General features: G+C 69.4%; 57 protein-coding genes (1 of these 57 cut by a window edge). 38 read left to right on the top strand and 19 right to left on the bottom strand.

Going from position 1 to position 56,338, the window contains the following annotated elements; translation table 11 throughout:
• Positions 1-320 precede the first annotated feature (320 nt).
• The 13 genes from ACWELJ_RS11355 to ACWELJ_RS11415 all read left to right on the top strand — a co-directional run bounded on the left by ACWELJ_RS11355 (position 321) and on the right by ACWELJ_RS11415 (position 13,187).
• A complete protein-coding gene (locus tag ACWELJ_RS11355; protein ID WP_452366060.1) occupies positions 321-1,250 on the top strand; it encodes a Rossmann-like and DUF2520 domain-containing protein in 930 nt (309 codons plus the stop codon).
• Positions 1,250-2,176, top strand: a complete 927-nt coding sequence (gene panC / locus ACWELJ_RS11360) for a pantoate--beta-alanine ligase (RefSeq protein ID WP_452366061.1) — start codon at positions 1,250-1,252, stop codon at positions 2,174-2,176. The genes ACWELJ_RS11355 and panC overlap by 1 nt, the downstream gene beginning before the upstream one ends.
• Positions 2,177-2,189: 13 nt before the next feature.
• A complete protein-coding gene (gene panD, locus ACWELJ_RS11365) occupies positions 2,190-2,609 on the top strand; it encodes an aspartate 1-decarboxylase (RefSeq protein WP_452366062.1) in 420 nt (139 codons plus the stop codon).
• 13 nt (positions 2,610-2,622) lie between these two features.
• The gene (locus tag ACWELJ_RS11370; RefSeq protein ID WP_452366063.1) at positions 2,623-3,417 is read left to right on the top strand and encodes a type III pantothenate kinase; all 795 of its coding nucleotides are present in this window, start codon (positions 2,623-2,625) and stop codon (positions 3,415-3,417) included.
• A gap of 192 nt (positions 3,418-3,609) precedes the next feature.
• Positions 3,610-4,221, top strand: a complete 612-nt coding sequence (locus ACWELJ_RS11375) for a cysteine dioxygenase (RefSeq protein ID WP_452366064.1) — start codon at positions 3,610-3,612, stop codon at positions 4,219-4,221.
• Positions 4,218-4,649 (top strand): rhodanese-like domain-containing protein, encoded by a 432-nt coding sequence (locus ACWELJ_RS11380; protein ID WP_357275706.1) that lies wholly within the window; start codon positions 4,218-4,220, stop codon positions 4,647-4,649. Before ACWELJ_RS11375 ends, ACWELJ_RS11380 begins: the two co-directional genes overlap by 4 nt.
• Before the next feature lie 171 nt (positions 4,650-4,820).
• Positions 4,821-6,287 (top strand): lysine--tRNA ligase, encoded by a 1,467-nt coding sequence (gene lysS / locus ACWELJ_RS11385; protein WP_452366108.1) that lies wholly within the window; start codon positions 4,821-4,823, stop codon positions 6,285-6,287.
• Positions 6,288-6,403: 116 nt separating this feature from the next.
• Positions 6,404-6,766, top strand: a complete 363-nt coding sequence (locus ACWELJ_RS11390; protein ID WP_452366065.1) for a histone-like nucleoid-structuring protein Lsr2 — start codon at positions 6,404-6,406, stop codon at positions 6,764-6,766.
• Positions 6,767-6,953: 187 nt separating this feature from the next.
• The gene (locus tag ACWELJ_RS11395; protein WP_452366066.1) at positions 6,954-7,577 is read left to right on the top strand and encodes an FHA domain-containing protein; all 624 of its coding nucleotides are present in this window, start codon (positions 6,954-6,956) and stop codon (positions 7,575-7,577) included.
• A 141-nt stretch (positions 7,578-7,718) separates the two neighbouring features.
• Positions 7,719-8,312 (top strand): anthrone oxygenase family protein, encoded by a 594-nt coding sequence (locus ACWELJ_RS11400; protein ID WP_452366067.1) that lies wholly within the window; start codon positions 7,719-7,721, stop codon positions 8,310-8,312.
• Positions 8,313-8,512: 200 nt separating this feature from the next.
• Positions 8,513-9,457: an esterase/lipase family protein gene (locus ACWELJ_RS11405; protein ID WP_452366068.1), complete on the top strand. Its 945-nt coding sequence runs from the start codon at positions 8,513-8,515 to the stop codon at positions 9,455-9,457.
• A gap of 273 nt (positions 9,458-9,730) precedes the next feature.
• Positions 9,731-12,289 carry an ATP-dependent Clp protease ATP-binding subunit gene (locus tag ACWELJ_RS11410; protein ID WP_452366069.1) on the top strand — a complete coding sequence of 853 codons (2,559 nt, stop codon included), beginning with the start codon at positions 9,731-9,733 and terminating at the stop codon, positions 12,287-12,289.
• Positions 12,290-12,401: 112 nt separating this feature from the next.
• A complete protein-coding gene (locus ACWELJ_RS11415; protein WP_452366070.1) occupies positions 12,402-13,187 on the top strand; it encodes a phytanoyl-CoA dioxygenase family protein in 786 nt (261 codons plus the stop codon).
• 3 nt (positions 13,188-13,190) lie between these two features.
• Here ACWELJ_RS11415 and ACWELJ_RS11420 read toward each other — a convergent pair whose 3' ends face one another.
• From ACWELJ_RS11420 to ACWELJ_RS11430, 3 genes are all read right to left on the bottom strand, one after another.
• A complete protein-coding gene (locus tag ACWELJ_RS11420; RefSeq protein WP_452366071.1) occupies positions 13,191-13,985 on the bottom strand; it encodes an LLM class flavin-dependent oxidoreductase in 795 nt (264 codons plus the stop codon).
• 105 nt (positions 13,986-14,090) lie between these two features.
• Positions 14,091-14,753 carry a response regulator transcription factor gene (locus ACWELJ_RS11425; RefSeq protein WP_452366072.1) on the bottom strand — a complete coding sequence of 221 codons (663 nt, stop codon included), beginning with the start codon at positions 14,751-14,753 and terminating at the stop codon, positions 14,091-14,093.
• A gap of 22 nt (positions 14,754-14,775) precedes the next feature.
• Positions 14,776-16,002, bottom strand: coding sequence for a sensor histidine kinase (locus ACWELJ_RS11430; RefSeq protein ID WP_452366073.1), 1,227 nt, complete (start codon positions 16,000-16,002; stop codon positions 14,776-14,778).
• A gap of 148 nt (positions 16,003-16,150) precedes the next feature.
• On the opposite strand from ACWELJ_RS11430, the gene ACWELJ_RS11435 reads away from it, so the two are divergent.
• Both ACWELJ_RS11435 and ACWELJ_RS11440 read left to right on the top strand, forming a co-directional pair.
• Positions 16,151-17,047, top strand: a complete 897-nt coding sequence (locus ACWELJ_RS11435) for an ABC transporter ATP-binding protein (protein ID WP_452366074.1) — start codon at positions 16,151-16,153, stop codon at positions 17,045-17,047.
• Entirely contained in the window at positions 17,044-17,931 is an 888-nt protein-coding gene (locus ACWELJ_RS11440; protein WP_452366075.1) for an ABC transporter permease, read from the top strand. The genes ACWELJ_RS11435 and ACWELJ_RS11440 overlap by 4 nt, the downstream gene beginning before the upstream one ends.
• Positions 17,932-17,992: 61 nt before the next feature.
• Here the strand turns inward: ACWELJ_RS11440 and ACWELJ_RS11445 are convergent, their stop codons facing one another.
• On the bottom strand, positions 17,993-18,598 hold the full coding sequence (locus ACWELJ_RS11445; RefSeq protein ID WP_452366076.1) for a TetR/AcrR family transcriptional regulator: 606 nt from the start codon (positions 18,596-18,598) through the stop codon (positions 17,993-17,995).
• Positions 18,599-18,703: 105 nt separating this feature from the next.
• Between ACWELJ_RS11445 and ACWELJ_RS11450 the strand changes: the two genes are divergently transcribed.
• The 3 genes from ACWELJ_RS11450 to ACWELJ_RS11460 all read left to right on the top strand — a co-directional run bounded on the left by ACWELJ_RS11450 (position 18,704) and on the right by ACWELJ_RS11460 (position 20,199).
• Entirely contained in the window at positions 18,704-19,351 is a 648-nt protein-coding gene (locus ACWELJ_RS11450) for an FMN-dependent NADH-azoreductase (RefSeq protein ID WP_452366077.1), read from the top strand.
• Position 19,352: 1 nt separating this feature from the next.
• Positions 19,353-19,673 carry a DMT family transporter gene (locus ACWELJ_RS11455; RefSeq protein WP_452366078.1) on the top strand — a complete coding sequence of 107 codons (321 nt, stop codon included), beginning with the start codon at positions 19,353-19,355 and terminating at the stop codon, positions 19,671-19,673.
• Between the two features lie 82 nt (positions 19,674-19,755).
• On the top strand, positions 19,756-20,199 hold the full coding sequence (locus ACWELJ_RS11460; protein ID WP_452366079.1) for an OsmC family peroxiredoxin: 444 nt from the start codon (positions 19,756-19,758) through the stop codon (positions 20,197-20,199).
• Positions 20,200-20,267: 68 nt separating this feature from the next.
• On the opposite strand, the gene mhuD is transcribed toward ACWELJ_RS11460, so the two are convergent.
• Positions 20,268-20,579, bottom strand: coding sequence for a mycobilin-forming heme oxygenase MhuD (mhuD, locus tag ACWELJ_RS11465; protein WP_357087432.1), 312 nt, complete (start codon positions 20,577-20,579; stop codon positions 20,268-20,270).
• Positions 20,580-20,648: 69 nt separating this feature from the next.
• Between mhuD and ACWELJ_RS11470 the strand changes: the two genes are divergently transcribed.
• The 3 genes from ACWELJ_RS11470 to ACWELJ_RS11480 all read left to right on the top strand — a co-directional run bounded on the left by ACWELJ_RS11470 (position 20,649) and on the right by ACWELJ_RS11480 (position 23,524).
• Positions 20,649-21,413, top strand: coding sequence for an alpha/beta fold hydrolase (locus tag ACWELJ_RS11470; protein ID WP_452366080.1), 765 nt, complete (start codon positions 20,649-20,651; stop codon positions 21,411-21,413).
• Positions 21,414-21,490: 77 nt separating this feature from the next.
• Positions 21,491-22,663 (top strand): acyl-CoA dehydrogenase family protein, encoded by a 1,173-nt coding sequence (locus ACWELJ_RS11475; protein WP_452366081.1) that lies wholly within the window; start codon positions 21,491-21,493, stop codon positions 22,661-22,663.
• A 48-nt stretch (positions 22,664-22,711) separates the two neighbouring features.
• On the top strand, positions 22,712-23,524 hold the full coding sequence (locus ACWELJ_RS11480; protein WP_452366082.1) for an enoyl-CoA hydratase/isomerase family protein: 813 nt from the start codon (positions 22,712-22,714) through the stop codon (positions 23,522-23,524).
• 8 nt (positions 23,525-23,532) lie between these two features.
• Here ACWELJ_RS11480 and ACWELJ_RS11485 read toward each other — a convergent pair whose 3' ends face one another.
• From ACWELJ_RS11485 to carD, 6 genes are all read right to left on the bottom strand, one after another.
• Complete coding sequence (locus ACWELJ_RS11485) at positions 23,533-23,811, bottom strand: DUF4190 domain-containing protein (protein WP_452366083.1); 279 nt, start codon at positions 23,809-23,811, stop codon at positions 23,533-23,535.
• A 177-nt stretch (positions 23,812-23,988) separates the two neighbouring features.
• Positions 23,989-24,972 carry a 23S rRNA (guanosine(2251)-2'-O)-methyltransferase RlmB gene (gene rlmB / locus ACWELJ_RS11490; protein ID WP_452366084.1) on the bottom strand — a complete coding sequence of 328 codons (984 nt, stop codon included), beginning with the start codon at positions 24,970-24,972 and terminating at the stop codon, positions 23,989-23,991.
• Positions 24,973-25,321: 349 nt separating this feature from the next.
• Positions 25,322-26,722 carry a cysteine--tRNA ligase gene (gene cysS / locus ACWELJ_RS11495; protein ID WP_452366085.1) on the bottom strand — a complete coding sequence of 467 codons (1,401 nt, stop codon included), beginning with the start codon at positions 26,720-26,722 and terminating at the stop codon, positions 25,322-25,324.
• Positions 26,723-26,767: 45 nt separating this feature from the next.
• Positions 26,768-27,235: a 2-C-methyl-D-erythritol 2,4-cyclodiphosphate synthase gene (ispF, locus tag ACWELJ_RS11500; RefSeq protein WP_452366109.1), complete on the bottom strand. Its 468-nt coding sequence runs from the start codon at positions 27,233-27,235 to the stop codon at positions 26,768-26,770.
• Positions 27,236-27,249: 14 nt separating this feature from the next.
• Positions 27,250-27,996 carry a 2-C-methyl-D-erythritol 4-phosphate cytidylyltransferase gene (gene ispD, locus ACWELJ_RS11505; RefSeq protein ID WP_452366086.1) on the bottom strand — a complete coding sequence of 249 codons (747 nt, stop codon included), beginning with the start codon at positions 27,994-27,996 and terminating at the stop codon, positions 27,250-27,252.
• Positions 27,997-27,998: 2 nt separating this feature from the next.
• Positions 27,999-28,487, bottom strand: coding sequence for an RNA polymerase-binding transcription factor CarD (gene carD / locus ACWELJ_RS11510; protein ID WP_019931623.1), 489 nt, complete (start codon positions 28,485-28,487; stop codon positions 27,999-28,001).
• A gap of 478 nt (positions 28,488-28,965) precedes the next feature.
• Here carD and ACWELJ_RS11515 point away from each other — a divergent pair, with 478 nt between their 5' ends.
• Together ACWELJ_RS11515 and radA are read left to right on the top strand one after the other, a co-directional pair.
• Positions 28,966-29,616: a hypothetical protein gene (locus ACWELJ_RS11515; RefSeq protein ID WP_452366087.1), complete on the top strand. Its 651-nt coding sequence runs from the start codon at positions 28,966-28,968 to the stop codon at positions 29,614-29,616.
• 150 nt (positions 29,617-29,766) lie between these two features.
• A complete protein-coding gene (gene radA / locus ACWELJ_RS11520; protein WP_452366088.1) occupies positions 29,767-31,167 on the top strand; it encodes a DNA repair protein RadA in 1,401 nt (466 codons plus the stop codon).
• Between the two features lie 133 nt (positions 31,168-31,300).
• Here radA and ACWELJ_RS11525 read toward each other — a convergent pair whose 3' ends face one another.
• Positions 31,301-31,972, bottom strand: a complete 672-nt coding sequence (locus ACWELJ_RS11525; protein WP_452366089.1) for a DUF4232 domain-containing protein — start codon at positions 31,970-31,972, stop codon at positions 31,301-31,303.
• Positions 31,973-32,076: 104 nt separating this feature from the next.
• A complete protein-coding gene (locus ACWELJ_RS11530; protein WP_452366090.1) occupies positions 32,077-32,700 on the bottom strand; it encodes a carbonic anhydrase in 624 nt (207 codons plus the stop codon).
• A gap of 347 nt (positions 32,701-33,047) precedes the next feature.
• On the opposite strand from ACWELJ_RS11530, the gene ACWELJ_RS11535 reads away from it, so the two are divergent.
• Positions 33,048-33,920, top strand: a complete 873-nt coding sequence (locus ACWELJ_RS11535; protein WP_452366091.1) for an A/G-specific adenine glycosylase — start codon at positions 33,048-33,050, stop codon at positions 33,918-33,920.
• Positions 33,921-34,043: 123 nt separating this feature from the next.
• On the opposite strand, the gene ACWELJ_RS11540 is transcribed toward ACWELJ_RS11535, so the two are convergent.
• The 5 genes from ACWELJ_RS11540 to kstR all read right to left on the bottom strand — a co-directional run bounded on the left by ACWELJ_RS11540 (position 34,044) and on the right by kstR (position 40,744).
• Entirely contained in the window at positions 34,044-34,919 is an 876-nt protein-coding gene (locus ACWELJ_RS11540) for a metal ABC transporter permease (RefSeq protein ID WP_452366092.1), read from the bottom strand.
• Positions 34,919-35,989, bottom strand: coding sequence for a metal ABC transporter ATP-binding protein (locus tag ACWELJ_RS11545; protein WP_452366093.1), 1,071 nt, complete (start codon positions 35,987-35,989; stop codon positions 34,919-34,921). The genes ACWELJ_RS11540 and ACWELJ_RS11545 overlap by 1 nt, the downstream gene beginning before the upstream one ends.
• Before the next feature lie 139 nt (positions 35,990-36,128).
• The gene (locus ACWELJ_RS11550; protein ID WP_452366094.1) at positions 36,129-37,076 is read right to left on the bottom strand and encodes a metal ABC transporter solute-binding protein, Zn/Mn family; all 948 of its coding nucleotides are present in this window, start codon (positions 37,074-37,076) and stop codon (positions 36,129-36,131) included.
• 170 nt (positions 37,077-37,246) lie between these two features.
• Complete coding sequence (gene otsB / locus ACWELJ_RS11555; protein ID WP_452366095.1) at positions 37,247-39,823, bottom strand: trehalose-phosphatase; 2,577 nt, start codon at positions 39,821-39,823, stop codon at positions 37,247-37,249.
• Between the two features lie 270 nt (positions 39,824-40,093).
• Complete coding sequence (gene kstR / locus ACWELJ_RS11560; RefSeq protein ID WP_357087396.1) at positions 40,094-40,744, bottom strand: cholesterol catabolism transcriptional regulator KstR; 651 nt, start codon at positions 40,742-40,744, stop codon at positions 40,094-40,096.
• Positions 40,745-40,910: 166 nt separating this feature from the next.
• Here kstR and ACWELJ_RS11565 point away from each other — a divergent pair, with 166 nt between their 5' ends.
• From ACWELJ_RS11565 to ACWELJ_RS11595, 7 genes are all read left to right on the top strand, one after another.
• Complete coding sequence (locus ACWELJ_RS11565; RefSeq protein WP_452366096.1) at positions 40,911-43,061, top strand: acyl-CoA dehydrogenase; 2,151 nt, start codon at positions 40,911-40,913, stop codon at positions 43,059-43,061.
• Positions 43,062-43,086: 25 nt separating this feature from the next.
• Complete coding sequence (locus ACWELJ_RS11570; RefSeq protein ID WP_452366097.1) at positions 43,087-44,154, top strand: acyl-CoA dehydrogenase family protein; 1,068 nt, start codon at positions 43,087-43,089, stop codon at positions 44,152-44,154.
• Positions 44,139-45,308 carry an acyl-CoA dehydrogenase family protein gene (locus ACWELJ_RS11575; protein ID WP_357275790.1) on the top strand — a complete coding sequence of 390 codons (1,170 nt, stop codon included), beginning with the start codon at positions 44,139-44,141 and terminating at the stop codon, positions 45,306-45,308. Before ACWELJ_RS11570 ends, ACWELJ_RS11575 begins: the two co-directional genes overlap by 16 nt.
• Positions 45,309-45,326: 18 nt before the next feature.
• Positions 45,327-46,292, top strand: coding sequence for a bifunctional MaoC family dehydratase N-terminal/OB-fold nucleic acid binding domain-containing protein (locus ACWELJ_RS11580; RefSeq protein ID WP_452366098.1), 966 nt, complete (start codon positions 45,327-45,329; stop codon positions 46,290-46,292).
• The gene (locus ACWELJ_RS11585) at positions 46,289-46,702 is read left to right on the top strand and encodes a MaoC family dehydratase (protein WP_452366099.1); all 414 of its coding nucleotides are present in this window, start codon (positions 46,289-46,291) and stop codon (positions 46,700-46,702) included. The genes ACWELJ_RS11580 and ACWELJ_RS11585 overlap by 4 nt, the downstream gene beginning before the upstream one ends.
• Positions 46,699-47,874 carry a lipid-transfer protein gene (locus ACWELJ_RS11590; protein WP_357087378.1) on the top strand — a complete coding sequence of 392 codons (1,176 nt, stop codon included), beginning with the start codon at positions 46,699-46,701 and terminating at the stop codon, positions 47,872-47,874. Before ACWELJ_RS11585 ends, ACWELJ_RS11590 begins: the two co-directional genes overlap by 4 nt.
• A gap of 128 nt (positions 47,875-48,002) precedes the next feature.
• Positions 48,003-48,311: a hypothetical protein gene (locus ACWELJ_RS11595; protein WP_452366100.1), complete on the top strand. Its 309-nt coding sequence runs from the start codon at positions 48,003-48,005 to the stop codon at positions 48,309-48,311.
• On the opposite strand, the gene ACWELJ_RS11600 is transcribed toward ACWELJ_RS11595, so the two are convergent.
• Positions 48,295-48,912 (bottom strand): TetR/AcrR family transcriptional regulator, encoded by a 618-nt coding sequence (locus ACWELJ_RS11600; protein WP_452366101.1) that lies wholly within the window; start codon positions 48,910-48,912, stop codon positions 48,295-48,297. The genes ACWELJ_RS11595 and ACWELJ_RS11600 overlap by 17 nt on opposite strands.
• A 79-nt stretch (positions 48,913-48,991) precedes the next feature.
• On the opposite strand from ACWELJ_RS11600, the gene zapE reads away from it, so the two are divergent.
• The 7 genes from zapE to ACWELJ_RS11635 form a co-directional block, all read left to right on the top strand.
• Entirely contained in the window at positions 48,992-49,960 is a 969-nt protein-coding gene (gene zapE / locus ACWELJ_RS11605) for a cell division protein ZapE (RefSeq protein ID WP_452366102.1), read from the top strand.
• A gap of 269 nt (positions 49,961-50,229) precedes the next feature.
• Positions 50,230-51,348 carry a glycosyltransferase family 4 protein gene (locus ACWELJ_RS11610; protein ID WP_452366103.1) on the top strand — a complete coding sequence of 373 codons (1,119 nt, stop codon included), beginning with the start codon at positions 50,230-50,232 and terminating at the stop codon, positions 51,346-51,348.
• Between the two features lie 2 nt (positions 51,349-51,350).
• Positions 51,351-52,820 (top strand): UDP-glucose dehydrogenase family protein, encoded by a 1,470-nt coding sequence (locus ACWELJ_RS11615; RefSeq protein WP_452366110.1) that lies wholly within the window; start codon positions 51,351-51,353, stop codon positions 52,818-52,820.
• Positions 52,821-53,372: 552 nt separating this feature from the next.
• Positions 53,373-54,293: a DUF4129 domain-containing protein gene (locus tag ACWELJ_RS11620; RefSeq protein WP_452366104.1), complete on the top strand. Its 921-nt coding sequence runs from the start codon at positions 53,373-53,375 to the stop codon at positions 54,291-54,293.
• 49 nt (positions 54,294-54,342) lie between these two features.
• Positions 54,343-54,843: a hypothetical protein gene (locus ACWELJ_RS11625; RefSeq protein ID WP_452366105.1), complete on the top strand. Its 501-nt coding sequence runs from the start codon at positions 54,343-54,345 to the stop codon at positions 54,841-54,843.
• A 20-nt stretch (positions 54,844-54,863) separates the two neighbouring features.
• Positions 54,864-55,826: an AAA family ATPase gene (locus ACWELJ_RS11630; protein WP_452366106.1), complete on the top strand. Its 963-nt coding sequence runs from the start codon at positions 54,864-54,866 to the stop codon at positions 55,824-55,826.
• 7 nt (positions 55,827-55,833) lie between these two features.
• The coding region annotated (locus ACWELJ_RS11635; RefSeq protein ID WP_452366107.1) for a DUF58 domain-containing protein crosses the window boundary (this coding region is incomplete at its 3' end): on the top strand, positions 55,834-56,338 show 505 of its 1,346 nt. The annotated region continues 841 nt past the right edge of the window.

A 56,338-nucleotide genomic window follows, 5' to 3' on the forward strand; every position in this document is an offset into this window, starting at 1 on the left:
CCCCGGTCCCGCGCCTGGAGCCCGAGCCCGCTGCCGCCGCCGTCCCGGTAGGCCGCGCCACCTCCCGCCGCCGACGCCGCGACGACAGCGCCGACCCCGAAGGCACCCAGCGCCTCTCGGTCGCCGAGATCATGGCCAACCTGAAGTCGGAGAGCAGTAACTGACGCGTTCCCCATCTGGGGTGTGGGGCGCAGCCCCCGAGAGTCGCGAGAGTTGCCTATCCCACAGTGGGTAGCTCTGGCGAATCGGCGGCGATATTCTCGCTCTCGTAACGTCCGGTACCCGCATGGCGGGACTGGAACGACTTTCGAGAGGACGAAGTGACCTCGGACAAGGATGTCTGCGGGACCGATCCTGCGCCTGCACGGTTGACGGTGGGAATCGTCTCGGCGGGACGCGTCGGCTCAGCACTGGGTGTGGCACTGGAGCGTGCCGGCCATGTCGTTTTCGGGGTGTCCGCGATTTCGGACGCCTCGGTGCGGCGTGCCGCCACGCGCCTGCCGGATTCCCGGATCCTGCCCGCCGAAGAGGTCGCCGCCCGCAGCGAGCTGCTGATTCTGGCGGTACCGGACAGTGAGTTGCCGGGTCTGGTCTCGGGTTTGGCGGCCGGGAACGCGGTGCGTTCGGGCACCATCGTGGTGCACACCTCGGGCGCGAACGGTGTCGGCGTGCTGGCTCCGCTGACCGCCTTGGGCGCGCTCCCGTTGGCGATTCACCCGGCGATGACGTTCACCGGCCATGACGAGGATGTGGCCCGGCTGGCGAACGCCTGCTTCGGCGTGACCGCCGCGGATGACATCGGCTACGCCATCGCGCAGTCACTGGTGATCGAGATGGGTGGCGAGCCGGTGCGGGTGGCGGAGGAGAACCGCACCCTCTATCACGCGGCTCTCGCGCATGGCAGCAATCATCTGGTGACCCTGATCGTGGACGCGGTGGAAGCGCTGCGCGCGGCCCTGTCCGGTCCGGGTCTGCTGGGTCAGCAGATCGTGGACGATCAGCCCAACGGCTTGGCCGAGCGGGTGCTCGCCCCGCTGGCCTCGGCGGCTCTCGACAATGCCCTGCGGCGCGGCCCGGCCGCGTTGACCGGTCCGGTGGCGCGCGGTGACGTGGCCGCGGTGGCCGCGCACTTGGAGGCGTTCGAAGCACTCGATCCGCGCCTGGCCGCCGGTTACCGGGCCCAGTCGTTGCGCGCGGCCGAGCGTGCCCGCACCAATCCCGCTCTCATCGATCTGTTGGAAGGACGCTGATGGACCCCAAGCTGATCGGAACGTACAAGCGCGGCGAGCTGACCGTGCACCACGATCCGGCCGTCATGACCAAGGTCGTGAAGGCGCTGCGTTCGGTGGGCCGCCGGGTCGCGCTGGTGCCGACCATGGGCGCGCTGCACGAGGGCCATCTGGAGCTGGTGCGGCTGGCGAAGGTCACCAACACCACGGTGATCGTGTCGATCTTCGTGAATCCGCTGCAGTTCGGCGCGAACGAGGATCTCGACAGGTACCCGCGCACCCTGGACGCGGATGTGGAACTGCTGCGCGGTGAGGGTGTGGAGCTGGTCTTCGCGCCGAGCGCGCAGGACATGTACCCGTTCGGTCCCCGCACCACCGTGCAGGCCGGTCCGTACGGCGACATCCTCGAGGGCGCGACCCGTCCGGGTCACTTCTCCGGGGTGCTGACCGTGGTGTCGAAGCTGCTCAATATCTGTCAGCCGCACGAGGCGTTCTTCGGTGAGAAGGACTACCAGCAGCTGGCGCTGATCCGCCAGATGGTGGTGGATCTGAACATGGACGTGAAGGTGGTGCCCGCGGCCACCATTCGCGAGGCCGACGGCCTGGCGCTGTCCTCGCGCAACCGCTACCTGAACCCCGAGGAGCGCGAGCTGGCCACCACCCTGTCGGCCGCGCTGTTGGCCGGTCGCCATGCCGCGGGCCGGGGCCCGGAGGCCGTGCTGGCGGCGGCGCGGTCCGTGCTGGACACCGCGCCCGCCATCGAGGTCGACTACCTGGCCCTGCGCGGCTCCGATTTCTCCGAGCAGTGGCCGACCGGTAATGCCCGGCTGCTGATCGCGGCCCGGATCGGCGGTACCCGCCTGATCGACAACATGCATGTTCCGGTCGGCCAGCCGCTCGACGGCCTGCCCTCCGTTCCCGACCAGCCCGCCCAGGCATCTCTCTAGGAAGGCGACGACGATGTTGCGCACCATGATGACGTCGAAGATCCACCGCGCCACGGTGACTCACGCCGATCTGCACTATGTGGGTTCGGTGACCGTGGACCAGGACCTGCTCGATGCCGCCGACCTGCTCGAGGGTGAGAAGGTCAGCATTGTCGACATCACCAACGGGGCCCGCCTCGAGACCTATGTGATCGCCGGCGAGCGGGGTTCCGGCGTGATCGGAATCAACGGCGCGGCAGCGCATCTCGTGCATCCGGGCGACCTGGTGATTCTCATCGCCTACGGCATGATGGACGCAAAGGAGCTCGAGAACTACGCTCCGCACGTGGTTTTCGTCGACGAGCGCAATCGCCCCATCGAGCTGGGCGCCGATCCGGCGCACGCCCCGGAGGGCTCGGACCTGATCTCGCCGCGTTCCTTGACGATGGCCTGAGCGGCGGGCGGGCATGCTGCTCTGTATCGACGTCCGCAACACCAGCATCGAGCTGGGCCTGTTCTCCGGCAGCGGGGAGCACGCGAAGCTGGCCCGGCACTGGCGGACGCACACCAATCCGCTGTTGACCGCGGACGAGTTCGCGCTGCAGGTGCGTGGCCTGATCGGGGCGGACGCCGATCAGGTGGTGGGTGTGGCGGCGCTGTCCACGGTGCCGCCGGTGCTGCGTGAGCTGCGCGAGATGCTGTCGCGCTATTGGGCGCACGTGCCGCATGTGCTCGTGGAACCCGGTGTGCGCACGGGTATTCCGCTGCTGGTGGACAATCCCAAGGAGGTCGGCGCCGACCGGATCGTGAATTGTCTTGCGGCGTATCACCGTTTCCGGTCCCCGGCCATCGTGGTGGATTTCGGGACCGCGATCTGTGTGGACCTGGTGTCGGCGAAGGGCGAATTCCTGGGCGGCAGTATCGCCCCGGGTGTGGAGATCTCCACCGAGGCGCTGATCTCCCGGAGCGCGCTGCGGCGCGCGGAGTTGACCCGGCCGCGGTCGGTGGTGGGCAAGAACAGCATGGAGTGCCTGCAGTCGGGCGCCATCTTCGGTTTCGCGGGCCTGGTGGACGGCCTGATCGACCGCATCCGCGATATCGACGCCTTCTCCGGCGACGATGTGGCGGTGGTGGCGACCGGTGCGACCGCGCCGCTGATCGTGCCGGAGTCGGAGACCATCGAGCATCACGAGCCGAATCTGACCCTGGACGGCCTGCGGCTGGTGTACGAGCGCAATCAGGCGCGCCGCACTCGGCCCTGAACCGACCGGACGGAATAAAAGTGACGCAGTCGTCGCCGGGGGGCCTGGTGATTCCCGGCGATCCGCTGTTAAACTCGCCCTCGTGTCTTTCCGTGTGAGCACCCAGGAGTGTTGTCGAGGCTGATTCGCCTCGACGGTCGTCGAGGCTTCGTATAGCCCCCGGCCACTTTCACACTTCTTGGAGATGCGCTCATGCGTTCCTCTGTTCTTTCCTTACCTGTCGATTCCCGTGCCGCCACGTCGGGCCTGCTGCCCGAGGTGACCGAGCGCGCGACCGCCTCCGCCCTGCCGACTCGGCTGCGTCCGGCCGACCTGCTGCGCCTGACCGACGAGGGCGCCCAGGATGTGCTGGAGGGCCGCTACGATCACCTGCTCCCCGACGGCGGTCTCTGGCCCACCGAAAAGCGCTGGGCCACAAGGCTTGTCGCCGACGATGAGGTGGACGTCTGGCTGATCAGCTGGGTCGAGGGCAAGTACACCGAACTCCACGACCACGCCGGCTCGCTGGGCGCGCTGACCGTGCTGTCCGGCGCGCTGTCGGAGTACCGCTGGAATGGCCGGGACCTGCGCCGTCGCACTCTCGCCGCCGGCGACCAGGCCTCCTTCCCGCTCGGCTGGGTGCACGACGTGGTCCGGGCCCCCGAATCCGAGGCGGGCAGCACCGGCCCGCTGAATCCGACCTTGAGCGTGCACGCCTATTCCCCGCCGCTGACTGCCATGTCCTATTACGAGGTCACCGGCCACGGCACCCTGCGGCGCACCCGTTCCGTCCTCACCGACCAGCCCGAAGGCGAACTCGAATGACCCACTTGACGATCGACGGCATGCTCGCCCAGGCGCGCCAGCAGCTGCGTCGCCTGCTCCCGATCGAATTGCCGCAGGCCATCGCCCGCGGCGCGATTCTGGTGGATATTCGCCCGCAGGCGCAGCGCCTGCGCGAGGGCACTCTGCCGGGCGCGCTGGTCATCGAGCGAAATGTCCTGGAATGGCGTTTGGACCCGTCCAGTTCCGCGCGTTTGGCAATGGCCGAGCATCACGACGTGGAATGGATCGTCGTTTGCTCCGAGGGCTACACCTCCAGCCTGGCCGCCGCCTCCCTGCAGCAGCTGGGCCTGCGCCGCGCCACCGACCTCGAAGGCGGATATCAGGCGCTCAAGGCGGCGGGTCTGCTGACCGTGGCGGCCTCCGCCCCCCACTTCGAACGCGAGGTCGCGACCCTCGCCTGGCTGTAGACAAAGGCGTACTCGGTTGTAGCCCTGGGCGGCGGAGAAAAAGGTTTTCGTCGCAGGATAGGCTGGGTACCCGTGAGCACCCCTCCCTCTTCTTCTTCTGCAAGCACCACCGTTTCCGCTGGGCAAAAGCGCGCCGCGGCGCCCGCGGTGGAGCATGACGTCCCCGAGCAGATGCGGATTCGCCAGGAGAAGCGGGAACGGTTGCTGGAGGAGGGCCGCGAGGCTTATCCGGTCGTCGTGGACCGCACCCACACGCTCGCCGAAATCCGGGCGGCCTATCCGGAGCTGGCGGCCGATTCCCAGACCGGTCAGGTGGTCGGGATCGCGGGGCGCGTCATTTTCGTCCGTAATACCGGCAAGCTGTGTTTCGCCACTCTGCAGGAGGGCGACGGCACCAAGCTGCAGGCGATGATCAGCCTCAACGGGGTCGGCGCGGAGTCGCTGGCGGCCTGGAAGGCCGATGTCGACCTGGGTGACTTCGTGTTCGTGCACGGTGAGGTGATCGCCTCGCGCAGTGGCGAATTGAGCGTCATGGCCGACTCCTGGGAGATGGCGGCGAAGTCGCTGCGCCCGCTGCCGGTGGCGCACAAGGAGATGAACGAGGAGTCCCGGGTCCGGCAGCGCTATGTCGACCTGATCGTGCGCCCGGAGGCGCGTGAGATGGCCCGCATCCGCGTCGCCGCGGTGCGCGCGCTGCGAAACGCGTTGGAGCGCAGGGGATTCCTCGAGGTCGAGACCCCGATGCTGCAGACCATCCACGGCGGCGCGGCGGCTCGTCCGTTCGCCACCCACTCCAACGCGCTCGATATGGAGCTGTTCCTGCGCATCGCGCCGGAGTTGTTCCTGAAGCGTTGCGTGGTGGGCGGCATCGAGAAGGTCTTCGAGATCAACCGGAACTTCCGCAACGAGGGCGCGGACTCCACCCATTCGCCGGAGTTCGCAATGCTGGAAACCTACGAGGCGTACGGCACCTACGACGATTCCGCCATCATGATGCGCGAATTGATCCAGGAAGTCGCGCAGGAGGTCTACGGCACGCAGGTGGTGACGCTGGCCGACGGCACCGAATACGATCTGTCCGGTGAGTGGGCGACGGTCGAGATGTACCCGTCGCTGTCGGAGCAGATCGGTACCGAGGTCACCCCGGAAACTTCCGTGGAGGAATTGCTGGCGCTCGCGGATCGGGTCGGTCTGGAAATTCCGCAGGGTAAGGGCTACGGCCACGGCAAACTGGTCGAGGAACTGTGGGAGCACGTCTACGGCGACAAGCTCTACGCCCCGACTTTCGTGCGCGACTTCCCGGTCGAGACATCGCCGCTGACCCGTCAGCATCGGAGCAAGCCCGGGGTTACCGAGAAGTGGGACCTGTACGTGCGCGGCTTCGAACTGGCCACCGGCTATTCGGAACTGGTGGATCCGGTGATCCAGCGGGAACGTTTCATGGATCAAGCGCGTTTGGCCGCGGCCGGTGACGACGAGGCCATGCGGCTGGACGAGGACTTCCTCACCGCGATGGAGCACGGTATGCCCCCCACTACGGGAACCGGTATGGGTATCGACCGTTTGCTGATGGCCCTGACTGGCCTGGGAATCCGGGAAACGATACTCTTTCCAATTGTGCGGCCGGCCGCCCGTTAGTTCTCCGGATTGCATTTCCGGGGCCTGTTCTGGGACTATCGGAATTAGCGGTATTCTGGCGTCGGGTAATCGGCCTGACTATGTGGGTCGCACGATTTCGAGAGGACGTTCATCTCATGGCAAAGAAGGTCACCGTTAGCTTGATCGACGATGTCGACGGTGAGTCCATCGCGGACGAGACCATCGAGTTCGCTATCGATGGCGTCTCGTACGAGATCGACTTGTCGACGGCGAATGCGGCCAAGCTTCGGGAGGGTCTGGAGGCTTGGGTTTCCGCCGCTCGGCGCACGAGCGGACGGCGTCGCACCAAGGTGGCCGGCGCTCCGGCCGCGGGTCCGAAGAACCGGGTCTCGATCGATCGTGAACAAAGCGCGGCCATTCGCGAATGGGCTCGCCGGAATGGACACAAGGTGTCCGCTCGTGGTCGTATCTCTGCTGACATCACCGAGGCTTACAACAAGGCCGCCGCTAAGAACTAGTGTCCGCTAGTCGCCGATTCGACTGCCGTCCGGGTGTTCGTGCGACCCGGGCGGCAGTGGTTTATTCATACGCTTTGCGTATAACCAGGGGATCAACTGCGATCTTGCTACCGCCCGGGGTGGCCAGGCACCATTGAAACGTGCGGACGACGTCACTGGCTGGGTGTAGAGAAGAGGTATCGGCACAGTGACCGCTTTCCACGGTTCCTTCCTCCGGGTCAAGGACCAAGAGGGACGCCAGCACGAGTTGATGCTGACCCCCGACCAGCCCCGGATCACTATCGGCCGCTCCCCGCAGGCCGATCTCTCGCTGTCCTGGGACGCCGAGGTGTCGCGGCTGCACGCGACCGCGGAGTACCTGGGCGCGCACTGGACCATCGTGGATGACGGCCTGTCCCGCAACGGCACCTTCGTCAACGGCGACCGCCTGGTGGGACGGCATCGCTTGCAGCCGGGGGACGTCATCCGGATGGGCACCTCGCGGGTCACCTTCCATGATTTCAGTGGCGCCGCAGGCGATGTCACGCAGACCTCGACGGGTGGGCTGCCCACGCTGCGCTCCCTCACCGAAACCCAGCGGTCGGTACTGATCGCGCTCTGCCGCCCCCTGCGCGGCAACGACGGCTTCGCCTCACCCGCCTCGAATCAGCAGATCGCGGCCGAACTCTTCCTCAGCGTCGACGCCATCAAGACGCATCTGCGCGCCCTGTTCGCCAAGTTCGGCGTCGAGGATCTCCCGCAGAACCAGAAGCGGGTCCGGCTCGCCAACCTGGCCATGCAGTCGGGCGTCATCTCCGAACGCGATCTCTGAGAGTTCGCGACAACCCCGGGGTGGATCCCCGCGCATGGGGGTGAGCTTCTGAGCCATGGGTTTCCGGACTCGTGCGCTGTTGACTGAACGTAGTTGATCGCCCGGGAGAACACGGGCGGCGGATCCAGTCAGGAGAGCACGATGTTCGCACTTCGCACGGCCGCACTGGTGGCGGCGACGTTGACCACCGGCCTCACCGCCGGCATCTTCTTCGCCTACGCGACCTCGGTGATGACGGCCCTGGGTCAGTCCGACGACCGCACCTTCGTCGACATCATGCAGAAGATCAACGTGGTCATCATCAACCCGCCGTTCATGCTGGCCTTCATGGGCTCGGTCGGCTTCACCGTGCTGGCCGCGGCACTGCACCTGGGCAAGGGCAACCGCACCACGCTGATCTGGGTCGGCGTCGCGCTGGCGCTCAATGTGATCGCCTTCGCGGTCACCTCCGGGATGAACGTGCCGCTCAACAATCAGCTGGCCGATGCCGGTGATGTCGCGCAGATCCCGGACCTGGCGGCGGTGCGGTCCCAGTTCGAAAGCTCCTGGGTGGCTTGGAACGTCGTGCGCGCGGTGATCCACACCCTGGCCTTCCTGGTCCTGACCGGAGCGCTGTTCGTGGCGGGCACGCAGCACGCCAAGGCTGATCAGAAGACGGTGGCGGCCGCGGCGGTGGCCGCGGCTCCGCAGTTCCCGCAGTACGCCCCGCAGCCCGGATTCCCTTCCGCCCGGTAGTGATTCACCCCCCGATTCCGGTGGTGGCCGGGACCCGATGTGCGGCAACGCAAGCCGCCTGCGGGTCCCGGCCATCGCCGCGTTCCCGTAGTGGAACCGGTTTCAGAACTTACCCGTCAGTAATCCATCCCCCGTGCTTGTTTTCCGTCTAGGTTGTCGGAACGCGTTCTAATTTGGGAGGGAACATGCAGAGGATGCCCATGCGTGGAACGCCAGGATCACTGCTGATCATGGCGGTGCTGGCGATCTTGGGAATCACCGCGAGCGGTACGGCGCGCGCGGAATACCCGGTCACATTCAACTTCTTCGCGGGCATCCCGAACGAGTTGCTCAATCCGGGCGGCTCGCTCCCCGGCGCCAACGACTGGTCCTGTAAGCCCACGGCCGCCCATCCCGATCCGGTGGTGCTGATCCACGGCACCGCGGGCGGCGCGCAGACCAACTGGGGCGCCTACGCGCCGCTGCTCGCCAACGAGGGCTACTGCGTGTTCGCCCTGACCTACGGCGCCCTCGACGTCCCGTGGCCGCTGAACGCCCTGGGCGGTATGAAGCCGATCCCCGAAAGTGCCGCTCAGCTGGCCGCTTTCGTGAACCGGGTGCTGTCGGCGACCGGCGCCGCGCAGGTCGACTTCGTGGCGCACTCGCAGGGCAACACGGTCGGCAACTACTACATCAAGCGGCTCGGCGGCTCCGGCAAGGTGAACCACTTCGCCGCCATCGCGCCCCCGTGGCTGGGCATCTTCGGCGATCAGATGAACGTGATCCGGGCCTTCGGTCAGCAGCTCGGCGCGACCGCGGACCAGATCGACAACCTCGCCGCCATGGGCGTCATCTGCCAGGCCTGCCCGGAGATGCTCGGCGACTCCTCCTTCATGAACGCCCTGAACGCCGACGGCGTCTTCGACCCGTCGGTCACCTACACCAACCTGGCCTCCAATTTCGACGAGGCGGTGTGGCCGTCGATCGCCCTGGTCCCGGGCGCGAACGTGACCAATGACCTGATGCAGGACGGCTGCGCGCTCGATTTCTCCGATCACATGGCCATCGCGGGCAGTCGCCGTGCGGCCATGATGACCCTCAACGCCCTGGATCCGGCGCATGCCCGCCCGGTGCCGTGCGAGTTCGTCCCGCCGATCACCGGGTAGCCGATTCGCTCGATTTCCCCGACTGACCGGCTTGTTCGCTGTGGGCGTAGCGCGTTCGGAAACGAGCCGCGCAACTGCCCCGTTATGACTGAATGAGTCGTACTGTCGCCGGTTCGCAATAGGGTGGACGGACGACGTGCGTGACCCCCGGCAACTAGAGTGGAGTCGGGGGATGCAACCCCAGGGCTTCATGGCAGGCTGGCGACCAGAAGGGCAGCACAGGGTCTGAAGCGCCGGATGCCAGTGATGGCGGAGCAGGAGAGTGAGGGAGCGATGTTCGAGAGGTTCACCGACCGCGCGCGGCGGGTCGTTGTCCTGGCCCAAGAAGAGGCCCGGATGCTCAACCACAACTACATCGGCACCGAGCACATCCTGCTGGGCCTGATCCACGAGGGCGAGGGTGTCGCGGCGAAGTCGCTGGAGTCCCTTGGCATCTCGCTGGAGGGCGTGCGCTCGCAGGTCGAGGAGATCATCGGGCAGGGCCAGCAGGCTCCGTCCGGTCACATCCCGTTCACTCCGCGTGCCAAGAAGGTGCTCGAGCTGTCGCTGCGTGAGGCGCTGCAGCTCGGTCACAACTACATCGGCACCGAGCACATCCTGCTCGGCCTGATCCGCGAGGGTGAGGGCGTCGCGGCGCAGGTGCTGGTGAAGCTGGGCGCGGATCTCAACCGGGTGCGCCAGCAGGTCATCCAGCTGCTGTCCGGGTACCAGGGCAAGGAGCCGGTCGAGGGTTCCGGTTCGCGTGGCGAGCAGGGCACCCCGTCCACCTCGCTGGTGCTGGACCAGTTCGGCCGGAACCTGACCCAGGCCGCCCTCGAGGGCAAGCTCGACCCGGTCATCGGCCGCTCGAAGGAAATCGAGCGCGTCATGCAGGTGCTGAGCCGCCGTACCAAGAACAACCCGGTCCTGATCGGTGAGCCCGGCGTCGGTAAGACCGCCGTCGTGGAGGGTCTCGCCCAGGCCATCGTCAACGGCGAGGTGCCGGAGACGCTCAAGGACAAGCAGCTGTACACCCTCGACCTGGGTTCCCTGGTCGCGGGCAGCCGCTACCGCGGTGATTTCGAGGAGCGCCTGAAGAAGGTGCTCAAGGAGATCAACACCCGCGGCGACATCATCCTGTTCATCGACGAGCTGCACACCCTGGTGGGTGCGGGCGCGGCCGAGGGCGCCATCGACGCGGCCTCGATCCTGAAGCCCAAGCTGGCTCGCGGCGAGCTGCAGACCATCGGCGCCACCACCCTCGACGAGTACCGCAAGTACATCGAGAAGGACGCCGCCCTGGAGCGCCGGTTCCAGCCGGTCCAGGTGGGCGAGCCGACGGTCGAGCACACCATCAACATCCTCAAGGGTCTGCGCGACCGCTACGAGGCGCACCACCGGGTCTCCATCACCGATGGCGCTCTCGTCGCCGCCGCCACCCTCGCGGACCGCTACATCAACGACCGCTTCCTGCCGGACAAGGCGATCGACCTCATCGACGAGGCGGGCGCGCGCATGCGCATCCGCCGGATGACCGCGCCGCCGGACCTGCGCGAATTCGACGACAAGATCGCCGAGGCGCGCCGGGAGAAGGAGTCCGCGATCGACGCGCAGGACTTCGAGAAGGCCGCGCGCCTGCGCGACAAGGAGAAGCAGCTCGTCGCCAAGCGGGCCGAGCGCGAAAAGCAGTGGCGCTCCGGCGATCTGGACGTCGTGGCCGAGGTCGATGACGAGCAGATCGCGGAGGTGCTGGCCAACTGGACCGGTATCCCGGTGTTCAAGCTCACCGAGGAGGAGACCACCCGTCTGCTCCGCATGGAGGACGAGCTGCACAAGCGGATCATCGGCCAGGAGGACGCGGTCAAGGCCGTGTCCAAGGCCATCCGCCGCACCCGCGCCGGTCTGAAGGATCCGAAGCGTCCCTCGGGCTCGTTCATCTTCGCCGGCCCGTCCGGTGTCGGTAAGACCGAGCTGTCGAAGGCGCTGGCGAACTTCCTGTTCGGCGAGGACGACGCGCTCATCCAGATCGACATGGGCGAGTTCCACGATCGCTTCACCGCCTCGCGGCTGTTCGGTGCCCCTCCGGGCTACGTCGGCTACGAGGAGGGCGGCCAGCTCACCGAGAAGGTGCGCCGCAAGCCGTTCTCGGTGGTGCTGTTCGACGAGATCGAGAAGGCGCACCAGGAGATCTACAACACCCTGTTGCAGGTCCTGGAGGACGGTCGCCTGACCGACGGTCAGGGTCGTACGGTCGACTTCAAGAACACCGTGCTGATCTTCACCTCGAACCTCGGTACCTCGGACATCTCCAAGGCCGTGGGCCTGGGCTTCGCCCAGTCCAACGCCGAGGGCTCGAACTACGAGCGGATGAAGCTGAAGGTCAACGACGAGCTGAAGAAGCACTTCCGCCCGGAGTTCCTGAACCGCATCGACGACGTGATCGTGTTCCACCAGCTCACTCAGGACCAGATCATCCAGATGGTCGACCTGATGATCGGCCGCGTCGCCAACCAGCTGAAGAACAAGGACATGGAGATCGAGCTGACCGAGAAGGCCAAGAGCCTGCTCGCCAAGCGCGGTTTCGACCCGGTCCTGGGCGCCCGCCCGCTGCGTCGCACGATCCAGCGCGAGATCGAGGACCAGCTGTCGGAGAAGATCCTCTTCGGCGAACTGGGCGCCGGTCAGGTCGTGTCGGTGGATGTCGAGGGCTGGGACGGCGAAGGCCAGGGCGAGAACGCGAAGTTCACCTTCGCCGCCAAGGCCAAGCTGACCAAGAAGGCCGACTCGGCCGCCGAGGACAAGCCGGTCGCCGCCCTCGCGGGTGAGGCCCCGGCCGCCGCCTCCGGCGAGTAAGTCAGCGAGACGACGGAAGCCCCGCTCCTCCTCCGGGAGGGCGGGGCTTCCGCCTGTTCGGGGCCGAAATTCGGTGGCGGAGCGATCCCACCGTGCCGCATGCTCGGATGCGATGCTCACCGACACTCAGCTGGACAGTTTCATCACCGACGGATTCGTGAAGGTCGAACAGGCTTTCCCGGCCGAGACCGCCGCCGCGGGTCGTGCGATTCTCTGGCGCGAAACCGGTTGTGATCCCGAGGATCCCGCGACCTGGACCCAGCCGGTCATCCGGCTCTGGGATCATGCCGAGGAGCCGTTCGCCCGAGCCGTCACGGCCGCGCCCCTGCTCGAGGCGTTCGATCAGCTGGTGGGCCCCGGTCGCTGGCTGCCACGAAAGAGTCTGGGCAGCTGGCCGATTCGTTTCCCCAGCCCGGAGCCGCCGGGCGATGCCGGCTGGCACGTGGATGTCAGTTTCCCGGGCGACGCCCAGCCCGACGACTATCTGAGCTGGCGTGTGAACGTCTTCTCCCGGGGCCGGGCCCTGCTCATGTTGTTCCTCTTCTCCGATGTCGACGCCGACGACGCGCCGACCCGCATTCGGGTGGGCTCGCACCTGCGTCTGGCCCGGGAGCTGGAACCGTTCGGCGAGGCGGGCACCACGATGTTCGAGCTGGCCGATTTCTACACCGCCACGGGCGATCTCCCGGAGGCGCTCGCCACCGGCAGGGCGGGCGACGTCTACCTCTGCCATCCCTTCCTGATCCACGCCGCCCAGCCGCATCGCGGCCGGACCCCGAGGTTCATGGCCCAGCCGCCGCTGCTCCTGCGTGAGCCCTGCGTCCTGGACCGTCCCGATGGCGCGTATTCCCCTGTGGAGCAGGCTATTCGGCAGGGCTTGGGCGACCCGGTGCGCTGACGGTCAGCGGAAGCGGGCCAGCACCGGAGCGAAGGCGTCGGTGAGATCGCCCGGCACCAGCACTTCGTCGATTCCGAGCTTCTCGCGGCGATGCTCGAGGAGTTCGGCCGCCGCGGCGGGGTCGGCGGGCAGGAGAACGGCGGCGTCGGCCGCGCGCAGCTGTTCCAGGGTGACGCCCATGAACTTGCTCATGAACGGCGGCAGGATGTCGCCGACGGCGACCAGTTGCAGGCTGAACGCGATCGGGCGAGCGGTGAGGTCACGCACCCGGGCGACGATGTCGGCCAGATCGCCTTCGGTGGCGGTCGGGGCCACGGCCAGGTGGATCCGGTCGGCGATGTCGGCGCAGGCGGCGAGCATGCGCGGCCCGGAGGCGGCGATGACGATCGGCGGCGCGGGCGTGACCTCGGCGCGCACCGCCCGCGCCACCGCCAGCAGGTGATCGCGCCGCTGGGCCGCGGAACCGAATGCGACGCCGAGCTTTTCGGCCTCGGCGGCCGCGTCGGGTCGTCCGGTGCCGAGTCCGAGTTCGAAGCGTCCGTCGGAAAGCAGTTGCAGGGCAGCGGTTTCGCGCACGGTCGCGGCGGCCGTCCGCATCGGCGCGGCCAGCACATTGGGCCGCAGGCGCAGTGTCGTGGTCACCGCGGCCGCCGCCGCCAGCGCGGGAAACGGCGACACGGTGTGCAGGGTGTCGGGCAGCAGGACGGTGCCGTACCCCTGGTTTTCGGCGGATTGAACCGCGTGAATCCAGTCCGAGCTCGATCGAGGTGCGATGACGATGCCGAAGTTCATGCTCATGGCTTCGAGCATGCGCGGATTCGACGGGCGGGGAATCCGCTTCGAGTCGGCTTCTCGGTTACGTCCGGGTGCGTAGCGACCGCGAGGTGCGCGTACCGGAGCCGATCACTGCCAGCCGGGGCGGACCAGACCGGATTCGTAGGCCATGACGACGAGTTGGGTGCGGTCGCGGGCGTTGAGTTTCACCAGGATGCGGCTGACGTGGGTGCGGGCGGTGGCGGGGCTGAGGTACAGGCGTTCGGCGATCTCGGCGTTGGTGAGGCCCTCGGCGACCAGGGTCATGACCTCACGTTCGCGGTCGGTGAGTTCGGAGAAGGCGGCCGCGGGGGCGGGTTTGGCGTGGGTGGCGAACTCCTCGACCAGGCGTCTGGTGACGCTGGGGGAGAGCAGGGCGTCGCCGCCCGCGACCACCCGCACGGCCTTGACCAGGTCGGCGGGTTCGGTGTGTTTGACCAGGAAGCCGGTGGCCCCGGCGCGCATCGCCTCGAAGACGTATTCGTCGAGTTCGAAGGTGGTCAGGACGACGACCTTCACCGCTTCCAGGGCGGGGTCGGCGGCGATGGCGCGGGTGGCGGCCAGGCCGTCCAGGACGGGCATGCGGATATCCATGAGGACGACGTCGGGGCGGAGTTCGCGGGCCAAGTCGACGGCCTGGCCGCCGTGGTCGGCCTCGCCCACCACCTCGATATCGTCCTGGGCGCCGAGCAGCGCGACGAAGCCCGCGCGCACCAGCGCCTGGTCGTCGGCGATCACCACGCGAATCGGCATCGGTCCTCCTCGAATTCCCAGGTTACGCAGCCGGTTCCGGGTGGGCCAGGTGGGTGGGCAGGCGCGCCTTGACCCGGAATCCGCCGTCGGCCTTGGGTTCGGCGGACAGTTGCCCGCCCAGCGCGTGGGCGCGTTCGGTCATGCCGGTGATGCCGTGGCCGCCGGACGGCGACTGGGGTGCGGGCTGGCGGGTGGGCCGGGTGTTGTCGATGGTGAGCTGCAGCCGTTCGGCCGAATAGTGCACGGTGACAAGCACGCTCGCGCCGGGCGCGTGCCGCACCACATTGGTGAGCGACTCCTGCACGATGCGGGCGGCGGCCACGTCGACCACGGCGGGCAGCCGGCGTGGCCCGCCGGTGACCATGGTGTGCACCTCGAGTCCGGCGGCGCGGGCCGGTCCGGTGAGCTTGTCGAGGTCGGTGATGCCGATGGTGGGCTGAGTCGGGGCGGCGACGGTGGCGGTGCCGCCCCGAATGGACCGCAGCAGGGCGTTGACCTCGCCGAGCGCGTCCTTGCTGGCGGTCTTGATGGCGGCCAAAGCGGTGGCGGCCTGTTCGGGCTTGCGGTCGAACAACTCCAGCGCGACCGAGGACTGCACATTGATCAGGGACAGGCTGTGCGCCAGCACGTCGTGCAGTTCGCGGGCGATGGCCAGGCGTTCCTCGGTGACCCGCTGCTCCCGCTCGGCCGATTCCAGGGCATGCTGGGCGCGCGCCCGTTCGCGTTCGGCTTGTTCCTCGCGTTCGGCGGCTTCGACGCGCTGCCGGCGGGCGATGAAGGCGACGCGGCGCTGTCGGAAGCCTTCCGCGGCGGCCGCCAGCAGGAAAAGCCAAGCGAGCAAACCGAATTCCTGCCAGACGCTGGTCCGGTACCCGCACCAGCCGGGTACCGGCCACACCATGAGCAGATAGCCGATGGCGACGAACGGGTAGGTGTACCAACGGGATCCGCGTACGGCGGCGGTCATGAAGGCGACGATGAGCGAGACGAAGATCGGGCCATACCCATAACCGAACAGTAGGTATGCGACGGTGACCGCCATCGTCCCGTAGAACACCCCCAGCGGGTACCGCCGCCGCAGCAGGATCAGCGCCGGACCCACCGTGAGCAGCGCGTATCCGAGCAGATCGAGGGCGCGCGGCACATTCTGATGGTGATTGGCCAGCGTGCCCGCGCCGAGCTGTATCGCCCCCACCGCCAGAGCCGGGAGCACGTCGCGCCGGCCCAGCCTTCCCCCGCGTGTGTCCATAGCTGCACCGTAGCGCCGTCCGCGGGCAGTGGCACCGTGTCACACCGAAATACGTCCGGAGACGGCCCCGGAATACGTCCCGATACGTACACCCGATCACGCGCCGGGACGGATTACTTTCCGTGCCCGGAATCGGATCGTGGAAGCCATGAACGAAGCGATCGCCGTCACCGACCGGCTGACCAAGCGCTACGGCTCCCACACCGCCGTGGACGCGGTCAGCATGAGCGTGCGCCGCGGCGAGATCTACGGTTTCCTGGGCCCGAACGGCGCGGGCAAGACCACCACGCTGCGCATGCTGGCCGGCCTCATCCGCCCGGACGCGGGGGCCGCGACCGTGCTGGGCCGTGCGCCCGGCGACCCGGATGCCCTGCGCCGCATGGGTGTTCTCATCGAGGGCCCCGGCTTCTACCCCTATCTCTCGGGCCACGACAACCTGCGTGTCCTGGCCCGTTATCGGGGGGTCGGCGACGACGCGGTCGCCGATGCCCTGGCCCGGGTGGACCTCGCCGCCCGCGGCAAGGACAGGTTCCGCACCTACTCGCTCGGCATGAAGCAGCGCCTGGGCGTCGCGGCCGCCCTGCTCGGCCACCCCGACCTGCTGATCCTCGACGAACCCACCAATGGCCTGGATCCCGCGGGCATGGCCGACATGCGGGAACTCATCACCGGACTCGCCGCCGACGGGCACACCGTCGTGCTGTCCAGTCACCTGCTCAGCGAAGTGCAGGAGATCTGCGATCGCGTCGGCGTCATCTCCGGTGGCCGCCTGCTCACCGAATCGACGGTGCGGGACCTGCGTGGCCAGGCGTCCCTGCTCGTCCGCGCCGAGCCCCTGGAAGTGGCGTTCCGGGCCGTGCGCGCCGCGGTGGGGGAGCGGTCCGCGCTGCTGACCGCCGCCGGAATCCGCGTCGACGCGGGAGCCGCGACGGCCCCCGCGGTGGCGCGCGCGGTCGTCGCGGCGGGCGCGGATCTGGTCGAGCTGCGCAGCGACGAGAAGTCCTTGGAAGAAGTGTTTTTCGAGATGACGGAGACAGCGAAATGACCGACCCCGGCGTACTCGGGAACCACGGCGGCCCGTTCACCGATCTGGTCGCCAGTGCCCGAGCCGAACTGCTGCGGCTGCGCAAGTGGCCCGCCTTCTGGATCGTGCTCGGCACCTGGATCCTGCTGAACCTCACCTTCGCCTATCTGTTCAACTACCTGGCCTACACGACCGGCGGCGGCACGCGCATGTCCAACGGCCTGCCCCGCGACGTGCTGTTGCAGCAGCTGCTGCCCGCCGCGGTGCCGGAGGTGTTCACGCAGGGCATGGCGCTGTTCGGCGGCGCGCTCATGCTGGTGCTGGGCGCGCTGGCGACGGGCAGCGGATACGGCTGGGGCAGCTGGAAAACCGCGCTCACGCAGGGCCCTTCGCGGGTGGCCGTGATCGGTGCGGTGGTGTTGAGCCTGGCGCTGACGGTGGTCGCGCTGGTGCTGACCGCCTTCGTGGTCGACACCGGTGTGGCGGCGCTCATCGCGAGCACCCAGGGACAGTCCCTGGCGCTGCCGTCCGTGGGCCGGATGCTGCTCGGAATCGGTTCGGGCGCGGCGATTCTGAGCATGTGGACGCTGGCGGGCGCGCTGATCGGGACCGCGGCCCGGGGGCCCGCGCTGGCGGTCGGCCTGGGCCTGGTGTGGGTGCTGGTGGTGGAGAATCTGCTGCGCGGCGTGGGCGCGATCTTCTCGCCGATCGAGGGGATCACCGATCATCTGCCGGGCACGGCCGCCGGCTCGCTCGCGGGCTCGATGCGTACGGTGAGCGGCCCGGCCACGCCGGGCGTGCTGAACATCCTCTCGCGCGGTGAATCCCTGGTCGTGCTGGCCGTCTATGTCCTGCTGTTCGCGGGCGGCACGATCTGGCTGGTCCACCGTCGCGACATGGTGTGAGGCGCAAGCGAATACGGTGCGCCGCGACCGCCCCCGATCGGTGGGCGGTCGCGGCGTCGTGTCATGGGCGGGGCGGGTCCAGCACGCCGTGCGCGATCCGGGCGAGTCCGGCGGCGATCTGCGCGGTGCTGAGGCCGCGGTCGCGCTGCTGCCGGTACACCTCGGCGGCGAGTGGGGCGAGGAGGGCGTCCACCAGCGAATCGGGTTCGGCGACACCGGCTTCCGTGAGCAGGGTGCGTACGTGCACCACCCAGAACTGGTAGGCCCCGGTGCGGAAGCGCGCACCCCCGGTTTCCGCGCCGAGCACCAAATGGGCGTGGGTATCCAGTAATTCGAGCATCGCCGCGTAGAACGCGGTCAGTCGCTGCGCGGGCGGCGCGCCCGGCCCGAGCGGCGGTTCCCCGCGCAAGAGCTGTTCCTGCAGTGTCTTCTCGTGCTCGTCGAGCAGGGCCACCGCGATCGACCCCACGTCCGGGTAGCGCCGGTACAGCGTGCCCCGTCCGACGCCGGCCGCCTTGGCGATGTCGTCCATGGTGACCGTGCGCGGGTCGCGGTCGGCGAACAGCCGCGCGGCGGCCGCCAGCACCTTGGCTCGGTTGCGGGCCGCGTCGGCGCGCTCGGCGGGCGCGGGCGGGTTGTTGAGCAACGGCAGGCCGGGGGTGTTCATGCAGCTCACTGTAGCCGCCCAGGAATAAGTGGACAAGGTGTCCGGTTGTCGTCTACCGTCGGAGAAGTAAACGGACAAACTGTCCACTTGAATGGAGACTCGCTGATGACCACCCTGCTGCACCTCGACGCCAGTGCCCGCCGCGAATCGGTCAGCCGCCTGCTCGGCGCGACTTTCGCCGACGCCTGGCGCGCCGAGCATCCCGACGGCCGCTACGTCCACCGCGACCTGGCCGCCGACCCGGTGCCGTTCATCGGCGAGGGCTGGACCGAACTGTGCGACCGCGTCCTCGCCCACGGCAGCACCGACCTCGACCGGCTCGCCGACCTGGTGGATTCAGCCGCGCAGCAGGCGGCCTGGGAGATCGTCGAACCCCTGCTCGCCGAGGTCCGCGCCGCGGACGTGGTGCTGATCGGCACGCCGATGTACAACTACTCGATCCCGGCGAGCCTCAAGGCCTGGCTGGACCAGATCACCTTCCCGCGAATGTCGCTGGCCCCCAACCGCTTCGTGGTGGTGACCGCGCGCGGCGGCGCGTACTCCCCGGGCGCGCCGAAGGCGATCTACGACTACCAGGAGCGCTACCTGCGCGACTTCTTCGCCGGCCACTTCGCCGTCGAGGACACGGTTTTCGTCAACGCCGAACTCGTGAACGCCCGCCACGATCCGGCGCTGGCCCACCTGCGCGACAAGCACGACGCCTCCTACGCAGCCGCCCTGGACGCGGTCCGCGCGTTGGGCAAGGAGTACTGAGATGAACTGGCTCGTCCTGGGTTTGGCCGGTCTGGTGGAGATCGCCTGGTCGCAGTCCATCAAACCGACCCAGAATTTCACCAAGCCGATCCCGACCCTGGTGTGCTTCCTGCTCGCGGCGGTCGCGGTGTACCTGCTGTCCTATGCCATGCAGTCGCTGCCGGTGGGCACCGCGTACGCGATCTTCACCGGGATCGGGGCGGTCGGCGCGATCGCGCTGGGCGTGCTGGTGCAGAAGGACCCGCTCAGCGCGGGCCGGCTGCTGGCGCTGTCCATGATCATCGGCGGCATCGTGCTCGCCCGGGTCACCAATCCGGAGTGAGCGCGGTTCGGGGCGGTGCCGCCGCCGTCACCGGGTAGGTTCGAGCGGGAGTCGAGTTCCCCCCATACGAAAGGACGTAACGATGCCTACACGTTCCGCGCGTACCAGCTGGTCCGGTGGTCTCCAGGACGGTTCCGGTCAGGTCGAGCTGGTCAGCTCGGGCGTCGGCAAGTACGACGTCTCGTTCCCCAAGCGCGCCGCCGACGCGGCCGACGGCACCACCAGCCCCGAAGAGCTCATCGCGGCCGCGCACTCCTCCTGCTACGCCATGGCCCTGTCCGGCCAGATCGGCAATGCCGGCGGCACCGTGCAGAGCCTCGACATCACCGCCGACGTGACCCTGGGCCCGGACCCGGCCGGCGGCTTCCGCATCTCCAAGATCAAGCTGACCCTGGTCGGCAAGGCCTCGGGCATCGACGAGGCCGGTTTCCTGGCCGCCGCCGAGGCCGCCAAGGCCGGCTGCCCGGTGTCCAAGGCACTGTCCGGTGTCGACACCATCGAACTGGACGCCACCTTCGAGGCCTAGTTCTCGAGGCGTAGTACGCGAAGTCCCGGCCGACGCTTCCGCCAGCCGGGACTTGTTCGTTCGCCTGATCAGGCGTTCTTGCCCGCCACATCCAGGACGACCTCGAACTCCAGCAGCGACGCGCCGGTCGAGACGGGCTTGCGGGCCTCGCCGGCGTGCGCCTCGCGGGCCGGGCCGTCGCGCCACGCCGCGAAGGATTCCTCCGAATCCCACTGGGTGACAACGAAGTACCGGTTGTCGCCGGCGACCGGGCGGAGCAGCTGGAAGCCCAGGAAACCGGGCGAGTTCTCGACCGCGTGCGCGCGGTGCGCGAATCGCTTCTCCAGCTCGGGGCCCGCGCCCTCGGGAACCTCGATTGCGTTGATCTTGACGACTGCCATGGGGCCGAGGCTACGCCGTCGCGGGGCGGGGGTGGCACCGGCCCGCGCCGCGCGCCCTAGATTGGTGGCGTGTTGGAAGACGAGGCGAGCCCACTGCACGACGAAGGCGGGACCGGGGTCCCAATCCTGTTGCTGCACGGGCTGATGGGCAGTGCGTACACCTGGAACCGGCAGCTGGACTGGCTGCGCGCGTTCGGGCACGTCTACACCTTCGACGCGGCGGGACACGGGCGGACCGCGCCCGCCCAGCTCACCACCGAGGCCTTCGTCGCCGACCTCGCCGCCGCCACTGCGGCCGTCACCGAGCCGATGGTGGTGATCGGGCACTCCATGGGCGGCCTGCACGGCTGGATGTTCACCGCCGCCCATCCGGAGCGGGTGCGGGCGCTGGTCGTCGAGGACATGGCTCCCGACTTCCAGGGCCGCACCGCGGCGGACTGGGCGGCCATGGTCGAGGCGTGGCCGGTCCCGTTCGAGACCGAGGCCGCCGTACTGGAGTTCTTCGGTCCGGTGGCCGGCCGCTACTTCCTGGACTCGTTCCGGCGCGAGCCCGACGGCTACCACCTGCACGGCGAGGTGCCGACCTTCCGGGACATCTCCGAGGAGTGGGGCACCCGCGACTTCTGGGCGCAGTGGAATTCGGTCACCGTGCCCGCGCTGCTGATCGAGGGCGAGTACACCATCACGCCGCCGGGCCAGATGCGGGAGATGGCCGCGCTGCATCCGGACGCCCGGCACGTGGTCATCGCCGACGCCGGGCACCTGGTGCACGACGATCAACCGGCCGCCTACCGGGCCGAAGTCGAGGACTTCCTGCGTCGCGTACTCGTTTGAGGGCGGGTGCCTTCAGTCGTGAGGGGTCGCCGTCGTATGCTCGGCTCGACCGCGACTCCTGACGGATGGTGACCACGATGATCGACTTCTCGATTCCCGCCGACCTCGCTGCCGAACGCGACCGCGTCCGGCAGTTCGTCATCGACAAGATCGTGCCCTTCGAACGCGACCCGCGCCTGACCGCGCACGGCCCCAACGACGAACTGCGCCAGGAGATGGTGGAGCTGGCCCGCGCCGAGAAGCTGCTCACCATCCAGGCCCCCGTGGAACTGGGCGGGCGCGGCCTGACCCACGTCGAGCAGGCCGTGCTGTACGAGGCCGCCGGCTGGTCCACCCTCGGCCCGGTCGCCATGAACTGCGCCGCCCCCGACGAGGGCAATATGTTCATGCTGTCCAAGATCGCGAATCCGGAACAGACGCAACGCTTCCTGCGGCCGGTGATCGACGGCCACCAGCGCTCGGTCTTCGCCATGACCGAGCCGGGCGGCGCGGGCTCCGACCCCAACCAGCTCGCCACCGAGGCCGTCTTCGACGGCGAGAACTTCACCATCAACGGCCGCAAATGGCTGATCACCGGCGCCGACGGCGCCAAGACCTGGATCATCATGGCGCGCCTGGCCGCCAACCCGCACCTGCCCGAGGGCCCCACGCTGTTCCTCTGCGACGGCGACACCGAGGGCATCGTCATCGAGCGGATCATGAACACCATGGACCGCAACTACGTCGGCGGCCACGCGGTGGTGAACTTCGAAAACCTGGTGCTGCCCAAGGAATCCGTGCTCGGCGAGACCGGTCAGGCGCTGCGCTACGCCCAGCTGCGGCTGGCCCCGGCCCGTCTCACCCACTGCATGCGCTGGCTCGGCGCGGCCGAACGCGCTCAGGCCATCGCGGTCGACTACGCCAAGACCCGCACCGCCTTCGGCAAGCCGATCGGCGAGCACCAGGGCGTGTCGTTCATGTTGGCGGACAACGAGATCGCGCTGCACCAGTGCCGCCTCACCATCTGGCACGCCTGCTGGCTGATGGATCAGGGCCACAAGGCCCGCCACGAATCCTCCATCGCCAAGTCCTACGTCTCCGAGGAACTGTTCAAGGTCGCCGACCGCTGCGTCCAGGTGCTCGGCGGCATCGGCATCTCCGACGAGACCGTGGTGGAGATGATCTTCCGCGACATGCGCGCCTTCCGCCTCTACGACGGCCCCACCGAGGTGCACAAGTACGCCATCGGCCGGCAGATCCTCCGCGCCTGAACTGTAGGAACCCGCCCGGAGTCGGGCACAGGGCCTAATATGCAGCGCATGAGTTCGGAATTGCTTGTGGACGTCTCGGGTGGCGTCGCGGTCCTGACGCTCAACCGGCCCGCCCAGCAGAACGCGTTGACTCCGGCCATGGCGTCGGAACTCGGTGCGTCCCTGCGCCGCTGCGACAACGACGACGCGATCGGCGCGGTCGTCATCACCGGCACCGCGCCCGCGTTCTGCGCGGGCGCGGACCTGTCGCTCAAGGTCGGCGAGGTCAACGGCCTCATCGACCCGGCGCCGTTCCGGATCCGAAAACCGGTCATCGCCGCCGTGAACGGGCACGCCGTCGGCATCGGCCTGGAGATCGCCCTGCAGTGCGACCTGCGCTATGTGGCCCGCGACGCGGTGTACGCGCTGAACCAGGTCCGCCGTGGCGCGCTCGCCGACGGCTTCGCGCACTGGACCCTGCCGCGCCTGATCGGCAGCGCCCGGGCCGCCGACCTGCTGCTCACCGGCCGCACCTTCGACGGTGACGAGGCGTACTCGCTCGGCATCGCCAATTCCTGCCTGCACGCCGCCGAGGTCCTGCCCACCGCCCTCGAGGTGGCGCACGACATCGCCCACGGCTCGGCCCCGCTCCCGGTGGCGCTGACCAAGCGCCTGCTCTGGGAGGCTCCGACCATGGATCCGGACACCGTGGGCCGCTTGGAAACCGAGCTCAACGACTATGTCGCCAAGAGCACCGACGGCGGCGAGGGCGTCGCGGCCCTGAAGGACCGCCGCCCACCGAAGTGGACGGGCAGTGTCAGCGGCGAATGGCCCGCCTGGGACGCCGTCACCAGCGGTGAAGAGCGGCCCCGCCTGGACTGAGCGGGCGTTTACGCGCGCCCGCTGAGCACCATCATCAGGAAGATGCCGCCGAACACGACCATCAGGCAGGTTCCGATGATGCCGAGGACGTAGCCGACCACGACCTGCACCCGGCCGCCGAAGCGGCCCCCGCCCGCCTCGATGTCGTTGAGCGCGCGGCGGCCGAGGGCCCACGCGATCGGTCCCAGCGCGCCGCAGCAGAACACGCTGAGCGCGCCCAGTAGCAGGACGGCGGTTGCGTGCTCGTGCTCGACGGGGGACCCGAGGGGCGGCTGATCGAAGACCACCGCCAAAGTTTACGGGCGGAAGGCACCGCGCGGCAGGTGGACGCGCGGTGTTCGCTTGGGCCACTTGGCCATCGAGGCCGACCGGACCCGATCAGTGATGGTCGAGCGACCGATTCGGAACCGGCCCTGGCCGATTCGGAACCGGTTCCGCTCGTGTCCGGACCGGCGTTCCGCGCGTCAGGCCCGGCGCTGCCGGGCCACCTCGGCCAGCACCACACCGGCCGCCACGGACGCGTTGAGCGACTCCACCGGACCCGCCATCGGAATGCTCAGAATCGCATCGCAGTTCTCGCGCACCAGCCGCGAGAGGCCCTTACCCTCGGAACCGACCACGATGACCGTCGGTGCGCTGCCGTCGAATTCGTCGAGGGTGGTGTCGCCGCCCGCGTCGAGCCCGACGATCTGATACCCCTTGTTCGCCCAATCCTTCAGCGTGCGAGTCAGATTCGTGGCCCGCGCGACCGGAAGCCGCGCCGCCGCACCGGCACTGGTGCGCCACGCCACCGCGGTGACGCTGGCGCTGCGCCGCTGCGGGATGAGCACGCCCTGCCCGCCGAAGGCCGCCACGGACCGGATGACCGCGCCCAGGTTGCGCGGGTCGGTGATGTTGTCCAGCGCCACGATCAGCGCGGGCTCGCCCGAGTTGCGCACCCGGTCCACCAGGTCGTCGGGGTGCGCGTACTTGTACGGCGGCACCTGCAACGCCATGCCCTGGTGCATGCCGTTGTGGCTCATCTTGTCCAGGTCGGTGCGCGGCACCTCCAGGATCGAGATGCCGATCTCGGCGGCCGTCTTCACCGCCTCGGAGAGCCGGTCGTCGTTCTCGGTGCCATTGGCGACGTACAGGGCGGTGGCGGGCACGCCCGCGCGCAGGCACTCCACGACCGGGTTGCGGCCGAGCACCAGCTCGGGACCCTCGTTGTCCTTGCGGCCCGCGATCGGCCGGGAGGCATTGCGCGACCGGGTGGTGGCGGCCGACGCCTCGGCCTTGGCCTTCGCCCGGGCGCGCTTGGCGGCCGGGTGGTAGGTACGGTCCTCCGCCTTCGGGGTCGCGCCCTTGCCTTCGAGCCCGCGGCGGCGCTGTCCGCCGGACCCGACGACCGCGCCCTTCTTGCTGCCGGACTTTCGCGTCGCCCCGCGTCGCTGAGAATTGCCTGCCATCACTTCGCCTTCCGTGTCTAATTTGCCCTCCGCTTCGCTCCGGGCGGTTCGCGGCCCCCGAGGTCTCGATTCTTCCCTCCTCCGCTCCTCCGCTTCGCTCCCCCGCTCCGTCAGTCCAGAATCGAGACGGGCCGCGAACTGTGCGCGGGGCGAATAAGGCAAGCGTTCTCGGGTCGGCCTTGGGGAGACCTGCTGGTGGTCGGCCTGGCATGATCCTGCGCTGCCGAGGCAGCAACCCCCGCTATGCCGCGCAGGGGACGTCAAGAATTGTGCCCTACGCTGGGCGGCGGCCCCGAATTCGGTGCGGTCCGCCACACCGACCGGGAGACACCGGTCCTGCGTGGAACCCCTACTTCTTGTCCTTGGCCAAGGCCCACTCCGCGCCCTGCGGCGTGTCGGTGACCTCGACGCCCGCGGCCTGCAGCCGGTCGCGGACCGCGTCGGCGGTGGCCCAATCCTTGTCGGCGCGCGCCTGCTGCCGCCGGTCCAGCTCCGCGCCGATCAGCACGTCGAGCGCGGCGATGGCGGCGGAGTTGTCGGCGGGCGCGGCCCAGTGCGCGTCGAGCGGGTCCACACCGAGAATGCCCAGCATGGCCCGGACCTGACCGGCGAGCATGCGGGCACCGGAGAGATCGCCCGCGTCGAGCGCCTTGTTGCCCACGCTCACCACGCCGTGGATCTCGGCCAGCGCCTGCGGAACTCCGAGGTCATCGTCGAGGGCGGCGGCGAAGCCCGGGGTCCAGGTGCCGACCGGCACCTCGCCCGCGCGCTCGACGACCCGCAGCACGAACGATTCCAGCCGCTGGTATCCGGCGGCGGCCTCGGTCAGCGCGTGATCGGAGTATTCGACCATCGACCGGTAGCCGACGCTGCCGAGGTAGTAGCGCAATTCGACCGCGCGCACCCCGACCCGTTCCAGCACATTCGGAATGGACAGCACATTGCCCAGCGACTTGGACATCTTCTCGCCGCCCATGGTCACCCAGCCGTTGTGCAGCCAGTAGCGCGCGAATCCGTCTCCGGCCGCGCGTGACTGCGCGATCTCGTTCTCGTGGTGCGGGAAAACCAGATCCATTCCACCGCAATGAATATCGAATTCCGCCCCGAGATAGAACTCGGCCATAGCGGAGCATTCCAAATGCCAGCCCGGCCGGCCGGGGCCCCACGGCGACGGCCAATTCGGCTCACCGGGTTTGGCGGCCTTCCACAGCGTGAAATCGCGCGGATCCTTCTTGCCGGTGCCCGCGCTCTCACCCTGGTGCACGTCATCGAGCTTGTGCCCGGACAACTTTCCGTAATCCGGGAAGCTCAGCACATCGAAATACACATTGCCATCGGAGGCGTAGGCGTGGCCGCGCTCGATGAGCCGTTCCATCATCCCGACCATCTGGGTGATGTGCCCGGTAGCACGCGGCTCCCCGGACGGCGGCAGCACGCCGAGCGTCTCGTAGGCGCGGTCGAAGGCGCGCTCGTGCGTGGCCGCCCACTCCCACCAGGGGCGGCCGTGCTCGGCGGCCTTGGTCAGGATCTTGTCGTCGATATCGGTGACATTGCGGATGAAGGCGACGTCGAAACCGTTGGCGGACAGCCACCGTCGCAGCACGTCGAAGGCGACGCCGCTGCGCACGTGCCCGATGTGGGGTTCCCCCTGAACGGTCGCGCCGCACAGGTACACCGAGGCTTTGCCGGGGACCAGCGGCGTGAAATCACGCAGGGTCCGCGTCTCGGTGTCGAAAAGGCGCAGAGTCACGACAGAGCATCCTAGCTGTTGGGAAATGGGCGGATTACGGGTGCGTCAGGCGCGGCGACAGAGCAGGGCGGTGGCCACCGCGGCCACGCCCTCGCCGCGACCGGTGAGGCCCAGACCGTCGGTCGTGGTGCCCGACACCGAGATCGGCGCACCCAGGATCTCACCCAGCACCTGCTGCGCCTCGGCCCGCCGGGGACCGATTTTGGGCCGATTTCCGATCACCTGTACAGCCGCGTTGACAATCGAGAATCCGGCCTCGTCGAGCAGTCGCCGGACTTCCTTCAACATGGCCGCGCCGGACACGCCCTCCCATTCGGGACGGCCGGTGCCGAAGACCGCGCCGACATCGCCGAGTCCGGCGGCCGAGAGCAGGGCGTCGCAGAGTGCGTGGGCGGCGACATCGCCGTCGGAGTGACCCTCGCAGCCGCTGTCACCCTCGAACAGCAGGCCCGCCATCCAGCAGGGGCGGCCGGGTTCGATGGGGTGGACATCGCTGCCGATGCCGGTGCGCAGGGCCATCGGATCCATCACGGCGCGATCACCGCCGCGCGTGTCGCGTCCAGCCCACCTGCGGTGTCGGGCGTATCAGGGCGGGCGGCCAGGGTATTGGCCAGCACCAGGTCCAGGGGCGAAGTGATCTTGAAGGCCAGGGCGTCACCGAGCACCGTCTCGACGGTCGCACCCAGCATCTCCACCAACCCCGCGTCATCGGTCGCCTGTGTGCCCACAGCGTAGGCGGCGCGTAGCAGCTCGGCGTCGAAGCCCTGCGGAGTCTGGATGGCGCGCAGCCCGGAGCGGTCCGGTGTGCCGGTCACCGCGCCGGCGGCGTCCACGGATTTGATGGTGTCGGCCACCGGCAGGGCGGGCACCACGGCCCGCGCACCCGCACGCAGCGCGTCCACGACCCGGGTGATCAGGGCCGGGGGAGTCAGGGCCCGGGCGGCGTCGTGCACCAGCACCAGGGTGGCGTCGGGGGCGGCCGCGAGTCCGGCCCGCACCGAATCGGTGCGCTCGGCGCCGCCGGCGACCACGTGCACGGGGACGACGGAGTCGGGCAGCAGGGCGCGGGTCCGGTCGACGAGTTCGGCGGGCACCATAACCACAACGTCGTCGACCGACCCGGAATCGATCAGCCCCTGGACCGCGAGAGTGAGCATGGGACTGCCGCCGACGTGGACGAAGGCCTTCGGCTTGTTCTCGCCGAGACGCACGCCCATGCCGGCGGCAGGTACCAGGGCGACGACACGAACGCCGTCGCCGGGTGTTGTTTTCACGGTCAGGAAGCCGCTGCGAGAACCTCGTCGAGCAGGGTCTCGGCCTTGACGTCGTCGGTGCCCTCGGCGAGCGCGAGCTCACCGACGAGGATCTGCCGGGCCTTGGCCAGCATCCGCTTCTCACCGGCGGACAGGCCGCGGTCCTGCTCACGACGCCACAGGTCGCGGACGACCTCGGCCACCTTGTTCACATCGCCGGAGGCGAGCTTCTCGAGGTTGGCCTTGTAGCGACGGGACCAGTTGGTCGGCTCCTCGGTGTGCGGAGCCCGCAGCACCTGGAAGACCCGGTCCAGGCCTTCCTGTCCAACGACATCGCGGACGCCGACATACTCGGCATTCTCCGCGGGAACCCGAACGGTCAGGTCGCCCTGTGCGACCTTCAGGACCAGATACTCCTTTTGTACACCCTTGATGGTGCGGGTTTCGATAGCTTCGATCAGCGCCGCTCCGTGGTGGGGGTAAACGACGGTGTCTCCGACCTTAAAAATCATGTGTCCCGTGCCCCTTTCGATGTTCACAGTTTAACATGCGACTCGGTAACGGCGCGATCAACGGCGCAGGTCAGGGCCACAACGGAGCGGCGGCGGGGGTTGACAGATGACGAATCGTGTGCATCCCGTTGTGGCATAAGGGGATAGCGCATCGCGGAGTTCGCGTGCATATGCGAGTGCGTAGTTCGCATACGCGACCGGGCACCCTCGCATAAACGGCAATGCATCTCACGAGAACTCGTCTCGGAATCTCTGTCAGGTCCCCTGACACATCCCACCCGGTCGCTTCGTGTGATCTGGGACGCCCTCGCGCTCCGTCCACACGATGCTCGCGCGGACGGAGTACGAAGCCCGGCCCCGATAGACCGCGTGACGCGCGCACGACACCGCCCGCGTGTAGCACGGGTGAAGCGACGCACTACTCTCTTTGACTACTACTCTCCATAGTGGAGTGAGCCCGGTCGACATGGAGGACACCGTGACTGCCCTGAAAGCCACCACTGCGTCGAAGTCGCGGCGGCGTGCCGTGACAGTTGCTGCACTCGCTGCGGGTGCGGTGCTCGCGCTGTCGGGTTGCGGCGCCGGTCAGATCTCGCAGACCGCCACCCAGGTCGCCGCCGTCAACGGCAGCACCGCCAATGTCGGGTCCATCGCGCTGCGTGACGTGCGCTTCCTGCTGCCGCAGGGCGAGGAGTCCGGCAACACCAAGGGTGGCAAGGCCGTGCTGGCCTTCACCGCCGTGAACATGAGCGACAGCAAGACCGACGAGCTGGTCAGCATCAGCGCCGAGGGCCTGGGCACGGTCAAGCTCACCGACAAGATCGAGATCAAGCCGTCCAGCGCCGTGGTCGCCGACAAGCCGACCGCCAAGGACGCCGGGCAGGCGGCCGCCGTGCGCGAGCAGAACGCCGGCCAGCCCGCCTCCGACAAGGTCGCGGACCCGAACGCCAAGCCGATCCTGATCGAGGTCACCGGCCTCGCCAAGGACGTCAACCCGGGCCTGACCTACCCGCTCACCTTCAACTTCAAGGAGGGCGGCACCGTCGTCGTCAACACCCCGGTCGACGCCGGCCCGAACAACCCGCGCCCCGAGCCCGCCAAGGCGGAGCAGAAGGGCGGCGAGCACTGAGCTCGCGCTGAACCTCCGACGGTGCCCGTCCCGGATTCCGGGGCGGGCACCGTCGTATCCGGGCCCGGCCGCGGCACTTCCGGGCGCGTGGTTGCCGGAGTGTGCGCGTGGTTGCCGGAGTGTGTCGGGGGCCGTGGCTAGGCTGCCCGCGTGGCCAAGGTGAAATCGGTGTATCGGTGTGCGGAGTGCACGTGCGAGGTCGCCAAATGGGTTGGGCGCTGCCCGGATTGCGGGGCGTGGGGCAGCATCGAGGAGGTGGCCGCGTCCTCGGGCGCGATGGCCGTGGGGCGGCGGGCCATGCTGCCGAGCACGGCGGCGACACCGATCTCGAGCATCGACTCCAAGCAGACCCAGTCGCGGTCGACGGGCGTGTCCGAGCTGGACCGGGTGCTGGGCGGCGGGATCATCCCCGGCTCGGTGGTGCTGTTGTCGGGGGAGCCGGGCGTCGGCAAGTCGACGCTGCTGCTCGAGGTGGCGCACCGCTGGGCGCGGGCGCGGGACGAGATCGCGCTGTACGTGACCGCGGAGGAGTCGGCGGGCCAGGTGCGGCTGCGGGCGGACCGGACCGGCGCGGTGCACGAGAAGGTGTATCTGGCCGCGGAATCCGATCTGGCGACCATTCTGGGCCACGTGGAGCAGGTGAAACCCAGCCTGCTGGTGGTGGACTCGGTGCAGACCATGCTGGCCGCCGACGCGGACGGCGTGATCGGCGGTGTCACCCAGGTGCGGTCGGTGACGGCGGCGCTCACCTCACTGGCCAAGGCCAGCGGGATCGCGGTGCTGCTGGTCGGGCATGTCACCAAGGACGGCGCGGTGGCCGGTCCGCGCACGCTGGAGCACCTGGTGGACGTGGTGCTGCAGTTCGAGGGGGACAAGCATTCGTCGCTGCGCATGGTGCGCGGCATCAAGAACCGGTTCGGCAGCACCGACGAGGTCGGCTGCTTCGAGATGGTGGAGGCGGGAATCCGTTGCGTGGACGACCCTTCCGGGCTGTTCCTGCACCACCGCACCGATGCGGTGCCCGGTACCGCGGTCACGGTCGCCATGGACGGCAAGCGCCCCATGCTGGGTGAGGTGCAGGGCCTCACCGTGGACACCCAGGCGCCCGCCCCGCGGCGCGCGGTGAGCGGGCTGGACTACAACCGCGTTTCCATGGTCCTGGCGGTCCTGCAGAGCCGCGGGGGCGTGTACGTGGGCAAGCAGGACGTCTACGCGGCCACCGTGGGCGGTATGCGGCTCAACGAGCCCGCGGCGGATCTGGCTGTCGCGCTTGCCATCGCGAGCGCCAGCCAGGATCTGGCGCTGCCGACCGGCATGGTGGTGCTGGGCGAGGTCGGGCTGGCGGGCGAGGTGCGCCAGGTGACCGGGCTGACCCGCCGGCTGGCGGAGGCGGAGCGGCTGGGCTTCACCGAGGCCCTGGTCCCGCCGGGCGTGGACCGCACCGGCCGCACCATGACCCTGCGCGAGGTGGCCGATATCCGTGCGGCACTGGCGGTTACCGGTCTGCGCCGGCGGCGCCGCGATCAGGAGCCCATGGAAATGGCGGAGTGAACCCCGGAATCGAATAGCGGGAACGCGAATTCGAATCGGCGCTGAATTCGATTCGTGAATATGTGAATTCCCCGGAAGCGACGAAGGCCGGGATCCGTGCGATCGGATCCCGGCCTTCGGTGTGCTGGAGGCGTCAGGCGATATTGAACGGTTCGGGCTGGCTGCGGACCGAACCGAGCTGGGCCACAACGGTGTACGGCCCGGCCGGAACCTGCAGGCGCTCGCCCGCGCAGCCCGGCTGCGAGCTGGCGCCGGACCAGGTGACGGTGAAGGCGGCCTGCTGGCCCGGCGCCAGGGTGCGCATGTCGGGGGTGCCGTCCGGGTAGCAGTCGGTGCTGGACCACAGCTTGCGCTGGCCGTCGAGCGACTGCACCTGGACCAGCTGCAGCCCGGAACCCATGTCGCGTTCGCAGGCGCCGCTCGAGATATTGGTGATGACGATGCCGAACTGCGGCTGCTCGCCGACCTTGTAGGTGGCCTGCCCGACGGTGACCTTCACGGCCAGTGACTGATCGGGGCACTGGGCCTGCGCCGCCGGGGCCGCCCCGCTCGACGACGCGGCGGACGGCTTGGCCGAGCTCGGGTCCGGAGTGCCCGTCGCGCTGCCCGAGGGCTTGCCGCTCGCGCTCGCGGCCGCGCTGGAGCTCGCGGCGGCCTTGGTGTCGGACTTGTGGTCGCCGCCGCCCTTCAGCAGCGCGAAGCCCACCCAGAGCACCAGGGCGAGCCCGATCACCATCGCGCCGATCGCGACCGCGCGTCGACGCCAGTAGATTTCCGGTGGGAGAGGTCCGTTCGGTTCCAGCACGGTGACAACGGTAAGCGCACCGTCCGGGTCACCCCGAGCAGGGTCTCGGCGTGTCGGTCGCGAAATCGGCTACGGGGCCGGTAAATTCCGGCCCTCGCGCCGGGTCAGACCACTTCGCCGATATTGCCGATGACGCGGTGCAGCTTGATCTGGCCTTCGCCGAGGTTGTAGGTGACGCAGGCGATGGCGCACTCGCCGGTGGCGACCCGCTGGGAGATGATCATCGACCGCTGCATGAGCAGGCGGGCGGTCTCCTCGACGTGGCGGGCCTCGAGTTCGTCGACGCCCTCCAGACCCTCGCGGCGGCCGATCAGGATGGACGGGGTGACGCGTTCGACGACCGAGCGGATGAAGCCGCCCGGCACATTGCCGTGGTCGAGCGCGTCGATGGTGGCGCGGACCGCGCCGCAGCTGTCGTGGCCGAGGACCACGATGAGCGGCACATCGAGGACCTGCACGCCGTATTCGATGGAGCCCAGCACCGAGGCGTCGATGACGTGCCCGGCGGTGCGCACCACGAACATGTCGCCGAGGCCCTGATCGAAGATGATCTCGGCGGCCACGCGGGAGTCGCCGCAGCCGAACAGCACCGCGCCGGGCTGCTGGCCGTCGACCAGTTTGGCCCGGTCGATCGAGCCTTGGCCAGGGTGCCGCAACGTGCCGTTGACGAAGCGTTCATTGCCTTCGCGCAGGGCTTTCCACGCACTGATCGGGTTGTTATGCGGCATGTGACCTATTTTCCATAGCCCCTCGGTTACCGGCGAGTCCATGGCGTTACGGTCCGGCAAAGACGGGCCGACCACGCCCGAACGCGCACGGTGAGCCGCCGAACACGCCGGGAAGCTGCCCGTGCGGCGCGCCGGGTTGGGAAAACCGGCCTCTCCGAAATGGATACCATCGCCATCGGCGGTCTGCAGGATTTCTCCTGTGCCCCACATCCTCGCAGGCGTTCCCACATGGTTCGCGGCCGTCTCGATTCTGGGCTGACGGAGCGGGGGAGCGAAGCGGAGGAGCGGAGGAGGGAAGAATCGAGACCTCGGGGCCGCGAACCCGCCCGGAGCGCAGCGGAGGGCAAATGGATATCGACAGCGACGCGCTCATCGACTGGTACGAGGAGACGGCTCGGGACCTGCCGTGGCGGCGGTCCGGGGTCACCGCGTGGCAGATTCTGATGAGCGAGATCATGCTGCAGCAGACGCCGGTGGTGCGGGTGGAGCCGATCTGGCGGGAGTGGGTGGCGCGCTGGCCGGTGCCGTCGGCCATGGCGGCCGCGCCGCAGGGCGAGGTGCTGCGGGCCTGGGGCAAGCTCGGGTATCCGCGGCGGGCGCTGCGGCTGCACGAGTGCGCGCGGGTGCTGGCCGCCGAGCACGGCGACCAGGTGCCCGCCGATGTGGATGTGCTGCTGGGCTTGCCGGGGATCGGGGCGTACACCGCCCGCGCGGTCGCGTGTTTCGCGTACGGGCAGCGAGTTCCGGTGGTGGACACCAATGTCCGGCGGGTGGTGGCGCGGGCCGTGCACGGTCGCGCCGAGGCCGGTAATCCGGCGGCCCGCGATCTGGCCGAGACCGAGGAGCTGTTGCCCGCGCGGGTCGATCGGGCCGCGGTCATGTCGGCGGCGCTGATGGAGCTGGGCGCGCTGGTCTGCACCGCCCGCACCCCGGATTGCGAGCGCTGCCCGCTGCCGGCGTGCGCGTGGGTGTCGGCGGGCCGTCCGGTCTCGGAGGTGGTGCGCAAGGTGCAGAAGTACGAGGGCACCGATCGGCAGGCGCGCGGGCGGCTGCTGGACGTGCTGCGGGATTCGTCGGGGCCGGTGGAGCGGGTGCGCTTGGACCTGGCCTGGACTCGCGATCCGGGCCAGCGGGACCGGGCCCTGGATTCGCTGCTGGTCGACGGCCTCATCGAGCAGACGCCCGACGGGCTCTTCGCCTTGGCGGGCGAGGGGAGCTGACCCGCGCCGCCCGTCCCGGACCGCCGGTCGACGGTCCGGGAGCGGGCGGGCGGACGCGATCTGCCGCCCCTCATGCGGCAGATCGGGTGGGGTGCGGCCGGTTTCGCGGGATCGCCGCGAAACTCAGGCGGCGACCAGGACTGCGCGCCGATTGCGGGTGCGGGAGCCGACCACTCGGCAGACCAGGTAGATGGTGAACGAGATGGTGGTGACGAAGGTCGAGATCGGGACGCCGGGGGCCAGCGACAGCAGAATGCCGCCGACCGCGGCGATCTCGGCGAACACGATCGACAGCACCGCCACCCGGACCGGGCTCGCGGTGAGCTGCGCGGCCGCCGCGGCGGGCGTGATGAGCAGTGACAGCACCAGCAGCGCGCCCACGATCTGCACGCCGAAGGCGGCCGTCACGCCGAGCAGCACCGCGAACACGATCGACAGCGCCCGCACCGGAACCCCGCGCGCGACAGCCACTTCCGGGTCGGCGCTGGCGAACAGCAGCGGCCGGTAGACGGCGGCCAGCACCACCAGCACCGCGGCCGTGCAGGTGGCCAGCAGTCCGAGACCGGAATTGCCGACGCTCACCACCTGGCCGGTGAGCAGCGAGAACTTGGAGCCCGCGCGTTCCGGGCCGAGCCACAGGAACAGCACCGACAGACCCAGGCCGAAGGACAGCACCACCGCGATCACCGAATCGCGTTCGCGGGCCCGGGAACCGAGTACCCCGAACAGCACCGCCGCCACCACCGAGCCGATGATGGCGCCGACGCCCACCCCGATCCCGGCCAGCAGCGCCGCGGCCGCGCCGGTCAGCGACAGCTCGCTGGTGCCGTGCACGGCGAACGACATCTGGCGGCTGATGATGAGCGGCCCGATGGCCCCGGCCAGCAAGCCGAGCAGCGCGGCCGCGATGACCGCCTGCTGCACGAAGTCATAGGACATCAGATGCGCGGTGGTGGATACATCGAACATCTGCGAGAACAGCTTGGACAGCTTCTCCATTACCCCCGCACCTCCTGCTCGCCAACGGTCTTGCCGCCGTGGCTCGCTCCGCTACCGCCGTGGCAGTGCGCCGCGCCCGATTCGCCGAGCGCGTCCATGGCGTCGCCGGTGCCGACCACGACCAGTCGCCCGCGCACCCGCAGCACGTCCACCTCGGTGCCGTACAGCTCGGACAGCGTCTCGGAGGTCATGACCTCGTCGGGCGTCCCGATCCGGAATCGCCCGTCCACCAGGTACAGCACCCGATCCACCAGCGGCAGAATGGGATTGATCTCGTGCGTCACGAACAGCACCGCCGTGTCGTGGCCGCGCCGCCGCCGATCGATGAGCTCCGACACCAGCCGCTGGTTCGCCAGATCCAGCGACAGCAGCGGCTCATCGCACAGCAGCACCTTCGGATCCCCGGCCAGCGCCTGCGCGACCCGCAGCCGCTGCTGTTCGCCGCCGGACAGCGCGTCCAGCGGCGCGTAGGCGAACCGTTCCGCCCCGACCGCCGAGATCGCCTCGGCCACTTTCCGTTTGCGTTCCTTGCGCCCCCGCAGCCCGAGCCCCCACCGATGCCCGTCCACGCCCAGCCCCACCAGATCGACGCCGCGCAACTGCCCGCCGCCCTCGATGGTCTTCTGCTGCGGCACGTACCCGATATCCGGATTCCCCACCCGCACCGGCGATCCCGCGATCTCCGCGGACCCCGAACTCAACGCCACCTGCCCCAGCAGCATCCGTAGCATCGAGGTCTTCCCGGACCCGTTGGGCCCCAGCACCGCGATGAACTCCCCGGCCCCGACCTCGAGATCCAGCCCTTCCCACAGCGTCCGTTCCCCGAACGACAGCCGGGCGCCCGCCAGTCGCACCGCGGGTGTGCGATCGCGGCCCGCGGCCTGATCGCCCGCGCCGGCGAGGGGTGCGCCGCTCGTCGGACCCGTGCGGCGGCCCGAGAGCGACACCTCGGTGTTGTTGGCACAGGTCGCGCGGCCCGAGGGGGTGCGTGGGCGCGCGCCGGTGAGCGCGCAGCCGGGCTTCGGAGTGGTGACGGCGGAGTTGGCCGGCGCATCGGGCTTCGCGGACATGGTAGTGCTCCCGGTTGGGGCGGAACGGGTTTCGGAGACGGTCCGATCGCCGGGCGCGGGGTAGTCGCTCGGCTGCAGGGCGGTCCGGTCGTTCAGCGGGGTTCCTTACTACGAGGGTCGAACGCGGTCGAATGGCGGGCTATGCCAGCGCCTTGGCGAGGGACTGGGCGTTCTCGGTCATCCAGGTGACGTAGTCCTTGCCCTGGGGGAGGGTTTCGGTGACCTCGACGACGGCGACGCCGGACTTGTCGGCGGCGGCGCGCAGGTCCTTGGTGAGTTTGTCCTCGGTCTGGATGTTGTAGACGAGGGCGCGAACCTGCTTGGCGTTCACCAGGTCTCGCACGGTGGCCACGTCGGCGGGGGAGGGGTCGGTGCCCTGCTCGATGGCTTCCTGGAAGGCGCGCGGGGTCTTGTCGTCGGCCTTGGCGGCGGTGAGCAGGTAGGCGGCCAGCGGTTCGGTCTGCAGGACCGGCTGGTTCGGGTGCTCGGCGGCGATCTTGGCGGTGACGGCCTCGATGGGCGCGAGCTTCGCGGTGAACGCGGCGGCGCGGTCGGTGTAGTCCTGCTGGTGCGCGGGGTCGGCGGCGCCGAGCGCTTCGGCGATGTGCTCGGCGATGTGGCCGACCTGGTGCACGTCGTACCAGATGTGCTCGTTGGCCTCGTGATCGTGACCGGCGGCCTCGGTCTTGGCGGAAGTCGGTGCGGCGGAGGCGCTCTCGTGGGCGTGGCCGCTCTCGGTGGCGATGTCGAAGGCGTTGACCGTCTTCTTGTCCCGGCCCGCGATGGCCTTGTCGATGAATTCGTCGTAGTGGCCGCCGTTGTAGACGATGAGCGCGGCGTCGGTGATCCGGGCGGCGTCGGCGGGGGTGACCTCGAACGAGTGCGGGTCGACCTTGGGGTCCTCGATGATCGATTCGACCTTCACGTCGGGTCCGGCGACGGCCTTGGTGATATCGCCCCAGACATTGGTGGAGGCGACGACGGTGAGCTGGTCCGAGGTCTTGGTGCTGCCGCAGGCGGTCAGGGTGGCGACGGTCGCGAGTCCTGCGGCGAACACGGCGAATCCTCGGGCAGAGCTTCTGGTCACGCGGGGCACTCCTGGCACTACGGCTTATCAATAACGAAAACGATTGCCATTTGAATGTAGCGCACGCCCCGGGCGAGTCCCTAGCCCCGATTCGCGGATGTGGCCCGCGACACGAAAGGCCCGGAGAGCAACCTGCTCTCCGGGCCTTTCGGAATCGGGAAACCCCTAGGTCAACGACTGGTGAAGGCCGCGACCGGCTGGCTCAGCAACTGGGCGCAGCGCAGCAGGCCCAGGTGGCTGTAGGCCTGCGGGTGGTTGCCGAGCGAGCGTTCGGCGACCGGGTCGTACTCCTCCGAGAGCAGACCGGTCGGTCCCGCAACATCCACCAGCTGCGCGAACAACGCCTCCGCGTCCTCCCGCTTGCCGATCAGCAGATACGCCTCGACCAGCCACGCGGCGCACAGGTGGAACCCGCCCTCGCCGCCGGGCAGCCCGTCGTCGTGGTGGTACCGGTACACGGTGGACCCGCTGCGCAGCTCCGCCTCGGTGGCCACCACGGTCGCCGCGAAACGCGGGTCGGAGGGGTCGATCAGCCCGCTCAACCCGATGTGCAGGGTGGCGGCGTCCAGGTCGGTGCCGTCGTAAGCCGCTGTGTAGGACTGGACTTCGTCGTTCCAGCCCTCGGCCTTGACCTCGTCGGCGATGGTGTCGCGCAGCGGCGCCCACTCCGGGTCGGCCGGTCGGCCGAACTGCTTGGCCAGGGTGAGCGCCCGGTCCACGGTGAGCCAGCCCATGACCTTGGAGTACACGTGGTGGCGCGGATTGCCGCGGATCTCCCAGATGCCGTGGTCGGCCTCGCGCCAGCGCCGCTGCACCGCGGACACCATGGCGTGCACCAACTCCCAGTCCGCGTCCGGCAGCGCCTTGGCGGGATCGTTGATGCCCTGGCGTTCCCGGGTGTGCGCGAGCTGCGAGATGAGGTCCACGATGGGGCCGAACACGTCCAGCTGCACCTGCATGTTCGCCGCGTTGCCGACCCGCACCGGCCGCGAGCCGGCGTAGCCGGGCAGCTGGTCGATGACGGCCTCGGGCGGCAGGGTCTCGCCGTAGAGGGTGTACAGCGGGTGCAGGCGCTCGGGTCCGGGCAGAGTCTCGAGCACCCGGTGCACCCAGGCCAGCAGTTCCTCGGCCTCGCCGGTGGAGCCCAGCGACACCAGCGCGGACGCGGTGAGCGAGGCGTCGCGCAGCCAGCAGTAGCGGTAGTCCCAGTTGCGCACGCCGCCGATGTCCTCGGGCAGCGAGGTGGTGGCCGCGGCCAGGATGGAGCCGGACGGCGCGTGCACCAGTCCGCGCAGGGTGAGCGCGGAGCGCTTCATCAGGTCGGGCTTGAGCGGCGGCAGTTCCAGGGTGCCGACCCATTCCGCCCAGTAGCGTTCGGCCTCGCGGCGGCGGTCCGACTCGGGCCGCATGGCGGGCGCGAGATCGGAGGTGCCGCAGCGCAGTTCGAGCACGACCGGTCCCTGGGAGGGGTCCACGACGGCGCGGGCGGTGTGGTGGTTGCCCTCGTCGATGACCTCCCATTCGACGCCGGGGGAGCGCAGCACCATCGGATCGTTGGTGCCCTCGATCTTGAGGCCGCCGGTGGCGTGCATCAGACGCACCGGCACCTGCCCGAATTCGGGCCGGGGCGCGAAGGTGATGACCGCCTTGGCGTCACCGGTGATGACGCGGGTGAGGTCGGTGCGCTCGGGAACCACGTCGTGCGGCAGGTAGTCCACGACCTGCAAACTGGACCAACGGGTTTCGACGGTCATGGTGCCGTCGACGTACCGCTGCGACAGCGGCAGCCCCGCGCGCTCGGGCTGAATGGTGAAGTGCCCCGCGCCCGGTCCGCCCAGCAGGTGGGCGAAGACGGCGGCGGAGTCGGGTTCGGGGTGGCACAGCCAGGTGATGGTGCCGTCCGGTGTGACAAGGGCTTTGGAGCGAGGGCTGGCCAGCATGGTCAGCCGCTCGATTCGAGGGGCCGAGGCACCTGCCAACCACGTGCGGCGCTCCTCGAGCAGGAACGCCAGCGCCTTCGACACCTCCTCGGTGCTGGCCACATGGTATTTCGCGAGGGACTCGCCGTCGCCGACCTTGATGCCGACATCGGGTCCGGAGAGGCGCTTGAACGCCTTCTCGTCGGTCACGTCGTCGCCGATGAACAACGCGGCGGAGGCGCCCTGCTGGTGCCGGACGATGTCGAGGGCCGCGCCCTTGTCGGTCTCGACGACCGCGAGCTCGATGACTTCCTTGCCCTCGGTGGTCTGCACGCCGACCCAGCTGGCCGGGCCCTGACGCACCTGAACCAGTGCGCGACGGCCGATTTCGGGGCTGGCGTTGCGGACGTGCAGGGCCACGCTGGCCGGTTTGATCTCGACCGAGGCGCCCGGGTTGTCCTGAGCGATCTGCGTGAGGGTTGTAGTGACTTCCTGCAGTAGCTGTTTCGCGTCGTTGTCGATGGCGTGCACGAAGCCGACATCGAATTCCGAACCGTGGCTACCGATCAGCTGAACTTCGACGGGCAGTCGCGACAGCGCCGCGAGATCTCGCAGGGCGCGGCCCGAGATGACGGCAGCCGTGGTGCCGCTGAGGCCGGCGAGAGCGCGTAAGGCGTTCACCGACTCTCGATGGGGATAGGCCTTGGCCGGGTCGGAGACGATGGGCGCGATGGTCCCGTCGTAGTCCGAAGCGACCAGCAACCGTGGCACGCGGGCGATGGCCGACAGGGCACGGCGCAGTTCGAGTGACAAATCCTGTGCGCTCACGCATCCAACCTAGTGATCGGAGGAGATTTTTCAGGGCGCGAGTGATGCTACTGGGTCTTGATTGCCCGCTCGTGTGTGCGGTGATACATAGCGTTTACAAGACACTTCCGCGTCGTTCACGCCTGCTGTGAGACACACCCGGGTTGCTCGGTGTTCACCCTGGCTGACCAGCGCTGTTCCAGCAAACCCGAACTCCGGTAACGCCAACGGGCTGCCCGGCTCTCCGGACCGGGCAGCCCGTCTCGCTTCGCGAACGCAGTAGTGCGTTCGCTACTCCTTGTCGCCGCCGATGAGCAGATCGACGGTCAGCTCCAGGCGCTCGGTCACGTCGGTGGCCGAGGCGCGACGGGTCAGCCAGGCGACCAGGTTCGACAGCCACACATCGGAGATGACGCGGGCGATGGCGAGCTGGCGGTCGCTGGGGATCTCGTCGGACAGGGCGCGGGCGAAGAAGCGGTCCATCACCTTGCCGACCCGATCGACCTCGGCGGCCGCGGACGCGTCGGCGAACATGAAGGCGCGGGTCATGGCCTCGGTGAGCAGCGGGTCGCGCTGCATGGCCCGGGTGACCTGGGTGAGCAGCAGGTGCATGCGCTCCTGCGGGGTGGCGCCGGCGAGCGGCTTGCGGCGGCCCTCGAAGGACTCGAATTCCCGGGCCAGGGCGGACACCAGTAGGTGCACCTTGGACGGGAAGTACCGGTAGAGCGTGCCGACGGCGACGTCCGCGCGTTCGGCGACCGCCCGCATCTGGACCGCGTCGTAGCCGCCCTTGGAGGCGAGCGCGAGGGTCGCGTCGAGGATGCGTTTGCGCCGGTCGCGCTGGGCCGCCGAGCTCAGATCCTCCTCGCTGAGGGTGGTGACGGGCGCGGTGCGTCCACCGGGCGCTCCGTCGGCGGCCTGCGATCGGGAGGGACTGGCCATCGGTTGAAAGTCCTTTCGCACGAATCGTTCGGTTCATCTCACCCGGCCGACATCGGCCGGGCACGAGTTCGTACCGCGTCGTCGGGACGGCGCTTGACTTCCGCCCGGCTCGAACATTAGAACATGTTCTAGGAGTGGAAGTCACGCCGGGAAGAAGGTAGGGGTTGTGACCATAGCCACCACTGACGAGCATAAAGCCGTCCAGGAGTCGATGCGCGGATGGGCGTCGGCGGTGGGACCAATTGCAACAATGCGCTCCGGCGCGCCAGATTTCTGGCGCGAATACTGGTCGCGCCTGGCCGATCTCGGGATTTTCCGGGTCGCGGTGCCGGAAGAGGCCGGGGGCGCGGGCGGTACCGTCGGGGACCTGGCCGTCCTGGTGGAACAGGCGGCGCACGACCTCGTCGGCGGACCGGTTCTCGCGACGGCGCTGGCAGGTCTCGTCGTCGGCGAGGCGCTCGACGAGACTACGCCATGCGGCGTCGCGCTCGAGGGTGAAATCGCGATCTCGGCGGGCGCCGAGGGCGCCGTGGTGTCCGGCGAGTGGGGCTCGGTCCTGGGCGCCGCGCCCGGCACCGCCGTCCTGGTTCCGGTGCGTGACGGCGACCGGCACCTGTGGGCGCTGATCGACGGCGACGCCGCCGGGCTGACCGCCGAGCCGCTGGACGCGATCGACCAGAGCACGCCGCTGGCCCGCGTGGTCTGCGCCGATGTCGCCGTGGCCGCGGACCGGCTGTTCGAGCCCGGCTTCCCGGTGCCGGACCTGGCCGCCACCCTGGTCGCCGCCGAACTGGCCGGCATCGCGGGCTGGGCTCTGGAGACCGCCACCGAATACGCCAAAGTGCGCGAGCAGTTCGGCCGCCGGATCGGCGAGTTCCAGGCCGTGAAGCACATCTGCGCCTGGATGCTGTGCCGGGTCGAGCAGATTCGCGCGGTGGCCGCCGATGCCGCCGCCGCCGCGGACGCCGGGAGCTCGGAACTGCCGCTGGCCGCCGCGGTCGCGCTGTCGATGTCCCTTGACGCCGCGGTCGAGAACGCCAAGGACTGCATTCAGGTCCTGGGCGGCATCGGCTTCACCTGGGAGCACGACGCCCACCTGTACTTGCGCCGCGCCACCGCCCTGCGGCAGCTGCTCGGCGGCACCGCGCGCTGGCGGGCCCGGGTCACCGAGCTCACCCTGGCGGGCGTGCGCCGCACGGTCGGCATCGACCTCGGCGGCGACGCCGAATCGGCCTGGGCGAGTGCCGGATTGAGCGATGCCGAGGCGGCGGTGCTGGAGGCCGACCTGGCCAAGATCGCGGCGCTGCCGGAGGCGGAGCAGCGGGTGGCGCTGGCCGAGGCCGGTCTGCTGGCCTCGCATTGGCCCGCGCCCTACGGTCGGGGCGCCGGTCCGATCCTGCGCACCCGGCTCGACGATCAGATCCGCAAGGCCGGGATCACGCTGCCCGATATCGCGATCGCCAACTGGGCGATCCCGACCCTGCTGCAGTGGGGCACCCCCGAGCAGATCGAGCGCTACGCCATGCCGACGCTGACCGGTGAGGTCATCTGGTGCCAGCTGTTCTCCGAGCCGGGCGCCGGTTCGGACCTGGCGGCGCTGCGCACGGTGGCCGAGCGGGTCGAGGGCGGCTGGAAGCTGCGCGGCCAGAAGGTGTGGACCTCGCTGGCCGACCGCGCCACCTGGGGCATCTGCCTGGCCCGCACCGACGCGTCCGCGCCGAAGCACAAGGGCATCAGCTACTTCCTGGTCGACATGAAGAGCGCCGGGCTGGACATCCGGCCGCTGGTGGAGATCACCGGTGAGGCGCGCTTCAACGAGGTGTTCCTCGACGACGTCTTCGTGCCGGACGACTGCCTGGTCGGTGAGCTCGGCAACGGTTGGAAGATCGCGCGGTCGACGCTGTCGGCGGAGCGGGTGGCCATGGGCGGCAAGGGCATCGGCGACGAGCTGGAGGCATTGATCGCCGCCGCGCCCGTCTCGGGCCCGGGCGCCGAACTGGTCGCGGATCGGCTCGGCGGACTCGTCGCGGAGTCGGTCGCGGGAACATTGTTGGAGGCCCGTGCGGCCCGGAAACTGCTGACCGGCGGGGACCCCGCCGCGGAGAGCAGTGTGCGCAAACTGGTCGGTGTCAGGCACCGGCAGGCGGTGGCCGAGTTCGCCGTCGAATTGTCCGGTGTCGCGGGCGCTCTGGAAACCCCTGTGGTGAAGGAATTCCTGCTCACACGCTGTTTGTCGATTGCTGGCGGGACCGAACAGATTCTGTTGACCGTCGCCGGTGAACGGATTCTCGGGCTGCCTCGCGAGTCGAGCAGCTAGCCCACACTCAACCGGGAGCATTGAATTGGACTTCACCAGGGACGAGAGCCAGGACGCTGTCGCCGAGGTTGTCGTAAGTTTGCTGGAGCGTGAAAGCGCACGCGATATCGCGCTCTGGCCCATCATCGCGGAGAGCGGTCTGCTGGCCGTGCCGCTGCCCGAGCGCTTCGGCGGCGACGATATGGGCCTGCTCGAGGTCTCGGCCATGCTCACCGAGCTGGCCACCGACGCCGCGCAGGTGCCCGCCCTGTCCACCCTCGCGTTCGGCGTGCTGCCGCTCAAGGCGATCGGTGTGCCGGATGCCTTGGCGGAGAAGCTGTTCCCGGCCGTGGCCGAGGGCGCGGTGCTGACCGCGGCCCTGCACGAGACCGGCGCGCCGTTCACGGTGAAGCCCGAGACCACCGCGGTGAGCGACGGCGCGACCGTGCGCGTCACCGGGCAGAAGGTGGCGGTGCCCTACGCCGACACCGCGCGCTGGATCCTGGTGCCGACCGACAACGGCCTCGCCGTGGTCGACGGTGACGCCGCCGGCATCACCCGCATCGCGAGCCCGACCTCCGATGGCGTGCCGGAGTTCTCGGTCCGCTTCGACGGCGTCGAGATCCCGGCCGAGCAGCTGCTGCCCGGCGGACTCACCGAGCTGCACCGGTACGCCCTGGCGGGCCTGGGCTCGGTGGCCGACGGCCTGCTCGAGGGTGTCGTCGGGCTGACCGCCGAGCATGTGCGGACCCGGCAGCAGTTCGGCCGCGCGCTGGCCGAATTCCAGGCGGTCGCACAGCAGATCGCGAATGTGTACGTGGTCTCGCGGACCCTGCACGCGGTCGCGCTGTCGGCGGCGTGGGCGCTGGCCCAGGAAGACCCCACGGCGGAGCATCTGGAGCGTATCGACGACGATCTCGACGTGCTGGCGTACACGGTGGCCTCGGAACTGCCCGCGGCCATGCAGCAGTGTCACCACCTGCACGGCGGCCTCGGTGTCGATATCACCCATCCGCTGCACCGCTACTACTCACAGGCCAAGGACATCGCCCGCTGGCTCGGCGGCGAATCGTTCCGGCTGGACCGTTTGGGAGCCAGATGTTCATCGAACTGACCGCGGAACAGCGGCAACTGCGCGACGAATTGCGCTCGTACTTCACCGGTCTCGTGACTCCCGAAGAGGAGGCCGAGATGCTGGTGAACCGGCACGGTGACGCCTACCGCGCGGTGGTCAAGCGCATGGGCCGCGACGGCAAGCTCGGCGTCGGCTGGCCCAAGGAGTACGGAGGCCAGGGCTTCGGCCCGCTGGAACAGCAGATCTTCTACAACGAGGCGGTCCGGGCCGACGTGCCCGTGCCCCTGGTGACCCTGCTGACCGTGGGCCCGGCCCTGCAGTCGTTCGGCACCGAGGAGCAGAAGCAGAAGTTCCTGCCCGGAATCCTCACCGGTGACGTGCATTTCGCCATCGGCTACTCCGAGCCGGACGCCGGCACCGACCTGGCGGCGCTGCGCACCTCCGCGGTGCGCGACGCCAACGGCGACTGGATCGTCAACGGCCAGAAGATCTTCACCACCGGCGCGCACGAGGCCGACTACGTCTGGCTGGCCGTCCGCACCGGCACCGTGGAGTCCCGGCACAAGGGCATCACGATCCTGATCGTGGACACCAAGGACCCCGGTTACTCCTGGACGCCGATCATCACCGCCGACGGCGCGCACCACACCAACGCCACCTACTTCGACAATGTCCGCGTCCCCGCGAACATGGTCGTCGGCGAGGTCGACGGCGGCTGGAAGCTGATCACCACCCAGCTCAACCACGAGCGGGTCAGCCTGGGCCCGTCCGGCAAGATCGAGCAGCTCTACGAGCGGGTGCGCGAGTGGGCGCAGAAGCAGGGTGTGCTCGGTCAGGCCGAGGTGCGCCGCTCACTGGGCCGCCTGCACGCCATGACCCGGCTCAACGAACTGCTGAACTGGCAGGTGGCGTCCAATATGGAACGCCCCGACGCCGATCCGCGCGACGTGATCGCCGACGCCTCCGCGACCAAGGTGTTCTCCACCGAGGCGCTGCAGGAAGCCGGCCGCCTGGCCGAGGAGATCGTGGGCCGCTTCGGCGATCCCGCCGACCCGGCCACCGCGGAACTGCTGGTCTGGCTGGACCGCCGCACCAAGCAGAACCTGGTGGTGACCTTCGGCGGCGGCGTCAACGAGGTCATGCGTGAGCTGATCGCCCAGATGGGCCTGCGGCTGCCGCGGGTGCCGCGCTAGATCGCAGAGGAGCAGAGCGTGACGAAGAGTTTCACGGCCGACGAGATCCGCGACGGCCTGGAGAAGATCAAGGCCGACGGCGAGTCCGCGCCCCGCGCGGGCCGCGACCCGATCAACCAGCCGATGATCAACAACTGGGTCGAGGCCCTCGGCGACGCCAACCCGATCTACGTGGACGAGGCCGCCGCCCGGGCGGCCGGGCACCCCGGCATCGTGGCCCCGCCGGCCATGGCGCAGGTGTGGACCATGCTGGGCCTGGGCGGCGTGCGCGCCGACGACGACCCGATGACCCGCACCAACGAGCTGTTCGACGCGGCCGGTTTCACCTCGGTGGTCGCCACCAACTGCGAGCAGGTCTACCACCGCTACCTGCAGCTCGGCGAGCAGGTCACGGTGCGGTCCAGCATCGGTGACATCGTGGGCCCCAAGAAGACCGGGCTCGGCGACGGCTGGTTCACCACCTACCTCACCAACTGGTACGTGGGCGACGAACTGGTCACCGAGATGAAGTTCCGGATGCTGAAGTTCGCGCCCGGGACCGGAAAGACCGAGGCCACCGCCGCTTCCGGTGACGTCTCGGCCGAGGATCTCGCCAAGCGGGTGCGGCCGACCGTCTCCAAGGACACCGAGTTCTATTGGGAGGGCGTCAAAGCCGGGGAGCTGCGCATCCAGCAGCGGCCCGACGGCTCGCTGCAGCATCCGCCGGTGCCGGCGCTGTGGAAGCACCACTCCGAGCAGACCGACTATGTGGTGGCCTCGGGCCGCGGCACCGTCTTCAGCTTCGTGGTGCACCACGCGCCGCGCGTGCCGGGACGCCAGTTGCCGTACGTGATCGCCCTGGTCGAGCTGGAGGAGGGCGTGCGCATGCTCGGCGAGCTGACCGGGGTCGACCCGTCCGAGGTCGAGGTCGGCATGCCGGTCGAGGCCGCGTTCCTGAAGCTCGACGACGACAGCACTGTGCCCTACTGGAAGGCCGTCAAATGACAACCGTCGAACTGTCGGCCGTTCAGGTCGGAACCACGTTGCCGGAGTTGGTGATTCACGCCGACACCACGTTCATCGTGTCCACGGCGCTGGCCACCCGCGACTTCCAGGACGTGCACCACGACCGGGACAAGGCGCTGGCGCGCGGTTCCAAGGACATCTTCGTCAATATCCTCACCGACACCGGTCTGGTGCAGCGGTTCGTGACCGACTGGGCGGGGCCCACGGCCATCGTCAAGTCGCTGTCGCTGCGCCTGGGCGTGCCGCTGTACGCGGGTGACACCCTCACCCTGTCCGGCACGGTCGCCGCGGTCGAGGGCTCGACCGTCACCATCGATGTGGTCGGCAAGGATTCGCTCGGCGACCACATCACGGCGAAAGCCGTTATCGCCCTTCAGGAGGCACAGTGACGGGGCTGAGCCGCGCGGCCGCGATCGTCGGCATCGGCGCGACCGACTTCTCCAAGGACTCCGGCCGCAGTGAGCTGCGGCTGGCCGCCGAGGCGGTCACCGCCGCCCTCGCCGACGCGGGCCTGACCCCCGCCGACGTGGACGGCCTGACGACCTTCACCATGGACACCAACACCCAGGCCGCCGTCGCGCGCGCCACCGGTATCCCGTCGCTGAAGTTCTTCTCCAACATCCCGTTCGGCGGTGGCGCGGCCGCCGCGACCGTGCAGCACGCCGCCATGGCGGTGGCGACCGGGATCGCGGATGTCGTGGTCGCGTACCGCGCGTTCAACGAGCGCTCCGGAAACCGCTTCGGCCAGTTCGCCACTCACCTGGCGACCGGCAACCCGAGCTCCTCGGGCGTGGACAACGGGTTCTCCTACACCCACGGCCTGGGCACCCCGGCCGCGCAGGTGGCCATGGTGGCCCGCCGCTACATGCACGTGTACGGCGCGCGCAGTGAGGATTTCGGCCGCATCGCGGTGGCCGACCGCAAGCACGCGGCGGTGAACCCGGCGGCCCACTTCTACGGCAAGCCGATCACCCTCGAGGAGCACCAGGCCTCGCGCTACATCGCGGAGCCGCTGCACCTGCTGGACTGCTGCCAGGAGACCGACGGCGGTGTCGCCATCGTGATCACCTCCGCGGAGCGGGCCAAGGATCTGCCGAACAAGCCGGCCCTGATCGCCGGCGCGGCCCAGGGTTCCGGTGCGGACCAGTACGTCATGACCAGCTACTACCGCGACGGCATGACGGGTCTGCCGGAGATGGGACTGGTCGGCGACCAGCTGTGGGCGCAGTCCGGTCTGCGTCCGGAGGACATGCAGGCGGGCATCCTCTACGACCACTTCACCCCCTTCGTGCTGATGCAGCTCGAGGAGCTGGGCTTCTGTGGTCGCGGTGAGGCCAAGGACTTCATCGCCGACGGCGCCATCGAGATCGGCGGCCGGCTGCCGCTGAACACCCACGGCGGCCAGCTCGGCGAGGCCTACATCCACGGCATGAACGGCATCGCCGAGGGCGTGCGCCAGATCCGCGGCACCTCGGTCAACCAGGTCCAGGGCCTGGAGAACATCGTGGTCACCGCCGGCACCGGCGTCCCGACCTCGGGGCTGGTGCTCACCGCCAACTGACCTCGATCGAATCCGACCTCGATTCGAGGGGACAGGGAGTCCACCGGTGCGAATTGCGCCGGTGGACTTCTGCGTTCGGGGCGGCGGCGTACATTGGGACGGGATTCGCCTGTGGGGAAGGGTTTGTCATGACCTTGCGAGACCGTCTGAACGAGCTGTCGCCGCTGGGCGGGACGCCGGTGTTCGGGGAGCCTTACGAGACACCGGACGGGACCACCGTCATCACGGTGACCGAGCCCGGGTTGTTCGGGCCGCGGGCGCGCGGCGTGTTCGTGGTCAGCGGCGGGAGCGTCGAGTGGGTGTGCACCGCCAACGGTGAGAGGGTCGCGCTGCTCGGCGTGCTCACCGGGCTGATCGCGGCGGCGTTCGCGACCGCGGCCGTGATCAAGCGGCCGCCGTGGCCGGACACCCGGATCATGATTACGAAGAACCTCTGAGCTGAACGGCGAGTACGCCTTTCAGCTGCGCGACGCTCGCCGGGGTGCCCGGCGCGAGTTCGGTGCGGGCGCCGGCGAAGCGGTCGAATACCAGGCCCTCGATAACCGCGATGAAATCGGCTGCGGCGGTGGCGGGTTCGGCCGCGCCGAGGGTTTCGAACAGGCCGGTGGCGTGCTGGTGGGAGAAGAGGCTGCGGACCAGGCGTGGCCGCAGCTCGGTGTCGCCGAGCAGTTCCAGAATGAGGGCCTGCCGTGCGATCAGGTGGTTGCGGCGTTGTGCCAGTAGGTGATCCAGCCAGCCCGCGATGCCGGTCGCGAGCGCGTCCAGGTCGATGTCGTCGCGAGTGCCCGGCAGGGCCGCGGGGGTGATCAGACCGCCCTGTCCGGTCGTGAAGTCGGTGCGGGAGCGGGTGGTGATGCGGTCCACGATGGCCTCGACGAGCGCGCGTTTGGTGCGGAAGTAATAGGACGTCGAGCCCGTGGGCAGGTCCAGCGCGGTGTCCAGGGCGCGGTGGGTGAGGGCCCGGAGTCCTTGGGTCGCAATGAGATCGATGGCGCTGTCCACGATGAGGGTGCGCCGATCGGGTGTGGAAGTGGTCACCTTTGCTCCTCTGCGGCTTCGAGTTCCTCTACAACTATAGAGGAGGCTCTACAGCAGTAGAGGATGCAGGGAGGTCGTCATGGAAACGCCGGACATCGTGCTCGACGCGGACCAGCGCGACGCCGCCGAGCGGCTGGACGCCATCGCCGCGCGCGTGGGCAAGCGGTGGCGGTTCCCGCTCGGGCAGCGGGAACCGCGCGGGCTCTATCTGTACGGCGGGCCCGGGCGCGGGAAGACCATGTTGATGAATCGCTTCTTCGAAGCGGTGTCCTCGGAGCGCAAGCGGCGCTATCACTTCCACTCGTTCTTCGCGCGCCTGAACGCGGGCATCCACGAGTACGGGAGCATCGACGCCTCGGCCGCCGCGCTGCTCGGGGACGCGGAGCTGATCTGTTTCGACGAATTCCACGTCCACGACTCGGGCGACGCCCGCTTGGTGGCCCGGCTGCTGGACACCCTGTTCGCCCGGCGCATCACCCTGGTGGTCACCTCGAACTACCCGCCGCAGGACCTGCTGCCGAACCCGTACCTGCATCCGATGTTCGTGCCGACGATCGACCGCATCCTCGAACACCTCGACGTGGTGTCGGTGAACGGGCCGACGGACTATCGCTCGCTCGGGGGTCGGCACACCGGGTTCGCGGCCGGGCACTACGTGGTCGGCGCGTGCCCGGAGATCGGCCGGGTGGACCTCCCCGTCGCGCACCGGCGGCTGCACGCCCGCGCGATCGCGGACGGCACGATCACCGTCGATTTCGCGGAACTGTGCGGAATCCCGGTGTCGGCGGCCGATTTCCTGGAACTGGCCCGCGACCTTCACACCTGGGTGGTGTGCGATGTCCCGCCCCTGGGCACGGTGCCGCCGGACTGGGTGATGCGTTTGGTGAACCTGGTCGATGTGCTCTACGACGCCGACCTCGAACTGTCGATCTTCGCGAAGGTGCCGTTGGCGGAGCTCGGCGGCGAGATCAAGCGCGTCCCCGACCTCTACCGCACCCTCAGCCGCCTCGGAGAGCTGCGGGAACCGGTAAACCTCGAGGCGCGATAGCCGTTCGGCGAAGCCCCGGTGAACTGGCCGGGGAGATCGACGCGCACGGTTCACGTGCCGTCAACGCGGAGGGGGGCTGGTGTTGCGGGCCGCTTCCTACCGTGGCGTCAGGAGCAGCACCGAACCGGAGGGGACCGATGCGAATCCGCGAGCAGGCAAGGGATTCCGCGCCGCGGAACCCGAGCATACCGAGTAGCCCCCATATCCGGAACCACGCCCGCTTACGTGTGCTGGTCGTCGCCGAGTCCTTCCTTCCCCAGGTCAACGGCGTGACCAACTCCGTGCGGCGGGTGCTGGATCACCTGGCCGCCAAGGGGCACGAGGCCACCCTCGTGGCCCCGACCGGACCGGCCAAATACGCCGGGTTCCGCGTACATGTCGTGCGCGGAGCCCGGCTGCCGTTCTACCGGGACTTCCGGATCGGGCTCGAGACCCGCCGCCGGCTGCGCAAGATCATGCGCGAGTTCAAGCCCGACGTAGTGCACATCGCTTCCCCGGCGACGCTGGGCTACCAGGCGGCCAAGGTCGCGGACGAACTCGGGATTCCGACGGTCGCCATCTATCAGACCGATCTGGTGGGTTTCGCGCTGCGCTACGACCTGCCCGGCGGCGTGCGCGCCATGACCGCCCTGACCCGGCGCATCCACCTGCGGGTGGACCGCACCCTCGCGCCCTCCACCGCCAGCCTGCGCCAGCTGGAACTGATGGGCATCCCGGGCCTGGGCCGCTGGCCGCGCGGGGTGGACCTGCAGCAGTTCGGGCCCTTCCGCCGGTCGGAAGAGCTGCGAAAGCGCCTGGCCCCCAAGGGTGAAGCCCTGGTCGGCTACATCGGGCGGCTCGCGCCGGAGAAGGAACTCGAACTGCTGGCCGCGCTGCGCCCGCTGCCCGGGGTACGACTGGTCATCGTGGGCGGCGGCCCGGAGGAGAAGCGGCTGCGCAAGCTGCTGCCCGACGCGGAGTTCCTGGGCGTGCTGCACGGTGAGGAACTCGCGGCCGCGTACGCCTCGCTGGATGTGTTCGTGCACACCGGCCGCCACGAAACCTATTGCCAGGCAGCGCAGGAGGCCTTGGCCTCCGGGGTGCCGGTGGTCGCGCCGAAGTCCGGCGGCCCGATCGACGTGATCACGCCCGGCGCCGGATTCCTCTACCCGCCCGGCGACGCCGAGGCCATGACCGCAATGGTGCGCCGTCTGGTCGAGGACCCCCGGCTGCGCGAGCAGACCGCGGCCACCGCGGTGCGCAGCGTGCGCGACCGGTCCTGGGCCGCGGTCAACGACCTGCTCATCCGCCACTACCGCGAGGTGATCGCGGAACGCCCGCAGCCCGATTCGGCGCTGCGGTCCGATCCGGTGCCGGGCGAGATCCCGGCCGCCAAGGAGGCATCCTGATGCTGCGCATCTCCGTCATCGGCACCGGCTACCTGGGCGCCACCCACGCCGCGGGCATGGCCGAACTCGGTTTCGACGTCCTCGGGGTGGACAACAATCCGGCCAAGGCGGCCGCGCTCTCGGCCGGCGTGGTGCCCTTCCACGAACCCGGTCTCCCGGAGCTGCTGGCCGGGCACGTGGCGGGCGGGCGGCTGCGCTTCGGCACCTCGCTGGTCGAGGCCGCCGAATTCGCCGACGTCCACTTCCTGTGTGTGGGAACGCCGCCCGGCGTGAACGGGGCCGCGGACCTGTCGCAGCTCCACAGCGCGCTCGACGGCCTCGTTCCGCACCTGACCCGCAACTGTCTCATCGTCGGCAAGTCCACGGTGCCGGTCGGCACGGCCGAGGCGCTCACCGCGCGCATCGCCGCGCTGGCGCCGGAAGGGATTTCGGTCGATCTGGCCTGGAACCCGGAGTTCCTGCGCGAAGGGCACGCCGTCCACGACACCCTGCACCCGAACCGGCTGGTGTTCGGCGTGACCACCCCGGACGCCGAATGGGCGCTGCGGCAGGTCTACGCCACCCCCATCGCCGGGGGATCGCCGGTGGTGATCACCAATCTGCCCACCGCGGAACTGATCAAGGTCTCCGCGAACGCCTTTCTGGCGACCAAGATCTCGTTCATCAACGCCATGGCCGAGCTGTGCGATCTGACCGGCGCGGACGTCACCCTGCTGGCCGACGCGCTGGGCCACGACGACCGGATCGGCCGCAAGTTCCTGGGCGCCGGCCTCGGCTACGGCGGCGGCTGCCTGCCGAAGGACGTGCGCGCCCTGATCGCTCGCGCGACCGAACTCGGCGCGGGGGAGTCGGTGGCGTTCCTGCGCGACGTCGACGCGGTGAACCTGCGCCGCCGCGAGCGGGTGGTGCGCGAGACCCTCGAACTGCTCGGTGGCGAGCACCGGCCGGTCGGCCGGGTGGGCATCCTGGGCGCGGCCTTCAAGCCGCTCTCCGACGACGTCCGCGACTCGCCGGCGCTGGACGTGGCCCGCCGCCTGCACGCTGCGGGCGTCGAGGTGACCGTATTCGACCCGGCCGCAACGGGTCCCGCACGCGCGGTGGCACCGCAGCTGGTGTTCGCGGCCACCCCGGCCGCCGCTCTGCACGAGGCGGACGTGGTGCTGCACCTGACCGAGTGGCGCGAGTTCCGGGAGCTGGACCCGGGCTTCCTGCGCACGGTCGCGCGCGGACGCGTGATCATCGACGCCCGCAACACCCTCGACCCGGAGCCGTGGCTGGCCGCCGGCTGGGATTTCCGCGCGCTGGGCCGCCTGGTGGAGCCGCGGACCGCGGCGGGCGCGGTCGGGGCCCCGGCCGGGAGCACTTACCAGGGCCCGACGGCGGTGCCCGACCCGATCGCCGAACCGCCCCGCGCCCTGCCCCAGCCCTCGCCGCTGACCCGCCTGCGTGCCCGGGTGCGTCGCACGGCCTGACCTCTCGAGACCCGCGCCATCTGGCTGGCCCGCAGCCGTCAGCCCCTGCCGCGGCTGTCTGACTTGGTTTGGCGGCGGCTGTCCGACCCGGCCGGGCCCGCAGCCGTCCGCCTCGGTGTGGCCGCAGCCGAACAACCTGGCCCGGCTGACGGGGGCGGCCGAAGCCGGCGCTGCACGTCGGCGTTGCAATTAGCCCGAGCGGTCCCCTCCGGCCGGACCAGCGGCTCCCCGCGGGCAGTTGCCTGCCCGGTGGCGCGCGGCCGTGGCGCCGGCGACCGCCCGGGCCCCGGTTCGATCTTGATCGGCGGTGCTCGGCGGCCGCGATCGTGCGCGGATGGTGATAAGTGGGGTTGCCCGGCGGCTGCCCGGCGCGGGTGGGATGACCTGGGTTTTCGGGTCTGGTGGAGCTCGGTGCGCAGGTGGGGGATTTATGCGCGGCGGGTATGTGGTTCCAGCTTGCCCATTTTGGTCCTGACGGACCGCTTGGCATGTAACTATGTGCCTGTTTCTGCTGGACTCTGGTTAGGAGTGGTCGTGACTGGGGTGGGGACGGTGGCAACGCGGACGATCGCACTGATCGGTCTCGTCGTGCTGGCTGTCGTCGCACTGCGCGGGTACATTCCGGGAACCGGAGGACCTGCCGCGCCGCATCCGTCGTCGGCGGTCTCCCTGGCCTTGATGCCGGTGCTGCTGCTGGTCTCGATGGTGATCCTGGTGGCGGGTGTGATCAACAGCCGGCACCGGCTGCCGCTCGCCATGCCCGAACCCGACCGCGAGACCCTGGTGCGCGGGCCCGGACTGCGGCGGATCGGGCTCGCCGTGGTGATCGCCGTCGCGGCCCTCACCCTGATCGGGACCGCGATGCTCTCGATCTACCTGGTGACACCCGCGCGCCAGGGCGACGCCGGCTCACATCCCGCCCCGGCCACGGGCACCACGTCCGAGCCGCTGGAAACGACCGCGCCCCCGGTGGACTCGGTGCCCGAGCCGTCGCTGAGCGGCACCGCGCTGCTGCTGGTCGGCATCACCGCGACCGTGCTGGTCCTGATCGCCATGACGGGACTGGTTGTGGTGGCGGTGAATTCGAACCGCCGGCCCGCCCTGACCCGCACCCCGCTGCCGCAGCCCACCGCCACCGAGGCGGTCTCGCTGGCCAAGGTGGCCGAGATGGGCCTGGCCGCCATGACCGCGCCCGGACAGGACCCGCGCACCGCCATCATCGCCTGCTACGTGGCCATGGAAAGCGGTCTGGCAGTGGCGCGGGAGGTGGCGCCGCTGGCCTCGGACACCCCTTCCGAGGTGCTGGCGCGAGCCTTCGACCGCGGCTTCCTGCACGACGCGTCGGCACGGGAACTGGTGTCGCTGTTCGAGGAGGCGCGGTTCAGCCCGCACTCCATGCTGGAGTGGCAGCGAATGCGGGCCGAACAGCTGCTGCGTATCGTATTGGCGGATCTCCAGGGGCTGGCGGCATGAAATCTGGTGTCGCGGGGGAGATCCGGTGGGACCGAACGGGGGATCGGCCATGAATCGGGGCGCGATCGTGACCGGCGCGGTGGTGCTGGTCGTGCTGTTCGAATTCGTCGCGCTCGGCAATCAGCGCGAACTGCTGCCGCTGCTCACCGGCCTCCCGGTGGCGGGCGCGCTCGGACTGCTGGTCTGGACGCTGGTCGAACGGTCACGGCGGCTCACCCCGGTCGCGGAGGACAACGACATCGATAACGGGCCCGTCGAGATGCTGCGCCGCTGGGAAGCGCGCGCCACGATGCTGGCCGATCGGTCCGAGGGCACCCGCGCCGACTGGGACCGCCACCTGCGGCCCTTGCTGGCCAAGGAATTCGAGCTGACCAGCGGTCATCGGATGAACAAGAACCGCCGCGCGCTCGAGGTGGCGGGACAGCTCCAGTTCGGCCCCGAACTGTGGCGGTGGGTGGACCCGGCCAACTCGGCACTGCGCGACGAGGTCAATCGCGCACCCGGCCGCGAGGCCCTCGACGAGATCCTGCGTCGGCTACAAGACATGTGAGATGAGATGCGAGAGTTGCCATGACATCACCGATGGACGTGACCATCAAGCGCACCGACGCCGTACTGCGCGAAGTATCCCGGGTCGTGGTCGGCAAGCGGGACGAGCTGCAGCTGATCATGATCGCGGTGCTGTCCGGCGGCCACATCCTGATCGAGGATCTGCCCGGCCTGGGCAAGACCCTGATCGCGCGATCCTTCGCGACCGCGCTCGGGCTGAACTTCACCCGTGTGCAGTTCACCCCGGACCTGCTGCCCGCCGACCTGATCGGCTCCACCATCTACGACATGCATTCGGGCCGTTTCAGTTTCCGGCGCGGCCCGGTGTTCACCAATATGCTGCTGGCCGACGAGGTCAACCGCACCCCGCCCAAGACCCAGGCCGCGCTGCTGGAGGCCATGGCCGAGGGCCAGGTCTCGATCGACGGTGAGACCTTCCCGCTGCCACAGCCTTTCATCGTCTTCGCCACCGACAACCCGATCGAGTACGAGGGCACCTACCCGCTGCCCGAGGCCCAGCTCGACCGTTTCGCCATGCAGCTGCGGCTCGGGTACCTGTCGGAGAACGACGAGATGAACATGATTCGCCGCCGGCTGGAACGCGGCGCGCAACCCGCCCAGATCGGGCAGGTGGTCGACGCCGAGGGCCTGCTCGAGATGCGCCAGTCCGTCGAATTCGTCACCGTGCACCCCGATGTGGTCGGCTACGTGGTCTCGCTCGCCGCCGCCACCCGCGGCCACCCGCAGGTGGAGGTCGGCGCCAGCCCGCGCGCCGAACTCGACCTCGTGCAGATGGCCCGTGCCCGCGCCCTGCTGCACGGCCGCGACTACGTGGTCCCCGAGGACGTGAAGGCGCTGGCCATTCCCGCCATGGCGCACCGCATCACGCTGCGCCCCGAGATGTGGGTGCGTCGCATCCGCGGTGAGGACGTCATCTCCGAACTGCTGCGCCGCCTGCCCGTCCCGCGCGCCACCACCGCTTGAGGCGCGCATGAAGCATCGCGACACCACCGCCTCCATCGAGGCCGAACTGCGCTGGCGGCCTGCGCCGTTGGTGTTCATGCTCGCCGCGGTGTCGGCGCCCGCGCTGGTGCTGGCGGTGATCCTGGGCAAATGGCAGCTGGTGGTGTTCGCCGCGCCCATGCTCGGGGTGCTGGCGTCGGCGCCGCTGCAACAGTCGCGGACCCGGATCCAGATCGACGGCTCCGGGGTACTGCGCTGCTTCGAGACCGAGGAGGTGGTGCTGACCGCCGCCGCCTTCGTGGAGAGCGGCCACGCGCTGCTGCGGCTGCACCCGGAACCATTGCCGGACATGGAGATCCACGTCGAGGAGACGGTGGACTCCGGGGCCTCCCCGGCCGGGCTGCGGCTGGCGCTGTCGGCCGCGCGCTGGGGGCGCTACCCGGTGCCGATGCGGATCACCGCGCTCAGTCCCGCCGGACTGGCGGTGGCCTCGGTGCGGCTGCCCGCGGGGGAGCTGTACATCTACCCGATCA

It is taken from the genome of Nocardia sp. NPDC004582, assembly GCF_053602115.1.

Excerpts from the sequence above, each read along its gene's own strand:
- panC (WP_452366061.1), top strand. The coding sequence starts at position 1,250 with ATGGACCCCAAGCTGATCGGAACGTACAAGCGCGGCGAGCTGACCGTG.
- panD (WP_452366062.1), top strand. The coding sequence starts at position 2,190 with ATGTTGCGCACCATGATGACGTCGAAGATCCACCGCGCCACGGTGACT.
- ACWELJ_RS11370 (WP_452366063.1), top strand. The coding sequence starts at position 2,623 with ATGCTGCTCTGTATCGACGTCCGCAACACCAGCATCGAGCTGGGCCTG.
- ACWELJ_RS11375 (WP_452366064.1), top strand. The coding sequence starts at position 3,610 with ATGCGTTCCTCTGTTCTTTCCTTACCTGTCGATTCCCGTGCCGCCACG.
- ACWELJ_RS11380 (WP_357275706.1), top strand. The coding sequence starts at position 4,218 with ATGACCCACTTGACGATCGACGGCATGCTCGCCCAGGCGCGCCAGCAG.
- lysS (WP_452366108.1), top strand. The coding sequence starts at position 4,821 with ATGCGGATTCGCCAGGAGAAGCGGGAACGGTTGCTGGAGGAGGGCCGC.
- ACWELJ_RS11390 (WP_452366065.1), top strand. The coding sequence starts at position 6,404 with ATGGCAAAGAAGGTCACCGTTAGCTTGATCGACGATGTCGACGGTGAG.
- ACWELJ_RS11400 (WP_452366067.1), top strand. The coding sequence starts at position 7,719 with ATGTTCGCACTTCGCACGGCCGCACTGGTGGCGGCGACGTTGACCACC.
- ACWELJ_RS11405 (WP_452366068.1), top strand. The coding sequence starts at position 8,513 with ATGCGTGGAACGCCAGGATCACTGCTGATCATGGCGGTGCTGGCGATC.
- ACWELJ_RS11410 (WP_452366069.1), top strand. The coding sequence starts at position 9,731 with ATGTTCGAGAGGTTCACCGACCGCGCGCGGCGGGTCGTTGTCCTGGCC.
- ACWELJ_RS11415 (WP_452366070.1), top strand. The coding sequence starts at position 12,402 with ATGCTCACCGACACTCAGCTGGACAGTTTCATCACCGACGGATTCGTG.
- ACWELJ_RS11420 (WP_452366071.1), bottom strand. The coding sequence starts at position 13,985 with ATGAGCATGAACTTCGGCATCGTCATCGCACCTCGATCGAGCTCGGAC.
- ACWELJ_RS11425 (WP_452366072.1), bottom strand. The coding sequence starts at position 14,753 with ATGCCGATTCGCGTGGTGATCGCCGACGACCAGGCGCTGGTGCGCGCG.
- ACWELJ_RS11430 (WP_452366073.1), bottom strand. The coding sequence starts at position 16,002 with ATGGACACACGCGGGGGAAGGCTGGGCCGGCGCGACGTGCTCCCGGCT.
- ACWELJ_RS11435 (WP_452366074.1), top strand. The coding sequence starts at position 16,151 with ATGAACGAAGCGATCGCCGTCACCGACCGGCTGACCAAGCGCTACGGC.
- ACWELJ_RS11440 (WP_452366075.1), top strand. The coding sequence starts at position 17,044 with ATGACCGACCCCGGCGTACTCGGGAACCACGGCGGCCCGTTCACCGAT.
- ACWELJ_RS11445 (WP_452366076.1), bottom strand. The coding sequence starts at position 18,598 with ATGAACACCCCCGGCCTGCCGTTGCTCAACAACCCGCCCGCGCCCGCC.
- ACWELJ_RS11450 (WP_452366077.1), top strand. The coding sequence starts at position 18,704 with ATGACCACCCTGCTGCACCTCGACGCCAGTGCCCGCCGCGAATCGGTC.
- ACWELJ_RS11455 (WP_452366078.1), top strand. The coding sequence starts at position 19,353 with ATGAACTGGCTCGTCCTGGGTTTGGCCGGTCTGGTGGAGATCGCCTGG.
- ACWELJ_RS11460 (WP_452366079.1), top strand. The coding sequence starts at position 19,756 with ATGCCTACACGTTCCGCGCGTACCAGCTGGTCCGGTGGTCTCCAGGAC.
- mhuD (WP_357087432.1), bottom strand. The coding sequence starts at position 20,579 with ATGGCAGTCGTCAAGATCAACGCAATCGAGGTTCCCGAGGGCGCGGGC.
- ACWELJ_RS11475 (WP_452366081.1), top strand. The coding sequence starts at position 21,491 with ATGATCGACTTCTCGATTCCCGCCGACCTCGCTGCCGAACGCGACCGC.
- ACWELJ_RS11480 (WP_452366082.1), top strand. The coding sequence starts at position 22,712 with ATGAGTTCGGAATTGCTTGTGGACGTCTCGGGTGGCGTCGCGGTCCTG.
- rlmB (WP_452366084.1), bottom strand. The coding sequence starts at position 24,972 with ATGGCAGGCAATTCTCAGCGACGCGGGGCGACGCGAAAGTCCGGCAGC.
- carD (WP_019931623.1), bottom strand. The coding sequence starts at position 28,487 with ATGATTTTTAAGGTCGGAGACACCGTCGTTTACCCCCACCACGGAGCG.
- ACWELJ_RS11530 (WP_452366090.1), bottom strand. The coding sequence starts at position 32,700 with ATGCCGCATAACAACCCGATCAGTGCGTGGAAAGCCCTGCGCGAAGGC.
- ACWELJ_RS11535 (WP_452366091.1), top strand. The coding sequence starts at position 33,048 with ATGGATATCGACAGCGACGCGCTCATCGACTGGTACGAGGAGACGGCT.
- ACWELJ_RS11540 (WP_452366092.1), bottom strand. The coding sequence starts at position 34,919 with ATGGAGAAGCTGTCCAAGCTGTTCTCGCAGATGTTCGATGTATCCACC.
- ACWELJ_RS11545 (WP_452366093.1), bottom strand. The coding sequence starts at position 35,989 with ATGTCCGCGAAGCCCGATGCGCCGGCCAACTCCGCCGTCACCACTCCG.
- kstR (WP_357087396.1), bottom strand. The coding sequence starts at position 40,744 with ATGGCCAGTCCCTCCCGATCGCAGGCCGCCGACGGAGCGCCCGGTGGA.
- ACWELJ_RS11575 (WP_357275790.1), top strand. The coding sequence starts at position 44,139 with ATGTTCATCGAACTGACCGCGGAACAGCGGCAACTGCGCGACGAATTG.
- ACWELJ_RS11585 (WP_452366099.1), top strand. The coding sequence starts at position 46,289 with ATGACAACCGTCGAACTGTCGGCCGTTCAGGTCGGAACCACGTTGCCG.
- ACWELJ_RS11595 (WP_452366100.1), top strand. The coding sequence starts at position 48,003 with ATGACCTTGCGAGACCGTCTGAACGAGCTGTCGCCGCTGGGCGGGACG.
- zapE (WP_452366102.1), top strand. The coding sequence starts at position 48,992 with ATGGAAACGCCGGACATCGTGCTCGACGCGGACCAGCGCGACGCCGCC.
- ACWELJ_RS11625 (WP_452366105.1), top strand. The coding sequence starts at position 54,343 with ATGAATCGGGGCGCGATCGTGACCGGCGCGGTGGTGCTGGTCGTGCTG.
- ACWELJ_RS11630 (WP_452366106.1), top strand. The coding sequence starts at position 54,864 with ATGACATCACCGATGGACGTGACCATCAAGCGCACCGACGCCGTACTG.